Origin of the sequence: Ruegeria meonggei, from assembly GCF_900172215.1 — a bacterium.
Classification (GTDB): domain Bacteria; phylum Pseudomonadota; class Alphaproteobacteria; order Rhodobacterales; family Rhodobacteraceae; genus Ruegeria; species Ruegeria meonggei.
On the sequence record NZ_FWFP01000011.1, the window covers coordinates 57412 to 114222 of the forward strand.

General features: G+C 57.6%; 57 protein-coding genes (2 of these 57 cut by a window edge). 23 read left to right on the forward strand and 34 right to left on the reverse strand.

Annotation, left to right across the window (positions count from 1 at the left end; translation table 11 throughout):
* Together RUM8411_RS17110 and RUM8411_RS17115 are read right to left on the reverse strand one after the other, a co-directional pair.
* Positions 1 to 596, reverse strand: partial view of a molybdopterin-binding protein gene (locus RUM8411_RS17110; RefSeq protein WP_085823937.1) — the 5' portion only. 412 nt of this gene lie to the left of the window's left edge; only the first 596 of its 1008 coding nucleotides appear in the window; it begins with the start codon at positions 594 to 596; its stop codon lies beyond the left edge, outside the window.
* Entirely contained in the window at positions 593 to 1561 is a 969-nt protein-coding gene (locus RUM8411_RS17115) for an XdhC family protein (protein WP_085823938.1), read from the reverse strand. The genes RUM8411_RS17110 and RUM8411_RS17115 overlap by 4 nt, the downstream gene beginning before the upstream one ends.
* 234 nt (positions 1562 to 1795) lie before the next feature.
* Here RUM8411_RS17115 and RUM8411_RS17120 point away from each other — a divergent pair, with 234 nt between their 5' ends.
* Positions 1796 to 2296, forward strand: coding sequence for a hypothetical protein (locus tag RUM8411_RS17120; protein WP_085823939.1), 501 nt, complete (start codon positions 1796 to 1798; stop codon positions 2294 to 2296).
* A gap of 3 nt (positions 2297 to 2299) precedes the next feature.
* On the opposite strand, the gene RUM8411_RS17125 is transcribed toward RUM8411_RS17120, so the two are convergent.
* Together RUM8411_RS17125 and RUM8411_RS17130 are read right to left on the reverse strand one after the other, a co-directional pair.
* The gene (locus RUM8411_RS17125; RefSeq protein ID WP_085823940.1) at positions 2300 to 3556 is read right to left on the reverse strand and encodes a vWA domain-containing protein; all 1257 of its coding nucleotides are present in this window, start codon (positions 3554 to 3556) and stop codon (positions 2300 to 2302) included.
* Entirely contained in the window at positions 3556 to 4464 is a 909-nt protein-coding gene (locus RUM8411_RS17130; protein WP_085823941.1) for an AAA family ATPase, read from the reverse strand. Before RUM8411_RS17130 ends, RUM8411_RS17125 begins: the two co-directional genes overlap by 1 nt.
* Positions 4465 to 4600: 136 nt before the next feature.
* Here RUM8411_RS17130 and pyrC point away from each other — a divergent pair, with 136 nt between their 5' ends.
* Positions 4601 to 5638 (forward strand): dihydroorotase, encoded by a 1038-nt coding sequence (pyrC, locus tag RUM8411_RS17135; protein WP_085823942.1) that lies wholly within the window; start codon positions 4601 to 4603, stop codon positions 5636 to 5638.
* Here the strand turns inward: pyrC and RUM8411_RS17140 are convergent.
* The gene (locus RUM8411_RS17140) at positions 5635 to 6930 is read right to left on the reverse strand and encodes an MmgE/PrpD family protein (protein ID WP_085823943.1); all 1296 of its coding nucleotides are present in this window, start codon (positions 6928 to 6930) and stop codon (positions 5635 to 5637) included. The two genes, pyrC and RUM8411_RS17140, sit on opposite strands and share 4 nt — an antisense overlap.
* Positions 6931 to 6967: 37 nt before the next feature.
* Positions 6968 to 7414, reverse strand: coding sequence for a type II toxin-antitoxin system RatA family toxin (locus tag RUM8411_RS17145; protein WP_085823944.1), 447 nt, complete (start codon positions 7412 to 7414; stop codon positions 6968 to 6970).
* Positions 7415 to 7486: 72 nt separating this feature from the next.
* Here RUM8411_RS17145 and hpt point away from each other — a divergent pair, with 72 nt between their 5' ends.
* The gene (gene hpt, locus RUM8411_RS17150; protein WP_085823945.1) at positions 7487 to 8026 is read left to right on the forward strand and encodes a hypoxanthine phosphoribosyltransferase; all 540 of its coding nucleotides are present in this window, start codon (positions 7487 to 7489) and stop codon (positions 8024 to 8026) included.
* On the opposite strand, the gene RUM8411_RS17155 is transcribed toward hpt, so the two are convergent.
* Positions 8027 to 8662 carry a TetR/AcrR family transcriptional regulator gene (locus RUM8411_RS17155; protein ID WP_085823946.1) on the reverse strand — a complete coding sequence of 212 codons (636 nt, stop codon included), beginning with the start codon at positions 8660 to 8662 and terminating at the stop codon, positions 8027 to 8029. It lies immediately after the preceding gene.
* A 174-nt stretch (positions 8663 to 8836) separates the two neighbouring features.
* Between RUM8411_RS17155 and RUM8411_RS17160 the strand changes: the two genes are divergently transcribed.
* Positions 8837 to 9853: an alpha/beta hydrolase gene (locus tag RUM8411_RS17160; protein WP_159453922.1), complete on the forward strand. Its 1017-nt coding sequence runs from the start codon at positions 8837 to 8839 to the stop codon at positions 9851 to 9853.
* 60 nt (positions 9854 to 9913) lie between these two features.
* Here RUM8411_RS17160 and RUM8411_RS17165 read toward each other — a convergent pair whose 3' ends face one another.
* The gene (locus RUM8411_RS17165) at positions 9914 to 10558 is read right to left on the reverse strand and encodes a TetR/AcrR family transcriptional regulator (RefSeq protein ID WP_085823948.1); all 645 of its coding nucleotides are present in this window, start codon (positions 10556 to 10558) and stop codon (positions 9914 to 9916) included.
* A 302-nt stretch (positions 10559 to 10860) separates the two neighbouring features.
* On the opposite strand from RUM8411_RS17165, the gene RUM8411_RS17170 reads away from it, so the two are divergent.
* Positions 10861 to 11754, forward strand: coding sequence for an alpha/beta hydrolase (locus RUM8411_RS17170; protein WP_143534930.1), 894 nt, complete (start codon positions 10861 to 10863; stop codon positions 11752 to 11754).
* A 49-nt stretch (positions 11755 to 11803) separates the two neighbouring features.
* On the opposite strand, the gene RUM8411_RS17175 is transcribed toward RUM8411_RS17170, so the two are convergent.
* Together RUM8411_RS17175 and lipA are read right to left on the reverse strand one after the other, a co-directional pair.
* Positions 11804 to 12949: an amidohydrolase gene (locus tag RUM8411_RS17175; protein ID WP_085823950.1), complete on the reverse strand. Its 1146-nt coding sequence runs from the start codon at positions 12947 to 12949 to the stop codon at positions 11804 to 11806.
* Positions 12946 to 13896 (reverse strand): lipoyl synthase, encoded by a 951-nt coding sequence (gene lipA, locus RUM8411_RS17180; RefSeq protein ID WP_085824038.1) that lies wholly within the window; start codon positions 13894 to 13896, stop codon positions 12946 to 12948. Before lipA ends, RUM8411_RS17175 begins: the two co-directional genes overlap by 4 nt.
* 262 nt (positions 13897 to 14158) lie before the next feature.
* Between lipA and RUM8411_RS17185 the strand changes: the two genes are divergently transcribed.
* Positions 14159 to 14707 (forward strand): peroxiredoxin, encoded by a 549-nt coding sequence (locus tag RUM8411_RS17185; protein WP_085823951.1) that lies wholly within the window; start codon positions 14159 to 14161, stop codon positions 14705 to 14707.
* A 46-nt stretch (positions 14708 to 14753) separates the two neighbouring features.
* Here RUM8411_RS17185 and RUM8411_RS17190 read toward each other — a convergent pair whose 3' ends face one another.
* Both RUM8411_RS17190 and RUM8411_RS17195 read right to left on the reverse strand, forming a co-directional pair.
* Positions 14754 to 15677, reverse strand: a complete 924-nt coding sequence (locus RUM8411_RS17190) for a hydrogen peroxide-inducible genes activator (RefSeq protein WP_085823952.1) — start codon at positions 15675 to 15677, stop codon at positions 14754 to 14756.
* A 55-nt stretch (positions 15678 to 15732) separates the two neighbouring features.
* A complete protein-coding gene (locus tag RUM8411_RS17195) occupies positions 15733 to 16854 on the reverse strand; it encodes a DUF6456 domain-containing protein (RefSeq protein ID WP_085823953.1) in 1122 nt (373 codons plus the stop codon).
* A 240-nt stretch (positions 16855 to 17094) separates the two neighbouring features.
* On the opposite strand from RUM8411_RS17195, the gene RUM8411_RS17200 reads away from it, so the two are divergent.
* Positions 17095 to 17394, forward strand: a complete 300-nt coding sequence (locus tag RUM8411_RS17200; protein WP_085823954.1) for a DUF6477 family protein — start codon at positions 17095 to 17097, stop codon at positions 17392 to 17394.
* Here RUM8411_RS17200 and RUM8411_RS17205 read toward each other — a convergent pair whose 3' ends face one another.
* Positions 17395 to 18939: a trimethylamine methyltransferase family protein gene (locus RUM8411_RS17205; protein WP_085823955.1), complete on the reverse strand. Its 1545-nt coding sequence runs from the start codon at positions 18937 to 18939 to the stop codon at positions 17395 to 17397.
* A gap of 159 nt (positions 18940 to 19098) precedes the next feature.
* Positions 19099 to 19905: an SDR family NAD(P)-dependent oxidoreductase gene (locus RUM8411_RS17210; protein ID WP_085823956.1), complete on the reverse strand. Its 807-nt coding sequence runs from the start codon at positions 19903 to 19905 to the stop codon at positions 19099 to 19101.
* Positions 19906 to 20182: 277 nt separating this feature from the next.
* On the opposite strand from RUM8411_RS17210, the gene guaA reads away from it, so the two are divergent.
* The 8 genes from guaA to RUM8411_RS17250 all read left to right on the forward strand — a co-directional run bounded on the left by guaA (position 20183) and on the right by RUM8411_RS17250 (position 28604).
* Positions 20183 to 21742 carry a glutamine-hydrolyzing GMP synthase gene (guaA, locus tag RUM8411_RS17215; RefSeq protein ID WP_085823957.1) on the forward strand — a complete coding sequence of 520 codons (1560 nt, stop codon included), beginning with the start codon at positions 20183 to 20185 and terminating at the stop codon, positions 21740 to 21742.
* A gap of 96 nt (positions 21743 to 21838) precedes the next feature.
* Entirely contained in the window at positions 21839 to 22744 is a 906-nt protein-coding gene (locus RUM8411_RS17220; protein ID WP_085823958.1) for a DMT family transporter, read from the forward strand.
* Positions 22745 to 22870: 126 nt separating this feature from the next.
* Positions 22871 to 23995, forward strand: a complete 1125-nt coding sequence (locus RUM8411_RS17225) for an OmpP1/FadL family transporter (protein WP_085823959.1) — start codon at positions 22871 to 22873, stop codon at positions 23993 to 23995.
* A 223-nt stretch (positions 23996 to 24218) separates the two neighbouring features.
* The gene (locus RUM8411_RS17230; RefSeq protein WP_085823960.1) at positions 24219 to 25085 is read left to right on the forward strand and encodes an ATPase; all 867 of its coding nucleotides are present in this window, start codon (positions 24219 to 24221) and stop codon (positions 25083 to 25085) included.
* A gap of 45 nt (positions 25086 to 25130) precedes the next feature.
* Positions 25131 to 26048, forward strand: coding sequence for a homoserine O-acetyltransferase MetA (gene metA, locus RUM8411_RS17235; RefSeq protein WP_085823961.1), 918 nt, complete (start codon positions 25131 to 25133; stop codon positions 26046 to 26048).
* Between the two features lie 43 nt (positions 26049 to 26091).
* On the forward strand, positions 26092 to 26991 hold the full coding sequence (locus RUM8411_RS17240) for an alpha/beta fold hydrolase (protein WP_370738042.1): 900 nt from the start codon (positions 26092 to 26094) through the stop codon (positions 26989 to 26991).
* Positions 26992 to 27040: 49 nt separating this feature from the next.
* Complete coding sequence (gene ppk2 / locus RUM8411_RS17245; RefSeq protein ID WP_085823963.1) at positions 27041 to 27910, forward strand: polyphosphate kinase 2; 870 nt, start codon at positions 27041 to 27043, stop codon at positions 27908 to 27910.
* A gap of 79 nt (positions 27911 to 27989) precedes the next feature.
* Positions 27990 to 28604: a TetR/AcrR family transcriptional regulator gene (locus RUM8411_RS17250; protein WP_085823964.1), complete on the forward strand. Its 615-nt coding sequence runs from the start codon at positions 27990 to 27992 to the stop codon at positions 28602 to 28604.
* Between the two features lie 38 nt (positions 28605 to 28642).
* Here RUM8411_RS17250 and RUM8411_RS17255 read toward each other — a convergent pair whose 3' ends face one another.
* Both RUM8411_RS17255 and RUM8411_RS17260 read right to left on the reverse strand, forming a co-directional pair.
* Positions 28643 to 29011: a group I truncated hemoglobin gene (locus RUM8411_RS17255; RefSeq protein ID WP_085823965.1), complete on the reverse strand. Its 369-nt coding sequence runs from the start codon at positions 29009 to 29011 to the stop codon at positions 28643 to 28645.
* Between the two features lie 108 nt (positions 29012 to 29119).
* Positions 29120 to 29962, reverse strand: coding sequence for a glycosyltransferase family 25 protein (locus tag RUM8411_RS17260; RefSeq protein WP_159453923.1), 843 nt, complete (start codon positions 29960 to 29962; stop codon positions 29120 to 29122).
* 151 nt (positions 29963 to 30113) lie between these two features.
* On the opposite strand from RUM8411_RS17260, the gene speB reads away from it, so the two are divergent.
* The gene (gene speB / locus RUM8411_RS17265; protein WP_085823967.1) at positions 30114 to 31088 is read left to right on the forward strand and encodes an agmatinase; all 975 of its coding nucleotides are present in this window, start codon (positions 30114 to 30116) and stop codon (positions 31086 to 31088) included.
* A gap of 21 nt (positions 31089 to 31109) precedes the next feature.
* Here the strand turns inward: speB and RUM8411_RS17270 are convergent, their stop codons facing one another.
* The 7 genes from RUM8411_RS17270 to RUM8411_RS17300 all read right to left on the reverse strand — a co-directional run bounded on the left by RUM8411_RS17270 (position 31110) and on the right by RUM8411_RS17300 (position 39365).
* A complete protein-coding gene (locus RUM8411_RS17270) occupies positions 31110 to 32330 on the reverse strand; it encodes an aminopeptidase P family protein (RefSeq protein ID WP_085823968.1) in 1221 nt (406 codons plus the stop codon).
* A gap of 161 nt (positions 32331 to 32491) precedes the next feature.
* Positions 32492 to 33703 carry an ABC transporter permease gene (locus tag RUM8411_RS17275; protein ID WP_085823969.1) on the reverse strand — a complete coding sequence of 404 codons (1212 nt, stop codon included), beginning with the start codon at positions 33701 to 33703 and terminating at the stop codon, positions 32492 to 32494.
* Between the two features lie 5 nt (positions 33704 to 33708).
* Positions 33709 to 34980: an ABC transporter permease gene (locus tag RUM8411_RS17280; protein ID WP_085823970.1), complete on the reverse strand. Its 1272-nt coding sequence runs from the start codon at positions 34978 to 34980 to the stop codon at positions 33709 to 33711.
* 66 nt (positions 34981 to 35046) lie between these two features.
* Positions 35047 to 36138, reverse strand: coding sequence for an extracellular solute-binding protein (locus tag RUM8411_RS17285; RefSeq protein WP_085824039.1), 1092 nt, complete (start codon positions 36136 to 36138; stop codon positions 35047 to 35049).
* A gap of 111 nt (positions 36139 to 36249) precedes the next feature.
* Positions 36250 to 37341: an ABC transporter ATP-binding protein gene (locus tag RUM8411_RS17290; RefSeq protein WP_085823971.1), complete on the reverse strand. Its 1092-nt coding sequence runs from the start codon at positions 37339 to 37341 to the stop codon at positions 36250 to 36252.
* Between the two features lie 149 nt (positions 37342 to 37490).
* On the reverse strand, positions 37491 to 38198 hold the full coding sequence (locus RUM8411_RS17295; RefSeq protein WP_085823972.1) for a maleate cis-trans isomerase family protein: 708 nt from the start codon (positions 38196 to 38198) through the stop codon (positions 37491 to 37493).
* Positions 38199 to 38321: 123 nt separating this feature from the next.
* A complete protein-coding gene (locus tag RUM8411_RS17300; protein ID WP_085823973.1) occupies positions 38322 to 39365 on the reverse strand; it encodes a pyridoxal-phosphate dependent enzyme in 1044 nt (347 codons plus the stop codon).
* A gap of 230 nt (positions 39366 to 39595) precedes the next feature.
* On the opposite strand from RUM8411_RS17300, the gene argE reads away from it, so the two are divergent.
* Positions 39596 to 40753, forward strand: a complete 1158-nt coding sequence (gene argE, locus RUM8411_RS17305) for an acetylornithine deacetylase (RefSeq protein WP_085823974.1) — start codon at positions 39596 to 39598, stop codon at positions 40751 to 40753.
* Here the strand turns inward: argE and RUM8411_RS17310 are convergent.
* From RUM8411_RS17310 to RUM8411_RS17335, 6 genes are read right to left on the reverse strand one after another with little or no spacing between them, the layout of a single operon-like run.
* Positions 40750 to 41616 (reverse strand): urea carboxylase-associated family protein, encoded by an 867-nt coding sequence (locus tag RUM8411_RS17310; protein ID WP_200818600.1) that lies wholly within the window; start codon positions 41614 to 41616, stop codon positions 40750 to 40752. The genes argE and RUM8411_RS17310 overlap by 4 nt on opposite strands.
* A 32-nt stretch (positions 41617 to 41648) precedes the next feature.
* Positions 41649 to 43127: an aldehyde dehydrogenase gene (locus tag RUM8411_RS17315; protein WP_085823975.1), complete on the reverse strand. Its 1479-nt coding sequence runs from the start codon at positions 43125 to 43127 to the stop codon at positions 41649 to 41651.
* Between the two features lie 8 nt (positions 43128 to 43135).
* Positions 43136 to 44170, reverse strand: a complete 1035-nt coding sequence (locus RUM8411_RS17320; RefSeq protein ID WP_085823976.1) for an LLM class flavin-dependent oxidoreductase — start codon at positions 44168 to 44170, stop codon at positions 43136 to 43138.
* 12 nt (positions 44171 to 44182) lie between these two features.
* Positions 44183 to 45091 (reverse strand): flavin reductase family protein, encoded by a 909-nt coding sequence (locus RUM8411_RS17325; RefSeq protein ID WP_085823977.1) that lies wholly within the window; start codon positions 45089 to 45091, stop codon positions 44183 to 44185.
* Entirely contained in the window at positions 45088 to 45867 is a 780-nt protein-coding gene (locus tag RUM8411_RS17330) for an alpha/beta fold hydrolase (RefSeq protein WP_085823978.1), read from the reverse strand. The genes RUM8411_RS17325 and RUM8411_RS17330 overlap by 4 nt, the downstream gene beginning before the upstream one ends.
* Positions 45839 to 46438, reverse strand: coding sequence for an amino acid synthesis family protein (locus RUM8411_RS17335; RefSeq protein ID WP_085823979.1), 600 nt, complete (start codon positions 46436 to 46438; stop codon positions 45839 to 45841). The genes RUM8411_RS17330 and RUM8411_RS17335 overlap by 29 nt, the downstream gene beginning before the upstream one ends.
* A 107-nt stretch (positions 46439 to 46545) precedes the next feature.
* Between RUM8411_RS17335 and RUM8411_RS17340 the strand changes: the two genes are divergently transcribed.
* From RUM8411_RS17340 to RUM8411_RS17360, 5 genes are all read left to right on the forward strand, one after another.
* Positions 46546 to 47391 (forward strand): LysR family transcriptional regulator, encoded by an 846-nt coding sequence (locus RUM8411_RS17340; protein WP_085823980.1) that lies wholly within the window; start codon positions 46546 to 46548, stop codon positions 47389 to 47391.
* A gap of 84 nt (positions 47392 to 47475) precedes the next feature.
* Entirely contained in the window at positions 47476 to 48726 is a 1251-nt protein-coding gene (locus tag RUM8411_RS17345) for a sarcosine oxidase subunit beta family protein (protein WP_085823981.1), read from the forward strand.
* A 13-nt stretch (positions 48727 to 48739) separates the two neighbouring features.
* A complete protein-coding gene (locus RUM8411_RS17350) occupies positions 48740 to 49027 on the forward strand; it encodes a sarcosine oxidase subunit delta (RefSeq protein WP_085823982.1) in 288 nt (95 codons plus the stop codon).
* Entirely contained in the window at positions 49024 to 51969 is a 2946-nt protein-coding gene (locus RUM8411_RS17355; RefSeq protein WP_085823983.1) for a sarcosine oxidase subunit alpha family protein, read from the forward strand. The genes RUM8411_RS17350 and RUM8411_RS17355 overlap by 4 nt, the downstream gene beginning before the upstream one ends.
* On the forward strand, positions 51962 to 52522 hold the full coding sequence (locus tag RUM8411_RS17360; RefSeq protein ID WP_085823984.1) for a sarcosine oxidase subunit gamma: 561 nt from the start codon (positions 51962 to 51964) through the stop codon (positions 52520 to 52522). Before RUM8411_RS17355 ends, RUM8411_RS17360 begins: the two co-directional genes overlap by 8 nt.
* A gap of 44 nt (positions 52523 to 52566) precedes the next feature.
* Here RUM8411_RS17360 and RUM8411_RS17365 read toward each other — a convergent pair whose 3' ends face one another.
* Together RUM8411_RS17365 and RUM8411_RS17370 are read right to left on the reverse strand one after the other, a co-directional pair.
* Complete coding sequence (locus tag RUM8411_RS17365; protein WP_085823985.1) at positions 52567 to 52818, reverse strand: hypothetical protein; 252 nt, start codon at positions 52816 to 52818, stop codon at positions 52567 to 52569.
* Positions 52819 to 52821: 3 nt separating this feature from the next.
* Entirely contained in the window at positions 52822 to 53670 is an 849-nt protein-coding gene (locus RUM8411_RS17370; RefSeq protein WP_085823986.1) for an alpha/beta fold hydrolase, read from the reverse strand.
* A 105-nt stretch (positions 53671 to 53775) separates the two neighbouring features.
* Here RUM8411_RS17370 and RUM8411_RS17375 point away from each other — a divergent pair, with 105 nt between their 5' ends.
* Positions 53776 to 54645: a LysR family transcriptional regulator gene (locus RUM8411_RS17375; RefSeq protein WP_200818601.1), complete on the forward strand. Its 870-nt coding sequence runs from the start codon at positions 53776 to 53778 to the stop codon at positions 54643 to 54645.
* 14 nt (positions 54646 to 54659) lie between these two features.
* On the opposite strand, the gene RUM8411_RS17380 is transcribed toward RUM8411_RS17375, so the two are convergent.
* The 3 genes from RUM8411_RS17380 to RUM8411_RS17390 all read right to left on the reverse strand — a co-directional run.
* On the reverse strand, positions 54660 to 55274 hold the full coding sequence (locus tag RUM8411_RS17380; RefSeq protein WP_085823987.1) for a YrbL family protein: 615 nt from the start codon (positions 55272 to 55274) through the stop codon (positions 54660 to 54662).
* Positions 55275 to 55472: 198 nt separating this feature from the next.
* A complete protein-coding gene (locus RUM8411_RS17385) occupies positions 55473 to 56039 on the reverse strand; it encodes a GAD-like domain-containing protein (RefSeq protein ID WP_085823988.1) in 567 nt (188 codons plus the stop codon).
* 12 nt (positions 56040 to 56051) lie between these two features.
* Positions 56052 to 56811, reverse strand: partial view of a phage tail family protein gene (locus tag RUM8411_RS17390; RefSeq protein WP_085823989.1) — the 3' portion only. The gene runs 80 nt beyond the window's last position; only the last 760 of its 840 coding nucleotides appear in the window; the start codon falls outside the window, past its right edge — the gene reads right to left on this strand; it ends in the stop codon at positions 56052 to 56054.

Consider the following 56811-nt stretch of genomic DNA (forward strand, 5'->3'; position numbering starts at 1 on the left):
CCCAGCGATTGCACCCGGCTTTGGATGGCGGCAATGCCCTTTTCATTGGGAGGCCCACCGGGAATTTCGGTGACCACCAAACCTGCGGTTCGAAATACAGGCGTGACCAGCCGAACGGAGTTCTGCGCCAGGCGGGTAGCCTGAAGAACATCGGCACCGGGCACCGCGTAAGAAATGACCTTAATCGTCGCCACCATGCCGCCCGCGCTCATTTGCTGGTATTGTGGCACGGTCGCGACAGTGATCATCGGGTTGACCTGATTGAAGGCCTCCAGTGCGCTGATATCCAGAACAGCCACCCCTGGTGCGTCCGCAATCAGGTTCACACGACCAGTAAACGGCTGCGTGACCCGTAACGCGGCGGCCGCCGGATCAGGTGTCAGGGCGGCCGCCAGCATGCGCGCGGCCTCGTCTTCGTGGCAATCACCGGGTTCCAGACGGGCAACGGTAACCGTTTCATGCCCTGCCAAGTTCAGGATGTCCTGATGCTCGGGCGTCAGGATAAGGCCCTTGCGCAGCTTGATATCACCAGCCTGCACGGAATGGGCCAGTATGGCCCCGGCGGTCTGATCAACAGGAACAGCGCCAAATTTCACGCCTTGCCCCGCAACACAGCTGTCATTTGGGCCAGAATGGCCACTGCAATTTCCGACGGGTCAGCTGCACCAATATCCAAGCCGACAGGACCGTGAATCTGAGAGATCTGCGCCTCGGTAAAGCCCGCCTCTTTCATGCGAGCTACCCGTTTGGCATGGGTGCGGGTCGAGCCCAATGCGCCGATGTAAAAGACGCCGGCTTTCAATGCGGATTCCAGGGCCGGATCGTCCAGCTTGGGGTCATGGGTCAAAAGCACCACTGCCGTTCGGGCGTCCAAACCCAGCTTGGCAACCGCCTCGTCTGGCCAGTCGGTCAGGATCGTCTCACCGGGGAAACGCGCGCCAGAGGCAAAGGCGTCGCGCGGGTCCACAAGCGACGGATCATACCCCGCGATCCGCGCCATCGGCACCAACGCCTGTGCGATATGCACCGCCCCCACGACAATCAACCGCAGCGGAGGGTTATGGACCGCCACAAAGGTCTGCCCGTCTTCTTCGAACCCAGACCGATCCATGCGCATCCGTTCGGAATAGACATTTCTGCGCAACGCCCTGTGGCCCGTTTCGATATTGACCTCATAGGCAACCGGCTCCCGCGCGGCTCTGGCCTCTACCAGATCGCGCAGCATCTGTTCCGGCAGGACGTTGCCCACAGGTTCAACAAGAACACGGATCGTACCACCGCAGGCCAGCCCTACTGCAAAGGCATCCTCATCGCTGACACCAAATTCCAACAGGCGCGCATCGCCTTCTTCAATCGCCTCCAGCGCCTCGACCACTACCGCGCCTTCGACGCAGCCCCCCGAGACCGAACCTTCGATGCGACCATCGCCACCGATCACCAACTGCGCGCCTACGCGGCGCGGGGCACTGCCCCAAGTATGAACCACCGTGGCCAGGGCCGTCGGCATGCCACTGCTGTGCCAGTCCAGTGCCGTTTCAGGGCTGTTGTCGAATCTGTCCATTGCGCCCTCCCAGCGTGTCATTCCCCAACATAAGCAGCTTTGGCAGGATGAAAAGGAACCCTTGCCATCATCGGATTGGAACCACTTGCAAAAGTGATTCCTTCGGCGCGAACAAGCCCAGAATCCAACCTTACATGCAAAGGATTGATTGTCAGATCATGTGATTCTAGCCTACACGCGCATCTGGTGCATTCCAGGATGCGCATATTTTATTTTCACAACGGAGACAGAGAGTTGAAACGCATTATTACACTAGGATTGGCCTTTGGCCTTTTGGCCTCGACCGCAGCGACCGCTGATACATTCTTGCGTTATGGCGAAGTCGAAGGTTGGAAAGTCTTTGTTGATCAGGACAAAAAATCCTGTCTGATCGAAGCGGTGGATGACGTTGAAAATGTTGTTCAGATGGGTCTGACCGAAGATCGCGGCGTCGGCTATGTTGGTGTCTTCACCAAAGCAAAAACCGATATCAAGCGCGGCGACACAGAGGCCGTAGCGATTCTGCTGGGCGACAATATCTATATCGGTGAAGCCACCGGCATGAAGGGCAATATCACCAAAGGGTATTCGGGTGGGTACGTCCTGTCTGATGATCCTCAGTTTGCTGAAGATATCGCCAAGCAAAAGGTCATGGTTGTTTTCCCCGAGAAGGAATTTGCCTTCACCGTTGACCTGACCGGCACCTACAAGGCCATGGAAATGGCGCGCAAGTGCAACGATGAACAGCTGAGCTGAGTTTCACGCTGAAAGCGCGGTCATCAGCCGCGCTTTCTCACCCATGTCGTCGGGCTTTGAAATAACGGCCGCCAGATCCTCAAGTGAAGCAATGGAATGGCTGGCGCGGAAACTGTCCACATGTGGCAGCATCGCCGCCACCCCCTGCGCCTTGGGCGCAAACCCGTCCCAACGCAACAATGGATTGAGCCAGATAAGTCTGCGCGCCGACAGGTGCAGACGCTCCATTTCCTTCGCCAGCGCGGCGGGCTCTCCGCGATCCAGACCGTCCGAGATCAACAGAACCACGGCGCCCTGCCCCAAAACACGCCGCGACCAATCGCGGTTAAAGGCGGACAGGCATTCGCCAATACGCGTGCCACCCTCCCAATCCTGTGCTTCGGCCCCCGCAGCGGCCAGCGCCGCATCCACGTCGCGCTGCTGCAAGTGCCTGGTGATATTGGTCAGCCGGGTGCCAAAGGTAAAAGCGTGGACCTTGGCCCAACCCGCCCCCTTGGCGTTTGAAACAGCGTGCAAAAAGTGCAGGGCAAGCCGGCTGTACTGGCTCATGGAGCCTGAGATGTCACAGAGCACCACTAGATTTGGCCAGCGTAGCTTGGGTTTGAGCCGCGCGATATCGCGCAGTTCACCACCCTGACGCATTGCGGACCGCAGGGTTCGGGCCCGGTCAATGCGTTGGCCCAGATGGCTGGCCTGGCCGCGCCGCGACTCGAGGGGTTTGACCGGCAAGGTCAGCTGCGCCAGCACGCGCTTGGCCTGTGCAATCTCGGCTGTGCTCATCTGCTCGAAGTCCAGATTGCGCAGCCTTTCCTCGGTCGACGCAGTCTGAGAGGCGTCAATCTCCAGCTCGGTCCCTTCGTCCTGTTCGGTCGTCTCGGGAAGGTCAGGTTCGACCCCATCCAACAGTGCCTCGGCGGCGCGTTTTTCACCCGCATCGGCAATGCGTTCCTCTTGCACGCCGCGAATGGCGGGCAGCATCATGGACATCATATGCTCAAGATATCGCGGGTCACGCCAGTACAGACGAAAGACCTGCGCAAAGACGGTGCGATGTTCGGGGCGGTTTACGAAACAGGCGTGGAGCGTCCAGTAAAAATCCTGCTTCTCGGTGAATCCAGCGGCCTGAACGGCCCGGATTGCATCGACAACGCGCCCCGTTCCAATCGGCAACCCCGCCTTGCGCAAGGCCCGCGCGAAATGCGTGATGTTCTGCGCCAGCTTTGGATCGTCAGGGATGTCGAGAGGCAGTTTTTCCACAATCAGACCGGCTCATGCGAAGACTTGGCCTCATCCAGAATCCGTTTCGCTTCGGACCCTTGCAGTTTCTGAATGTCATCCTGGTATTTCAGTATCGCGCCCAGCGTGTCCCCGATCACCTCGGGGCTGAGGTTGATGACGTCCAGCGCCAGCAGGCATTTGGCCCAGTCGATGGTTTCGGCCACGCCCGGCTTCTTGAACAAATCCTCGGTTCGCAGGTGTTGGACAAAGGCCACCACCTCGCGGCTGAGTGCCTCGGCGGCCTCAGGTGCGCGGGCCTGCAGGATTTCGATCTCGCGGTCGAAATCGGGGTAATCGACCCAATGGTACAAGCAGCGGCGTTTCAGCGCATCATGCACCTCGCGCGTGCGGTTCGAGGTCACGATCACGATGGGGGCTTCGGGTGCCTTGACAGTGCCCAGTTCGGGGATGGTGACCTGAAAGTCGCTCAGCGCCTCAAGAAGGAACGCCTCAAACGGTTCGTCCGTACGGTCAAGCTCATCAATCAGCAGGACGGGTGCGCCATTTTCGTCCGGGCGCATGGCCTGCAACAAAGGGCGTTCGACAAGGTAATCGTCCGAGAACAGCTCGGCCTGCAAAGCACCCCGATCTGCCCCGCCCGAGGCCTCGGCAGTTCGGATCGCCACCATCTGGGCCGGGAAATTCCATTCATAGACGGCCGAGGACGCATCCAGCCCTTCATAACATTGCAACCGAATCAATCGCCGGTTCAATCCGGCGGCAAGGGCCTTGGCGATCTCGGTCTTGCCCACACCCGCCTCACCTTCCAGAAACAGGGGCCGGCCTAGTTTCAAGGACAGGAACACGACGGTGGCCAACGCCCGGCCGCAGACATAGCCCTGCGTACCCAACATGGACTGAACGGCGTCAATGGAATCTGGCTTTGTCATGGGTAATTCTCTCCTTCGCCACAACAGGTCATGACAGCCCACGCGCGTCAAGGCCATGGTCTTTGGCAGACCTACGACGTTCCGGTCTGTTGACTAGGTCTTTTCCGACAGCGGCCCGTATGCTAGCCGATGCTCCATGATCAACAGCATCACGATCCGCCGCCCCGACGACTGGCATCTGCATTTGCGCGATGGCGCTATGTTGCAGGCCGTCCTGCCCGAAACCGCACGCCATTTTGCCCGGGCTATCATCATGCCGAACCTTGTGCCGCCTGTCGTGCGCGGAGATCAGGCCGCCGCTTATCGCGATCGCATCATGGCCGCCCTGCCCGACGGCATGCGCTTTGAGCCTCTGATGACATTGTACCTGACCGAAGACACCGATCCCGAAGACGTGGCCGCCGCCCATGCCAGCGGATTGATAAAGGCGGTCAAACTGTATCCGGCGGGGGCGACAACAAACTCGGCCTCAGGCGTTCGGGATTTCGACAAAGTGCGCCCGGTGCTTGAGAAGATGGCCGAGATTGGCCTGCCCATGTGCGTGCATGGCGAGGTTACCGAGGCAGAGATCGACATCTTCGACCGTGAGGCCGTGTTCATCGACCGTGTTTTAGACCCTATCCGCAGGTCGACACCGGGCCTGCGGGTCGTGATGGAGCATATCACCACGGCCAACGGCGTGGACTATGTCAAAGCGAACGACGTGGACCTTGGCGCGACCATTACCGCGCATCACTTGATCATCAACCGCAATCACATTCTGGTTGGCGGGATCAAACCGCATTATTACTGCCTTCCTGTGGCCAAGCGCGAAGACCACCGGTTGTCGCTGCTGGCCGCCGCAACCTCGGGCGATGAGCGGTATTTCCTGGGCACCGACAGTGCGCCGCACACGGATGCGAACAAGGAAATAGCTTGCGGCTGCGCCGGGTGTTTCACCGCGACAAACACCATGTCCCTGGTGGCCGAGATGTTCGACCGCGAAGATGCGCTGGACAAGCTGGAGGGGTTTGTATCCCGCAATGGTCCCGGCTTTTACGGACTGCCGGTGAGCGAGGATACGATCACCCTGACCAAAGGCGATCCAGTTGCTTACCCCGACAAGATTGAGTCGGATGAAGGGCCGGTCACGGTCTTTGATCCGGGCTTTCCGCTGCACTGGCGGGTGGCTTAACCCGCCAGTAGTGCAGCCAGATCCCGAGTGTGACCACCGGTCCGCAGCATGGACCAGACAGCGTCAGCCTCTTCGCTTCCGATCAGCTTGGAAGCTTTACCCCGGACACGGTCTTCGCGATCTGACAGGGTCATGGGGGCCAGCAAGTCGTGGGTCGCCTCGGGTCTGGCACCGTCCCGACGCAGCAAGGTCAGATGCGCCTGCGTCTCGGACAATGTGTCATCAGCTTGAACCGTAACCCGATCCCGCAGTGAGATCAGACGCGGATCAGCACAGGTTTTGTCCGAATAGTTGACTGGCAGCGCCGTATCATACCCCAAAGCCTGCATGGCAATGACCGTGCGAAAGGAAAACTTGGCCCCCAACCCGGTCGTCGGAGACATCTGATTACACACGGTCATCCAGCGCGGATGGGTCTTGATCCGGATCTCGGCTACTTCAGGTTCAGCGATGTCCAGATCCCGCGCCGCCTCAAGCGCGGCGTGCAGCCCGTGACAACAAGCATGAAACTTGTGACTGACGCTGTCGATCAGCCACTCTTCGCCCAATCCGGCCAGCGCGGTTTCCGCGTCCCCCTCACCTTCATGCGTCGCGCCAAACCCATATTGCCCCTCCAGCGCGTTCATGTTGGGTTCAAACCCTTTGGCGACCAGCAAAGCTGCCTCGACCCCGGCAGAGGCCGCAAGCCCCGCGTTATAGGGCTTGCCCATGGTTCCGAATTGCGCTTTCAGCCCTGCGGCGCGGGTCGCTGTCAGCCCCAACGTCTTGCGCATGGCCGCGGCGTCAAACCTGAGGATTCGCCCCGCGGCAACCGCCGCACCGAAAGCACCTGCCGTGGCGGTCTGGTGAAAGCCCGCCTGATAATGGTCGCGCCCAAGCCAGAGTCCGACGCGGATAGACACCTCTATTCCGACTAGCGCGGCTTCAAGCAGATCAACCAGAATGCGGTCGTCCCATTCGCACAGCGCCAGTGCAGCAGGCAGGATGGCGACCGAAGGGTGTCCAATATGGGCAAAATGAGTGTCATCGTAATCCAGCGCATGGGACACGGTTCCATTCACCAACGCAGCCGCCCGTAAAGGCGCGGCACCGCCTCCGAACAAATGGGCCTGTTCTGCCCCTGCCTCGTCCAACACAAGGTTTCTGACCGTTTTGGACACCGGTTCGTTCACGCCGGCGTGCCCGACGGCGACCCAATCCATAACAGACAACGAGGTGACGACCCGCGTCTTCAAGGTTGTCGTAACAGGCCCCGCTGCGAACCCGGCCAGAGAAGTGGTAAAGTCAGTCATTCGCGCAGTCTAACGCGCGCCGATTGCGGGTAAAGGCTTAGCTGTACAAATCCGCCGCGCGGGTCTCAAAAGCCTGAACGATTCGATGCATCGCCTCGTTGAACACAACACCGATGATGCCTTGGAGAATGGCATTCTTGAACTCGAAGTCCACGTGGAATGAGACATCGCAACCGCCACCCGCAGCGTCCTCGAACTGCCAGTTGGATTTCATGTACTTGAACGGGCCATCCAGATATTCGGTGTCGATCTTCTTTGGGTCAGCATGCAGCGTTACCCGGCTGCCGAACCGTTCGCGGAAGACCTTGAACGAGATAACGAGGTCAGCCTCCATCACCTGCGCCTCGCCCGCAGCATAGGTCCTGCGGATACGAGCCGCCGAGCACCAGGGCAGAAATTCGGGATATTTGTCCACATCCGCAATCAGATCATACATCTGTTGTGCGGTGTAAGGCAGGTGGCGAGTTTCCGAATGGGTGGGCATGGCGTCCGGGATTTACAGGTGACAATGGCGCGTCATGTCGTATGTTGCGCGCCAAAGATCAAGGGGGCTGCGATGAGTGACCGCGCATATGTGATAGATGAAATGATCTCGGCCAAGGCAATCGCCGCCCGAATCGAAGAGCTGTGCCGCGAAATCACCGACGAATACGGCGATACAGACAAGCTGGTCGTTGTTGGCCTGCTGCGCGGCAGTTTCGTGTTCATCGCCGATTTGGTTCGCGAGCTGGACCTGCCGATCGAGGTGGATTTCCTTGAGGCGTCTTCTTATGGCGATTCAATGGAAAGCAGCCGAGAAGTGCGCATTCTCAAAGACTTGCGCGGCGCCATTGAAGGCCGTGACGTGCTGGTTGTCGAAGACATCGTGGATACCGGACACACGCTGAACCACGTCACCAAGCTGCTTGCCAGCCGCAAGCCGGGCCGTTTGAAATCCATCGCCCTCTTGGACAAACCCAGCCGCCGTGAGGTAGATTTCCGCTCGGACTGGATCGGCTTTGAAATCCCTGACGAATTTGTCGTGGGCTATGGCATCGATTACGCGCAACGCAATCGCAACCTGCCCTTTATCGGCAAGGTACGCTTTACCGAATAGTCACCCAGCCTGCCGGAAACTGGTGATCAGAAGGTCGAAGCCGGTATCCAGCATCACCGCGCGCTCAGCCTCGGGCGCCACCATGGCAGCCTCGATTAACGGGCGCGACATGACCATCGCCAGATACAACCGCCGGACCAGTTCCGCGCGGTCCCAGCCGGGGAAAAGACCGTCCGTCAGATCGGCCACCCGTTCCGCGTGGTCCTGCGAGGCCTGCATGCTGCGTTGCAACAGGCTGCGCTCAGATGAGATGCACAGGAAAATGCCCAGCGAGTTCTGATCGTTCAGATGGGCCTGCGCATAGGCTTGGAAGATCGCGCGAAACAGGTCTTCGAACCCTTCCGCGTTTTCAGGGCTGTACTGAAGCACGTCAAAAATCAACGCGCCGATCCAGTCGTTATACCGATCGGCAATTTCCTGAACGATGGCCTCTTTCGACGGGAAATACTGATAGATCCCGCCAACACTGACCCCGGACCGGGCCGAGATATCCTGAATGCGCAGCCCGACGCTGCCCATTTCGACCATCACGGATTTGGTCGCATCAAGAATCGCTTCGAACTTTTCCTTACCGCGTTTTTGGCGCGGCCTGCGGGTCAGTTGCTGAGCCGGGGTTCCCTCTGATTCTACCATCATCCGTGCATCACTTCCGTTTTTGCTTATCGCGCCTATGCCGTTCACCGCGCCTGCTGTCCAGTTTACCGCAACGCCAAAAACAAGAATATTATTCTTTTTATTGACGGAATGCGACCTGCACTTTTATGCGAATATTATTCTTGTTTTGAACATGCCCAGGTCAGGAGACACAAAATGAAAAACGCCATCCTCAGAACAATCGCGCGCACCGCATGCCGCTTGCCGACTCCCGTCCATCGCCTGTTGAGCGGGCCAGATGTCGAAATCGACGGTCAGACACTCGACCCGCTCGTCAACATGATGGTGAAACACTTCGCGGATGATCCGAACAAAATCCAAAGTATCGAAAAAATTCGCGCCAGCTTTGATGAACAGGGCGACTGGTTTTCTCATGCGCCCAGTCCGTTTGTAACAATGACGCCGCTTGTTATTGATGGCCCTTCAGGCCCAATTAATTGCGAAATCCTCCGCCCCAAGGGCCTGCCAAACCCTGCCCCGGTTTTGATGTTTTTTCACGCCGGAGGTCACGTCAGCGGATCGCTGGAATCGCATCGGGGCGTTTGCCGTCAACTGGCCCTCGACGTAAACTGCGCGGTTATGGCTGTGGACTATCGCCTTGCGCCTGAACACAAATTCCCTGTCGGCGTCAATGATTGCCTTGCTGCGTTTGACAGCATCGTTGAACAATCCGTTGAACTTGGGTTCGACCCCGACCGTATCTCTGTTGGTGGGGACAGCGCAGGCGGCAATGTCTCAGCCGTGATCGCGCAACAGCGTAAAGACGCAGCCCACCCACCCAAGTTCCAGATGCTCTGGGTGCCGTGGGTCGATATGAGCAAACAGACCCGGCCTTATGAGCTGTTCGCCGACGGTTTCTTCCTGACCAAAGCGCAGATGGAGTGGTTCGTGGAACTCTATTTCGAGGACCAGAAGGATGCGACCAATCCCATGGCCTCACCACTGTTGGGCGATGTCGAGGGCGTCTGCCCCGCCGCATTGTTCATTGCCGGTTTCGATCCGCTGCGCGACGAAGGGCTGGCCTATGGCAAAAAGCTCCAAGAGGCGGGCGTGACAGCTGAAATCCACCTGCAAACGGATCTGGTTCACCCCTACAACAATGTCGCTGGTTACGTTCCAGCCGCAGATCGCGCCTTTAACGAAGCGGTGCAGGTCTTGCGCAAATACATGTAACCTTGCCCGACACCAACCGGCTGCGTGCAATTACCTGCGCGCAGCAGAAAAAGATTTGCCTTACCGAGGCCCGGTCTTGGAATACAAAAAGCTGTGGATCAGGATGTCGACACCCTTGTCCAGCAACCCGGCCCGGTCGCCCTCGGGCGCAACCAGCGCGGCCTCGACCAACGGGCGCGCCATCACCATTGCCAGGTAAATCCGCTGCGTGACCTCAGCCTGATCCCAATCCGGGAACAGGTCGCTGGTGACCTCGGATACCTTTTCGGAATGCTGAAACGAGGCCGCAAAACTCCGTTCCATCAGGTCCAGTTCTGATGAGATCGCCAGCAAAATGCCCAAAGCGTTGCGGTCGTTCAGATGGGTTTGGGCGAACTCCATGAACACGGTGCGGAACATGACCTCAAATTCCTGCAGGGTCCTGGGCGTTTCTTCTAGCCCGGCAAAGATCATTGCGCCGACCTCATCGAAGTAACGATCGGCAATCACACGCACGATGGCCTCTTTCGATGGGAAATACTGATAGATGCCACCGATGCTGATGCCGGATTTATCCGAGATCTCCTGAATGCGCAGACCGATGCTGCCGCCTTCGATCATCAGGCTTTTGGCAGTGTCCAGAATCGCCTCGAACTTGATCTTCCCGCGTTGTTGGCGGGGTCTTCGCGGCACATGTTGGTCTGAATCAGCCGATGCGTAAGCCATCAATCCTGTCCTTGAAGTCCTGTTTTCAACATGTTGGGCACGGCATTTACCCGCGTCATCACAATAGCACAATGCTGAAAAGAGAAAAGTTTTCTTATTTATTGACAGAATCGTTCGAGTCGGTATTTTCCAGAAAACTTTTCTGTTTTTGACAACAACGACGAACGGAGACACGATATGAAGAATGCCATCCTGAGAACCGCTGCACGCATGTCGTGCAAACTGCCGACCCCGGTCTTGCGACTGCTGAGCGGCCCGCCAATCGAAATCGATGGCCAGAAACTGGACCCAATGCCAATTTCATGGTCAAGAACTACACCGACCCTCCGGATTATGTCGGGCCGGTGCAGGAACGCCGTGACGATTATGAGGAAAAAGGCCATTGGCTGGCCTACCCCCTTAGCCCCGATGTGCCGATCACGCCGCACGTATTTGACGGACCCGCAGGCCCGATCAACTGCGAAATCCACCGCCCCAAAGGGATGGATAAAAACGCACCGGTACTGATCTATTACCACGGTGGCGGTCACGTAATCGGCTCGCTGGTCACCCACCGCGAGGCGTGCAACCGCCTGGCCTTGGACATTGGTTGCGTTGTGGTTGCGGTCGATTACCGACTGGCGCCCGAGCACAAGTTTCCCATCGGCATCAATGATTGCCTTGCCGCCTTTGACGGCGTGATGGAACAGGCCGATACGCTTGGCTTTGACCGGACCCGAGTGGCCATGGCAGGCGACAGCGCCGGGGGCAACATTTCAGCCGCAGTGGCGCAACAGCGCAAGAACGCCGAGCATCCGCTGAGATACCAGGTCCTGATCGTGCCGTGGTTGGACATGAGCAAACAGACCCGGTCCTATGAGCTGTTTGCCGAAGGCTTCCTTCTCGAGAAAGTAGAGATGGAGTGGTACACCAACCACTACCTGCGTTCTGACGAAGACGCGCTGGACCCGATGGCCTCACCTTTGTTGGGTGATGTCGAGGGCGTCTGCCCCGCCGCACTGGTGATCGCCGGGTTTGACCCGCTGCGCGACGAAGGCGTCGCCTATGGCGAAAAGCTGAAAGCCGCCGGCGTCGAAGCTGACGTTCGGGTGATCGAGGACCTTGTGCACCCGTTCATGAACTTCCCCGGTCGCGTTCCCGCCGCCGGCGCCGGGTTCCAGCAAGTGGTTGATATTTTGCGCGTAAACTTGCTGTAGCAGACCTGAAAGACTGGCTGCTCGTGTTTCGGCGCGCAGCCGGATTTGTCTAAGCGTTTAGCAGCCCGTTGATGACGGCCGTGAATATGCCAACCCCGACGGGAATGGCCTCATCAGGGAAATCGTAGTCCGGGTTATGCAGCTGCGGCTGATCCACACCGGAGCCCAACCAGAACATCGCCGCTTTGGCCTGCTTACCGAATTGGCCAAAATCTTCGGACCAGCGCTGAGGGTCATTCCGCATCTGCATCGGATACCCGGCCGCCCGGCCCGCTTCTTGCAGGATTGACACGGCTTCGTTTTGGTTGGTGCAGGCTTCGAATATGTCGTCGTATTCGACTTCGACCTGCAGCCCTTCTTTTGCCGCGACTTGCACCACCAAGGCATTGGTATCCGCCAACAACTGCGTCATGCGGGCGTCGGTCACGGAGCGCAGGGTGGCCCAGACCTCACCCTGGCCTGGCGCGATGCCAAAACTGGCCTCACCCAGACGCGCATGGGTCAGGGTGACCAGTGCAAAATCGGGCCCCAGATCCGCACCGCTGGACAAGGCCTCCAACCCCGGCAACAGGCGCGAGATCGCCCCGGCGGGCGACACCCCATCCTGCGGCGCGGCGGCATGAGAGGTCTTGCCTTCCAGCCGGATGCGAACCCCTCGTGAGGCGCAATTGGCCGGGCCGGAACACAGCGCCACCTGCCCCACCGGCAGCCCCGGCAGGTTGTGCAGGGAAAACGCATAATCCGGAGATATCCTTGCAAATGCGGGGTCGGAGATCACTGCCGCCGCGCCCTTGCCGGTTTCCTCGGCTGGTTGAAACAGCAGCACAACCCGGCCCCGCGCCGGGCGTTTTGCAGCAAGACCCTCGGCCAGCGCGGCCACCATTGTCATATGACCATCATGGCCGCAAAGGTGACCCCGGCCGATATGCGTGGATTGGTAAGGCTGGTTCGAAACCTCTGGGATTGGCAACCCGTCCAACTCGCAGCGGATCAGAACCGTAGGTCCCTCTGCGGGGCCGTCGAAAACAGCAGCGACACCATGACCGCCGAGGTCAATCAGGACCTGATCGGGACTGTGCTGTCGCAGGTAATCAGCCACCGCAGCGGCAGTTTTCACTTCGTCGCCCGAAACTTCTGGGATCTGATGCAAGGCGTGACGTAGTCGGACAAGACCTGCCAAACGCTCAGGCGTCATGCAAGGCCCAGCTTTTTGTTGCGCGCCTCGCGCAGCCGGGCAAAATCATCCCCCGCGTGATAAGAAGAGCGAGTCAGTGGTGTCGCCGAGACCATCAAGAACCCTTTGCCAAATGCCGCCTTTTCATAGGCGGCAAACTCATCGGGTGTGACGAACCGATCGACGCGGTGATGTTTCGGAGTTGGTTGCAGATACTGACCAATGGTCAGAAAATCGATATCCGCCGCGCGCATATCATCCATCACCTGCCGAACCGCTTGCTCATCTTCACCGAGACCGACCATGATGCCGGACTTGGTAAAAATCGAGGGGTCCAAGTCCTTGACCCTCTGCAACAGCCGGAGTGAATGGAAATACCGCGCGCCGGGACGAACCTCGGGGTAAAGGCCGGGTACGGTTTCGAGATTATGGTTGAAAACGTCTGGCCTGGATTCGACCACCACCTCCAGAACCGACGGCTCGCATTTCAGGAAATCAGGCGTCAGAATTTCGATCGTCGTTTTGGGCGACCGGTGGCGCACGGCTCGGATGGTTTGGGCGAAATGCTCGGCGCCACCATCGTTCAGGTCATCGCGGTCGACCGAAGTGATCACAACGTGGTTCAACCCCAGTTTTTCTACAGCATGCGCCACCCGACCGGGTTCAAACGCATCAAGCGTATCAGGCTTGCCGGTGGCGATGTTGCAGAAGGTGCACCCGCGCGTACAGATTTCACCCATGATCATCATGGTGGCGTGGCCCTGGCTCCAACATTCGCCGACATTAGGGCATCCGGCCTCTTCGCAGACGGTCACCAGATTATTGTCGCGCATGATCTTACGAGTGTCGGCATAGCCTTTGCCACCGGGTGCCTTGACCCGAATCCAGCTCGGCTTTTTCGGCTGCGCATTGTCCTGACGGTGCGCTTTTTCAGGGTGACGTTGTTCGGGGATCTTCAGATCACGCACGGCTGGCTTTCCTGACATTGGATCAATTTGCTTTTGCCTAACATAAACTGCCATCGCAGACTACGCCACCCGTGCATAGCTGCCATGACAACTGATCATGCTGATGCAGAATACACCCTTCGGACCTTTCCTAAACCTACTTAAAATCAACGCCCTTTGCGCACATAGTTGAAATTGCAGTTGCAGAAATTATGCCGTTGTAGCCAATTTAGAACTGTTTTAATCCACTCTCTGTTCACGAATGAATCACAGGAGCTTGAGCATGAAAACCGGCGCCAAACTGCCCGACGTCACCTTTCACACCCGCGTCCGCGATGAGGCCATCGAAGGCCCCAACCCGTTCCGTTGGGAAGACAAGACGACGGCCGATTATTTCTCAGGCAAACGGGTGATCCTGTTCTCGCTTCCCGGCGCGTTCACGCCGACCTGCTCGACCTACCAATTGCCCGGTTTTGAGAATGGGTTTGCCGATTTTCAGGCGCAGGGCATCGACGACATCTACTGCATGTCCGTCAATGACAGCTTTGTCATGAACAAATGGGCGTTGGATCAGGGCCTGAAGAACGTCAAAGTAATCCCAGATGGTTCGGGTGAATTCACTCGCAAGATGGGCATGCTTGTCGACAAGGACAATCTGGGTTTTGGCATGCGATCCTGGCGCTATGCCGCCATCGTCACGGACGGAGTTGTCGAGGCGTGGTTCGAAGAACCCGGCCTGATGGATAACTGCCCCGAGGACCCTTATGGCGTCTCGTCCCCGGAAACCCTGAAAAAGCACCTGGACAAAGCCAAGGAACCGGCGCTGGTTTAAGCACCAACATCACTGCTCAAGGCCCGCGATTTGCGGGCCTTTTTCATCACGTGCGGGTTGCCGACACGATGTCATTACCGACCCTACGAATGACCTCTGCCAAACCATCGAACCAATCCTCGCCCCCGGTCGACAAACGCCGTACCAGCCCGACCGTCCGGGCAGGTTGCGGCGACGTGAACCGCAACAACTTTAACCCAGGCACTGCATGCGCTTCGGATTGGGCGGCAAGTTCGGGCATCAGGGTCAGGCCGAATCCTTCGGCAACCAACCGAGACAAGGTCGCCAGCGAAGATGCCCCCATGTTGATCAACCCGCTGCTGCGATCCTGACCGCAGACCTCAAGCGCCTGATCCGTCAGGCAGTGGCCATCATCCAGCAACATAAGTTGCGCAGTTTGCAGATCTACTGGACGCAGAGCATCCGGATCGGAGTCCATACCGTCCAAACGTGCATGACTGCCAGCCAAAAGAAAGCGGTCTTCGAACAGCGGCAGCTCGAACAGTTCGTTGCTGCCCGAGGGCAGCGCGACAACGCCCGCGTCAATCTCACCCGCGCGCAACATGGCCAGCAGACGATCTGTTCTGGCCTCACGGATCTGAACCCGCAGCGACACGTCCGAACTGCGTAGCCCTGCCAACACACCGGGCAGCAAATACGGCGCAATCGTAGGAATGATGCCAATAGACAACGACCTGTGCCCGCCCGAGTGATCCTTGGCAAACTGATCCAGCCGGTCGGCAGCCCCAAGCACCTGGCGTGCATAATCCAACACATCGCGCCCTAGTGGTGTCAGCAGGATGTCCCGCGCCTGCCGTTCAAACAGTGAGCCACCCAACGTCTCTTCCAGAGCCTTGATCTGCACTGACAGGGCTGGTTGCGAAACGTTGCAAACCTGTGCAGCCCGGCCAAAATTGCGTTGTTCGGCGACGGCGTTGAAATATTGCAGTTGTCTGAGGGTGAAATTCATAACCCCTGATTATCACTAACCCGCCAAACCGCAACCGGAACATATCGTGATGCCGCTATCCAATCATGCGGTTGCGCTCGGCTTGCATATCATAGTGCCGCTTGAGCCGCTGCAACGCGATCCGAAGCACGATCTTGCCCGAGCGCGCAGACCATCCCATACGCTTTTCCGCAAGCTCCAGCCCCTCAAGGTAACAGCAGCACCGCAGAGCGACATCGCTGAGGCCAGGCCCGAGATCCGACAAAGCATGCTCTACCCGGCCACGCGCGTCGGAAGATCCACGCCCGCCATGCGCCTCGCTGCCGAAACTGCCACGCCCGCCGGCGGTCAGGAAGTGATCCCAATTCTGCGCCACTTGCGGTCCAATCTGCGCCAGTTCAAAATCTTCGCGCAAACGTTCGCCGGCCCGTACAAGCGCTTCGTCCAGAAAAGGTTTTCCGTCCCTGTCCCGCCTGCGCGCCAATGCGATCAGAGGGCTTTCCGCCACACTATAGCGCATCCGTTTGGGGCGGTTCGTGTTTGCCTCGCCACCCTGCCCCTGTGCCATTTGAGCGTGGAACGGAGACTGAGCCTCAGCCATGCCAAATTCACTGCGCGCCCGGGCTTTATTCTCGGCCTCTGCCACCAACCGGCTGAGCGCGGTGCGCCCTGAGGTGGATATCCGATACCGCGAAATGCGCCCGGGATTGTCACAGGCAATCCAGTCCTTTAACGCCAAGGCCTGCGCAATCTCACAGTCTACCACCGCGGTTCTGGTCGCCCCACCATCCCCGGAATCGCGAACTACAACAGCTTTGTCCATCTCTTCGGCGACAGCCAGGACCGAACCCGTTTCACAAAGCCGCCGCAAAATGCGCAGAGCTTCGCGGTTAAATCTTTCGTCTCTGGCCGCGGCCGCCTCTTCTGGTGTCACCGCAGATAGTCCGGTCGTCATCACATCTGGCTTGGCCTCGGGTTCGGCAAAATGGGTCTGGGCCAGCGATTGCAGTGCGGCATCCACCAAGGGATCGTCCCGGCGCATCTCGATACGCCTGATTTGTCTGAGAATGGTTGAAGCATGGCACCCAGCGGACCGCGCTATATCGCGGATCGACTGTCCGGTTTCCGTGTGGGCCAAGTATCGCTGCGCCCCCTCAGGTACCCAAGCCGGAATGGTGAAAGCCATGTTATTTTCCATATTTACTTGCCCTCGTCGACAAAACAATCTGCTATCTATCGCCCCCGATGATTTGTTAACCAATTCTAACTAGAGTTGCTTTCGTTACTCGTTCGTTAATCAACAGAGACAACGACCAGATTTGATTCAAAAATATAAACAGTCATGAAGTCATAGTTCGGCGAGAGCCCGATCAAGGCAACACCCGCTAAGGTTGTGTGACAACTGTGGAACCTTCACTTTGAAAAAGTGATCCATCGAATGCACGACCTGATGACCATGATCACTTCACTGCGCCGCCCCCGTTTGTTAGCACGGGCCGCAAAAATCGGGGCTCAGGACTACGATCGGGATCGGCATCTGCAGCGCATACTGGGCTATGGATCGCTGCCCGGTACAGGGGCAGCGTTGGTTCGGTTGCTGGAAATGGAGCGAGAGGTTAACACGCAAAGGCAGGAAGAGGATGCCGCCTATTCACTGATCCGCCATCTGGACCTGTTGATCGCGCTATTGGGCGAGGCGCAGCTGTTTCAGGCCAGCCGCGCCTCGCAGTATCAGTGATCAGGCAAAGGCATCCGGCATGGATGCTTTCTTTTCCGCCACGTAGTCATTCAACGCGGCGTTGATGTCCGGGTCGAGTTGCGGCTGCTGGTAGTTGGCCAGCAGATGCTCGACCCGCCCGGTGGCAATCTGGCGTGTGTCGCGTGCGCCTTCATCTTCCCAGGTCTCATACGGTTTGTAGTCCAGCACTTCGCTTTTCCAGAACGCCTCTTTGAAGTTGGCCTGCGTATGCGCACAGCCAAGGTAGTGACCCCCGGGGCCCACTTCGCGGATGGCGTCCATGGCCTGCGCATTCTCGTCATACGCAACACCTTTGGCCAATCCGTGCAACACGCCCAGCTGGTCCGCATCCATGACGAACTTTTCGAAATCGGCAACCAGACCACCTTCGAGCCAGCCACAGGAATGCAGCATAAAGTTCACACCGGCCATCAGCCCCATATTCAGCGAGTTTGCTGTTTCATACGCCGCTTGCGCGTCTGGCAGCTTTGAGCCGCAGAACGAACCTGCTGATCGGTACGGTAGCCCGAGACGTCGGGCCAACTGACCCGCCCCATAGGTGACAAGCGATGCCTCGGGTGTTCCGAATGTCGGCGCGCCGGAATTCATATCGATCGACGACACAAACGCGCCAAAGATCGCTGGGGCTCCGGGTCGGATTATTTGGCTATACGCAACGCCTGCCATAACCTCGGCCAGCACCTGTGTCAGCGTCCCTGCAACCGAGACCGGGGCCATCGCGCCACCCACGATAAAGGGTGAGATGATGCAGGCCTGGTTGTTTTTGGCATAAACCTCAAGCGCGCCCATCATCACGTCGTCGAAGGTCATCGGCGAGTTGATGTTGGTCAACGAGGTCATCACCGTGTTTTCCTGAACGAACTCTTTGCCGAACAGAATCTCACACATTTCAACGGAATCCTGCGCCCGGCTGGGATCAGTGACCGATCCCATGAACGGCTTGTCCGACAGCGTCATGTGCGCCATCAACATGTCCAGGTGACGTTTGTTTACCGGAACATCTGTTGGTTCGCAGACTGTCCCACCCGAGTGGTGCAGCCATTTGGACATATAGGCCAGCTTCACGAACTTGTTGAAATCTTCCATGGTCGCGTAACGACGCCCGCCATGCGCATCCCGCACAAACGGAGGTCCATACACAGGAGCCAGAACCATATTGCGGCCACCTACGACCACCGATTTCTCGGGATTGCGGGCGTGTTGGGTGAATTGGCTGGGAGCGGTTTTGATTAGCTGCCGCGCTAAACCGCGAGGGATGCGAACGCGCTCGCCCTCAACATCGGCCCCCATATCCTTCCAGCGCTGCAACGCAGCCGGGTTGTCGACAAAATTGACGCCAACTTCGGCCAGAACGGTTTCCGCATTGGTTTCGATGATTTCCAACGCTTCTTCGTTGAGTATCTCGAAGTTCGGAATATTCCGTTCGATAAATTTTGCGGTTTCGATGCGAACTGCGGTACGTTCGGCCCGGCGGGCGGCTCCACCGCCACCTCTCGCCCTGCGCCGGGTGTTTGCCTCTGGCATGAGAAAATCCCGTGATAATTGTTAGATTTCCCGGTTTTTTTACATGAAACTGACACCGTACCAGACGTGGATTACGGCGCTCTAGAGGTAAAAGCGACATGAACCCATTCTGGCTGCTCTGGCTACTACAATTTGCAGCCCCCGCTGAGGGGACGAAGCCTATTTAATTTTGGCAAGAAACTTCTGCCGGCCTTTTTCACCCATGCGGTTCAGCATCGGATAAAGCACCCGCATCAGGCCCGGGAACCCGGTCAGCAGTCTTGCGGTCACCACATCTGAGCGCGGTACGAAATATTCCAGTTTTTTACCCTTTTGCGCCCGCTTCAGGGCTGCGACAACATCATCCGTCGTCGAGGGGGTGGATAAGAAGTTAAGCGCACTGCCGCCGTTTGCTGCCTCATACCGCAACATCGGGGTGTCGATCGCATTCGGGTAGATCGAGGAAACAGAGACGCCATGCGCGCGCAATTCCTCAGCAAGGGACAGGTAATACCCACGAATGCCAAACTTGCTTGCGGTGTAGGCGGCGCTACCAGGCAGTGCAACGAAACTGGCTGCGGATTGCGTTCCGATAATATGACCGTCGCCGTTCTTTTCCATATGCTGCGCCAACGCCTGGCTGAGATGCGCGGCAGCCCGCAGATTGATGTCGAGGTGTTGGCAGATCGCTGAACGCTCAAGATCAACGGCATGTCCGGGCTGAATAATACCGGCATTGACCAATCCAACCGCAATCCGCTCTGATGAGTTTGCAATCTCGGTACTAAGCGCCTCTAACGCTTTCGAATCGGAGAGGTCCGATTTACTGATTATCGCCGTGGGATAGCGCTCGGACAGCTCGGCCAAAACACGTTCGTCGCGACCACACAGCCAAAGCTTATAGCCGCCGTCGTGAAAATGAGCCGCCGCAGCCATGCCAATGCCGCCAGTTGCACCGGTGATGAATGCGATCTCACACGTTGCCATAAGTCTTTCCCCTTGTTGCCGGTATGCCGCCCCAGGAACCGGAACTGGGCCTTATCAGTCCGTTTCGCTCTGGCGGGGTATTTCCGCAGTACCTTATTTTGCGCGACTTGCACGACCTGATCCATTCCGACCTTACGTTCAACAGGCCAGGCATTGTATTGAGGATCAACCTCAGACTGAAACGCGCAGCTCACCGCAACCAACAAAGGGCGACCTAAGCTGCTGCCCTGCCTGAAATCCCTTGCGTTCGCTACATCTGCAACCTAGTAGCAAACCCATGACCCAGATATCCCATGACCGCCTTCTGATCATCGACTTCGGCAGCCAGGTAACGCAACTTATTGCCCGACGCCTGCGCGAACTGAACGTCTATTGCGAAATTCATCCCTACCAGAACGTCACGATGGACTTCGTGCGGGAAATGGCCCCGAAAGCAGTGATTTTCTCGGGCGGTCCGGACAGTGTGACACGCGACGGATCTCCGCGCGTGCCGCAAGAGATATTTGACTACGGCGTTCCGATCCTGGGCATCTGCTATGGCCAGCAGGTGATGATGCATCAGCTTGGTGGCAAGGTCGAAAGTGGCCACGGCACGGCCGAGTTTGGTCGGGCCTTCGTGACCCCCAAAGGTCAGCTGGATGTTTTGAACGGCTGGTTCAACGATGGCGACGAACAAGTCTGGATGAGCCACGGCGACCACGTCAGTGAAATCGCGCCTGGGTTTGAGGTTTATGGCACCTCGCCCAACGCGCCTTATGCGATCACCGCGGACACGAACCGTCATTTCTATGCCGTTCAATTCCACCCCGAGGTCCACCACACTCCTCGTGGTGCCAAGCTTTATGAAAACTTCGTCAAGCTGGCCGGATTTGCCGGGGACTGGACGATGGGGGCCTACCGGGACGAGATGATCCGCAAGATCCGCGAGCAGGTTGGCGACAAGAACGTCATTTGCGGCCTGTCCGGCGGCGTCGACAGCTCGGTCGCGGCGATCCTGATCCACGAAGCGATTGGCGATCAGCTGACCTGTGTCTTTGTGGATCACGGTTTGCTACGCAAGAACGAGGCGACAGAAGTCGTTGGCATGTTCCGCGACAACTACAACATCCAACTGATCCACGCCGATGAAAGCGACCTGTTTCTGGGCGAGCTCGACGGTCAGAGTGATCCCGAAACCAAGCGTAAGATTATCGGCAAGCTTTTTATCGACGTGTTCCAGAAACACGCCGATACGATCGAAGGGGCCGAATTCCTAGCACAGGGCACTCTGTATCCGGATGTCATTGAATCGGTGTCGTTCTCAGGTGGTCCGTCGGTTACGATCAAATCGCACCACAATGTCGGCGGCCTGCCCGAGAAGATGGGTTTGAAACTGGTCGAACCCCTGCGGGAATTGTTCAAGGATGAGGTGCGCGCGCTGGGTCGCGAACTGGGCCTGCCGCCCAGCTTTATCGGCCGCCACCCCTTCCCCGGCCCCGGCCTTGCGATCCGCTGCCCCGGCGAAATCACCCGCGAAAAACTTGGGATTTTGCGCGAAGCAGATGCGGTTTACATTGATCAGATTCGCAAACATGGCCTGTACGATGACATCTGGCAGGCCTTTGTGGCCATCCTGCCTGTGCGCACCGTGGGCGTAATGGGCGACGGACGCACCTATGATTATGCCTGTGCGCTGCGGGCCGTGACGTCTGTGGATGGCATGACCGCCGACTATTACCCCTTCAGCCATGAGTTCCTTGGCGAAACCGCCACGCGGATCATCAACGAGGTCAAAGGCATCAATAGATGCACCTATGACATCACCTCAAAACCACCGGGAACAATCGAGTGGGAATGACCTAAAAGCCGGGCTAAGCCCGGCTTTTTTTGTTTAAGTCTCGGCGAAAACCAATAACTTTCAATTTGTTACTTCGCGATTCTTGCAGGCGGCACCATGGACAGCAGCAAACCTCAGATCGGCAAGGCCGCGCTTTGGATGACCGGAGCGATTGCCTCGTTCTCGTCCATGGCCGTGGCTGGCCGCGAGCTGAGCGTGACCCACGACACGTTCGAGATCATGTTCTATCGCAGCCTGGTTGGTATTTGCGTTGTTGCGCTGGTGCTGACGCTGTCGCGGAAATGGCATCAGGTCTCAACCTACCGGCTGGGACTACATGGCATCCGGAATCTTTTGCATTTTACCGGTCAGAACCTTTGGTTCTATGCCGTGTCCGTGATCCCTCTGGCGCAGGTTTTCGCGCTGGAGTTTACACAGCCAATTTGGGTAATCCTGCTGTCACCGCTGTTGCTGGGCGAACGGCTGACACCCGTACGTGTTGTGTCCGCCTTGATTGGTTTTGCCGGCATCCTGATCATTGCACGCCCCGGAGCTGTGCCCATCAGTACCGGCCTGTTGACCGCTGCCCTTTCAGCGGTGTTCTTTGCGCTGACAACCATTTCCACCAAGAAACTGACCAGATTTGCCAGCATCGGGTGCATTATGTTCTGGCTGACGGTTATGCAGGCGGCGCTTGGTTTGATAGCTTCTGGTATCGACGGACAGATCACGCTGCCCACGATCAACACGGCTCCTTTTCTATTGCTGGTCGGCCTGGCGGGCTTACTGGCACATTTCTGCATCACCAATGCTTTGGCAATTGCCCCGGCCACCGTGGTCGTTCCGTTCGACTTTGCCCGCCTGCCGACCATCGCGATTGTCAGTATGATTCTCTATCACGAGCCACTGGACCAATGGACCCTATTGGGGGCGGTCGTGATCTTCTCGGGTATCTTTTTGAATGTTAGCGCCGAGAAACGTAACAGTTTAGCAACACTTCCAAAGGACACTCGGCAACGGTAACGCACCGTCACCAGTTGACGGTACAATCAAGCTTTAGAAAGTATCGAGCACCACTACGCCGGGCTGGCGCATACCCACTCCATGCAACACCACACCAGCCTGCGAAAGCAACTTAGGGAGGAACTAATGAAAAAAGCGCTTCTACAGGCGTGCGCAGTTTGCGTTGGAGCGTCAGGAGCCTATGCAGGCGGACTTGATCGCAGCGGCCAAGGTGTAAATCTGATCTTTGAAGAAGGTTCTGTTGTTCAGTTTCGCCTTGGATACACCAACCCCGATGTGTCCGGGACACTTGGCGGAGTAGACTCGGGAAACGTTGCCAAAGACTTCTTCACCCCGCATTTGGGTTACAAAACATCACTAACCGAAAAACTGGATTTCGCGCTTATCTACGATCAGCCCTTTGGCGCTGACGTTGAATACGGCTCAAACTATCCTTTGTCGCAAAACCCGACATCACCGTTCGGAGGTCGCACTGACGTTCTGCGCGCAGAAGCCGATACAGACACCATTACCGCGTTGTTTCGGTATAAGTTCGATAATGGCTTCAGTGCCATTGGTGGTTTGCGCGCTCAGCGCCTGACTGGCAATGTGGCAGTACCAGCTGCTGCAGGATATGAGTCCGACCTCGACGCGGATATCGACTTTGGTTATGTCGTTGGTGTTGCCTGGGAAAAACCTGAGATCGCGGCCCGGGTCGCGCTGACCTACAACTCGAAGATCACGCATGACCTGTCGCAGACCGAGTCCAATAACATCGTTCCGCCCATCCCGGCAGGTGTATTTACGGCAGACACCGATTCCGAAGTTGTAACACCACAGTCTATTAACTTGGATTTCCAAACCGGCGTGGCGCCAAAAACCTTATTGTTCGGGTCCGTACGGTGGGTGGACTGGCCGCAATCCGTGTATGCTCCACCCGTCTACACTGGCATTACCGGCAGCAATCTTTTGGACTACGATGATGCTACGTTCACATACTCGCTAGGCCTGGGTTACCAATTCTCTGAAGAGTTCTCGGGCGCTGTCACGCTGGGCTATGAAACTTCAACCGGGTCAACCGTGTCAGACCTGGGGCCAACAGACGGTTTCTGGAGCGTCGGTGTCGCTGGTACATATTCGATCGAAAAAGCCAAGATTTCTGGCGGCATTCGCTATACCGACATTGGAGACGCCACCACCAACCAGGGTGCGGACTTCAGCGGTAACAGCGCCTGGAGTGTCGGCCTGCAGCTGACCTACGCGCTGAACTAACCAGAAGTCATACCTTAACAAAGAAAGCCCCGCCCTTTGTTGGCGGGGTTTTTCGTTTTGTAGTGTTCCGAGTCTAAAAAGCAGTCTGACGCTCCGATGATTTTCGTCCTCTGCCATCTGTACCCCAATTCGACCGGCAGGATGGTATTGAACTGGTCTTGCACGCATGATTGACGCCGCCCGCCGCCCGAATTAGCTAGGTCTGAAAAAGGGACAGCAGAAGATGATCTACAGCTCGGCAAAGGACTGGCGCGATGCGGCGCGAAAAAAAGTGCTGTTTTTCGGCATGTCGGGCCTTGGGAAAACCTACGTATCTAACGTTCTGCGCGACCAGGGCGACTGGTTTCATTACTCGATCGATTACCGGATCGGTACACGGTACATGGGTGAATATATCATCGACAATGCCAAGGCTGAGGCGATGAAAGTCCCTTTTCTACGCGATTTGCTGTTGTCGGATTCGATTTTTCTCGGCTCCAATATCTCGTTCGAGAACCTGACCCCTGTCGCCTCGTATCTCGGCAAGCCCGGCAATCCGGCTTTGGGCGGTCTGGAAATGAACGAATATCGCCGTCGTCAGGAACAGTTCCAACAGGCGGAAATTCACGCCCTGCTAGACACAGAATACTTCATTGATCGTGCGCAGCGGCTGTACCAGTATCCGCATTTCATCTGCGACACTGGTGGGTCAATCTGCGAATGGGTCGATCCCGACGACCCAAAAGACCACGTGCTGTCCGAGCTGTCGGGACAGACATTGATGGTCTGGATTCAGGGCGATGAGGATCACACGGCGGAACTGATCCGCCGCTTTGACAAAGCTCCCAAACCGATGTCGTACCAACCCGAGTTTCTGACGCGTGTATGGGCAGATTACCTCGAACAGCATGGCTGCTCGGCGAAACAAGTGGACCCTGATGCCTTCATCCGCTGGACCTATGCGCAGGCCTTGGCACACAGGCAACCGCGCTATCGGGCCATGGCGAAAAACTGGGGTGTCGCGATCACTGCTGACGACATGAACAAGGTCCGTGATGCGAACGATTTCGATGAGTTGATCGAACGCACCCTTGAGGCCCAGCCAAACTGACCCTAGTTTCCGCACTTAAAGTGTTCTTCCAAAGGCTTGCATCATATGCCGATCAAGATTCCCTCCGACCTTCCTGCGTTTGACGTTCTCACGAATGAGGGCGTCATGGTCATGGACGAGGATCAGGCGATGCGCCAGGACATCCGCCCGCTGCGGATCGGGTTGCTAAACCTGATGCCCAAGAAGATTCAGACCGAAAACCAGTTCGCACGTCTGATCGGCGCTACTCCGCTGCAGATCGATCTGTCGCTGATCCGCATGACCGAACATAGGACCAAGAACACCGCCGCCGCGCATATGGCTGAATTCTATCGCCCCTTCCAGGAGGTGAAGGATCAGAAGTTTGACGGCCTGATCATCACCGGCGCACCGATCGAACATTTGGAGTTCGATGACGTCACCTATTGGGATGAATTGGGTGAGGTGTTCGAATGGACCCAGACCCATGTTCATTCCACCTTCGGCGTCTGTTGGGGCGGAATGGCGATGATCAACCATTTCCATAACGTGCGTAAGCATATGCTCGACGCCAAGGCGTTTGGCTGTTTCCGCCACCAGAACCTGTCCCCGGCGTCTCCGTTCCTGCGCGGGTTTTCTGATGATTGCGTGATCCCCGTCAGCCGGTGGACCGAAATGAAACAGGATGAGATCGACAACGCTACGGGATTGACCACCCTACTAGGCAGTGAGGACGTCGGACCCTGTCTGGTCGAGGATCAATCGCATCGCGCGATCTATATCTTCAACCATTTCGAGTATGACAGCGATACGCTGAAGCAGGAGTATGACCGCGACGTAGCCAATGGCACGCCGATCAACGTGCCGATGAACTACTATCCAGGTGACGACCCCAGTCGCCCGCCGCAGAATCGTTGGCGCAGCCATGCCCATCTGTTGTACGGCAACTGGATCAACCAGATTTATCAAACCACGCCGTTTGATATGGAAAAAATTGGCAGTTAAGGCGCTCATAACCTTCGGGCTGATTGTTGCGGTCCTCACGCTCGTGACCCTATGGCGCACCGTGCGAAATGAGGCCCGTGCCGAGGCCACCTATCCGCCCGAAGGCCAGATCATCGACGTGGACGGCGTCTCGGTTCATGCTGTTGTTATGGGACAGGGCCCGAATGTGGTGCTGCTGCACGGCTCCAGCGGCAATACCCGTGATATGACTTTTGCCCTGGCTCCGATTCTGGCAGAAAACTACCGAGTTATTGTCTTTGACCGGCCTGGACTGGGCTATAGCGACAGCTTTAATCCTGATGGCGAAACACTTGAGGAACAAGCAGATATTCTGCAAAAAGCCGCTGCACAACTGGGTGCCGACAAGCCCATCGTCGCTGGGCAAAGCTATGGCGGGTCCGTTTCACTTGCTTGGGCGGTGACGCGACCAGACAACCTATCAGCCTTGGTGCTGATCGCCCCTGCGGCGATTCCTTGGGAAACGCCACTGGACGGGTTCAATAAACTGGCCTCAACTCAAGTTGGAAACGCGCTGGCGTTGCCTCTCATCACCGCCTTTGTGCCAGAATGGTATGTCGAACAAGCATTGGACAAAGTGTTTGCCCCACAAATCGCGCCCGAAGGTTATGCCGATCACTTTGGTCCCGGCTTAACCATCCGTCGCGCCTCGATGCATGCAAACGCAAAACAGCGCGCCAACCTGTTGAACGAGGTCCACGCCCTTCAGCCGCGATACGCCGAAATTGATGTCCCGACCGAGATCGTGCATGGCACCGCTGACACCACTGTGGGGCTTGGCTGGCATTCCGAGCGCCTGATCGAACAAATCCCCGGTGCCGAGCTGATCGAACTGCCGGACATCGGCCATATGCCGCAGGTCGTTGCCGCCCCCGAAGTTGCCGCCGCAATCGACCGCGCCGCGCGACGTGCAGGTTTGCGTTAAGCCCACAGCTAATCCATAGTAGGATATGGATTTTATGGCGAGGTAACCCATGGCCCGGTCTGCAAAAGGTTCCATCGAGAAGTACTTTCGCAACGACGCCCCAAAAGACGTGCGCGCGGCAATCGAAAACGCGGAAAAAGGCGCTATTCTGAACCCGACCTATCCTTATTCCGAACGCATGAAGCGCAAGGATTACGAAAAGGAAATGGACCGGCTGCAGATTGAACTGGTCAAGATGCAATCCTGGGTCCGGGCTACCGATCATCGCATCGCCCTGATCTTTGAAGGCCGGGATGCAGCCGGAAAAGGCGGCACGATCAAGCGTTTCCGCGAGAACCTGAACCCCCGTGGCGCGCGGAATGTCGCGCTCAGCAAGCCGTCGGATATGGAGCGCAGCCAGTGGTATTTTCAACGCTATATCTCGCACCTGCCCTCGGCCGGGGAAATCGTGTTCTTTGACCGCAGCTGGTACAATCGCAGCGTGGTTGAAAACGTGTTTGGTTTTTGCACAACCGAAGAACGAGAACGGTTCTTTCGTCAAGTGATGCCACTGGAAACCGGTCTGGTGAATGATGGAATTCAGTTGTTCAAGTTCTGGCTGAACGTTGGTCGGGCCGAGCAGCTGAACCGTTTCCTTGCACGCGAAACCGACCCGCTCAAGCAATGGAAGCTCAGCCCGATTGACATAGCGGGGCTAGATAAATGGGACGAATACAGCCAGTCAATTTCGGAAACTCTGACACGCAGCCATTCCGAACACAGCCCCTGGACCATCGTGCGATCAGACGACAAGAAACGCGCGCGCTTGGCGGCCATCCGCACCGTACTGCATGCGCTGGATTATGACGAAAAGGATGAGGACGCGATTGGCCCCAATGACCCAGACATCTGTGGCGGGCCCGAGGTTTGGGACGCGTGATGCAGGTTGGACGAATGCCCCATAGCAGCTTATGTCATGGGTTTCGATGGCTTGAACAACAAAGGCACCTGAAACAGGGATGACAAAGCGCGGGTATCACCACGGGAACCTGAAACAGGCCTTGATCGAGGCGGCCCTGTCTTTGATCGAGGAAAAAGGCCCGACCGGCTTTACCTTATCCGAGGCCGCGAAGACTGCAGGCGTGACGCCTGCGGCCGTCTACCGGCATTTTCACGGGCGCGAAGACCTGATCGCCGAGGCCGCCCGCCAGGGGTTCGAGATGTTCGCTGATCTGATGCAATACGCTTATGACGAAGGCCAACCCTCGGCCCTTGCGGCGTTCGAGGCCACCGGCCGCGCCTATCTGGCCTTTGCGCGCAAGCATCCCGGTCATTACATTGCGATGTTCGAAAGCGGCATTTCTGTCAACCGTACAACAGAGCTTTCATTGGCCGCGAACCGAGCCAAGAGCATTCTTGAAAAAGCGGCCGACGATCTGTCTCAGCACATCCCGCCGGAAAAACGCCCGCCCGCGTCGATGTTCAGCGCCCATATCTGGGCGATGAGTCACGGGGTTGTTGAGCTGTATGCGCGTAACGCTGGTGCCAGCTCTCCTTTCCCGCCCGAGGATTTGCTAGAGACCGGCATCGGTATCTATCTTCGCGGTTTGGGTCTGGTACCGCAGGACGATTGACGCCACCCTTGATCCGGCATCCACTGCGGGCTAACAACTTAGGCAGCGTCCCGAAAAACGATGATCGCTCGTTTGGATTCAATCGCTCGAAGCGCAACTTTAATGTGCTGATCCTCCATCCCATGCGCCGCCAATGCTTCGCCAAACAGGTCGGCCATCTCATCAAAATCCGCGTGTGAGATTTTCAGATGGCGATGAACCGCTTCGATACGGTCATCGGTAAATGAGGCCGGACCACCGACCAGAGAAGAGACGAACTTGGTCTGATGATCGATAAGACGCGGCATGTCGATATCTTCGAAATGGCCGCCGATCTGATCAGAATCCAACGCCATCTCGTAGAAAGTCATTACAACGCGGCTGATAGTTTTGAACCCGCCGTATCTATCATAAATCGACTGAACCACACCAAAGCACCTAGCTGTAGAGCACAAACAACACTGAAAGGTTATAGCAAAATGGCCGTTTTGTTAACGCTTATGGCAGCGGCCACTGTTCCCGCACCGGGACAGGCTTCACACGCTCAGGTCGTCAGCGCAGGGAATGAAACCTACAAAACCGCCCTGCTCTAAAATACGGGCTTGCCGCCCGGCGCGCCAATACAGCTTACGCCGGGCGGATTGCACTTCTCGTCTAACACGGAACCAAAGCGGGCCTTTGTCCAGCCCACTATTGGTTGTCTTGTCCTGAGAGCGTTCGCTGACCTTTACCGTTTCGACGATCTGATCCTGCTGTTTCGACCAGATCATTTGCACGCCTACTGCGGGAAAACACTGGAACATATTCCAGTCTGGCCGTGGGATTGAAACAAAATCGTCCAAATGATCCGAGTACTTTGTGGACCAAGTCAGCAGCTTGCAACAGGCCTCTTGCGTCAGGATGTAGGCGGCCGCGCTGGGGGCCATTTCCAACATCGGTCGGACAGGGACATTTGCGATCTTGGCCTCAGGCCCGAACCGCAATGATCGCGGGGAATAATCCAGTTTGACGAAATCAAACCCGGTTGCAGCGTTCAGTACAGCAGTGATGACCGCCCCGGCCTGAACGGACATTTCCACGTCATCTTCAAAGATCGCGACGGCCTTCAGGCCCTGATCCACGGCTGTCTGCCACACCGCCCGATGGCTTTCGAAACAGGCGATTTCGCTGGTTTTCAGCCCCCACCGACTGCCCGAGCCGGGAACATATCCATTGCCGTCAATCGCACCGGGGTACTGCGCATCCTTCGCGCTGAACCTCTGGGTTCCGACGAGGCCCGCATGGGCGAACTGGCTCTCCATAAAGGTCTTTCGTTCGGGCACACGATCCAGGTTGATGTAGAAGACACCCGTTCCCGATGGCAATTCGTGATGTCTCACAGCAATTCCTTTCCAGTGCTGATGCCAGATACACACCGCCACCCTGGACAATCAACCCCGGGCTGTCCGGCGAGAAGTTGAACGGTGGTCTATTCACCTGTGTGGAACGCGTCTAGGCTGTGTCAGAAGACCAGAAAACAGGAATTGCGCTATGTCATCTCATGGGTATTCAAGCGGGCGTCTGAACCTTCCTTTTGTGGGCATTTCGACATTTGGAAAATCGCCGTATGTTGAGGACTGGGACCGCATCGACGCCGAAGTGGCGGTCATGGGCGCACCTTATGATTTTGGCACGCAATGGCGGTCTGGTGCCCGGTTCGGGCCGCGTGCAGTGCGCGAAGCCTCGACCCTGTTCAGCTTTGGCCATGCCGGGGCCTATGATCACGAGGATGACGCCACCTATCTGGACGCGTCGGTGCGGATGGTTGATATCGGGGATGCCGATATCATCCACACCAAAACTGATGAAAGCCATGCCAACATTCAGCTAGGTGTCGAAAAGATGCTTGAGGCGGGTGCCCTGCCCGTCACGATTGGTGGAGATCATTCCATCAACATTCCCTGCATCAACGCATTTGCGGACGAATGTGCGCAAAACGGGCCAATCCATGTGGTTCAGATCGACGCGCATCTAGATTTTGTGGACGAACGGCACGGTGTGACCGCGGGCCACGGCAACCCGATGCGACGCGCGATTGAAAAACCCTACGTCTCGGGCATGACCCAGCTTGGCATCCGCAACGTGTCCTCAACCGCAAAGGAAGGGTATACCGACGCGCGCGCGCGGGGCTCGGACATTCTTTCGGTACGGCAGGTACGCAAACTGGGAACCGAGGGCGTGTTGGCGCGCATTCCCGAAGGCGCGCGGTACTATGTGACGATTGATATCGACGCATTCTGCCCGTCAATCGCTGCGGGCACGGGCACACCCAGCCATGGCGGGTTTCTATATTACGACGTGCTGGAGATTTTGCAGGGTCTGGCGAACCGGGGAGACGTTGTCGGAATCGACCTGGTCGAGGTCGCTCCCAATTACGACCCCACCGAAAGCACTCAGATTCTGGCCGCGCAGGTGCTGCTGAACTTCATCGGGTTTATCTTTCACGAACGGGGCAAGAAGGGCTGAGCGCCCTTCCTGCCTGTTTGATCACGCACTGATCGTGTTGTGCTCGGGTCCGTAGGGGAAGCCCGTGATGTTTTCGGCACCCTTTTCTTCGACGACCAGAATGTCATGCTCACGGTAACCACCAGCACCAGGCTGACCTTCAGGAATCCACAGCATCGGCTCGATCGACACCACCATGCCGGGTTCCAGCACCGTGTTGATATCTTCGCGCAATTCCAGCCCGGCTTCGCGGCCGTAATAGTGGCTGAGGATACCAAAGGAATGGCCATACCCGAAGGATCGGTATTGCAGCAGGCCTTCATCCGCAAAGAACCGGTTGATTTCCTCACAAATGCCGGAACAAGTAGCACCCGGTTTGATCAGGCTGAGGCCCAGTTCATGGGCGGCGACATTGGCTTTCCATATCCGCAGGCTGTCAGTGTCCGGCTCACCCAGAAACAGGGTGCGTTCCAGCGCAGTGTAATAGCCCGAGATCATCGGGAACGTGTTCAGCGACAGGATATCGCCCTTTTGCAAAGCGCGCTTGGTGACCGGGTTATGTGCGCCATCGGTATTCAGGCCGGACTGGAACCAGACCCAGGTGTCGCGGTACTCGGCCTCAGGGTAGGCGCGCGCGATTTCGGCTTCCATCGCATCGCGCCCGGCCATGGCAATCTCAATCTCGGTCGCGCCTTCACGGATCGCGGCGTGAATGGCAGCGCCGCCCACGTCAGCCGTGTGGGCACCGCCCTTGATCAGCGCGATCTCTTCTGCGGATTTCACCATCCGAGCCGCCATCGTGTCGGGTGCGATATCGACGAGTTCCGGCCCGCCCAACAGGTCAAGCGCGGTGTCGCGCATCGCCAGCGTCATGTGATCGCCCTCGATCCCGATCCGTCTGGCAGAACCGATAAGGCTGGCTACGGCGCGCCAGTAGTTATTCCGCTGCCAGTCAGTGTAAATCACGTTGTCTTCAACTGAACGCCGCCATGGCTGGCCTGCGTCGATATTGGCCGAAACGGTCGTGCAAGCGTCCTGCGTCACGACACAGCCATAGGGGCGCCCGAAGGAACAATACAAAAAGCCAGAGTAGTAGGCGATGTTCTGCATCGAAGTCAGCAGAACAGCAGGAATGTCCCGCGCGGCCATTGTCGCGCGCAGGCTGGCAAGACGGCGCGCATACTCGGCCTTGCTGAATGGCAATGGCGCTTTGTCACCATTGTGGCTGGTAAAGTACTCGGGGCGATTGGATAGGTCAGTCATCTTGGTCTCTCCTCAATGCCGGACAGGCAAAGCCCGGCCACTAATCCCGGCGTTCAGGACAAGCGGCCTCGGGAACCGAGAGCCATGCACCCACCTAGATATCACGACGCCATCGTGACCGGGGTGCATAATGAAATCGCTAATTCACCTTTTGAGTCGCGTCAAGCCGGGCTGAGCCCTCTCAACCGTTCAGACCGCCGCCGCAGCAGTTCAACTGTGGTCAGCAGCGCAATCGAGAACACCACAAGGATGGTCGCAACGGCCAGAATGGTTGGGCTGATCTGTTCCCGCAGGCCGGTAAACATCTGCCAGGGCAGTGTCTTCTGGCTGGCAGACCCGACGAACAGCACCACCACAACCTCATCGAATGAAGTGATGAAGGCGAACAGCCCGCCCGAAATCACACCAGGCAGGATCAATGGCATCTGAATTTTGAAAAACGTCCGCACTGGGCCCGCGCCCATATTTGCAGCCGCCCGTGTCAGCGACTGATCAAACCCGACCAAAGTGGCGGTCACGGTGATGATCACAAACGGAATTCCAAGCACGGCATGGGCGAGGACAACTTTGATATAACCAACGAAGTTCTTGTCCATCCCCAGCGTCCCTTCCAGGAACCGTCCGATATCGCTGTAGAAAAAGAACATGCCAGTGGCCGAGATGATCAGAGGTACGATCATCGGAGAAATCAGGATACCCATGATTGCCCGACGACCCGGTACATGAGACTGGCTGAGGCCAATGGCCGCCAGCGTGCCCAGAGACACCGATATCACAGTTGCAATAGGCGCGATGATCAAAGAGTTCTTAAAACTGCGCTGCCATTCATTGTTGGTAAAGAAATCACGGTAATGCTTGAGCGAATACCCTTCTGGGTCCAGTCGCAGCATTTCGGGTGTGAAGGTAAAGAAATCCTGCGCGTTGAACGACAGCGGCAAAACCACAAGGATGGGTGTGATCAGAAAGACAAAAATCGCACCACAGGTCACCCGGAACGCATAGTGCCAAAGGACCTGACGACCCGTCAGATACGGCAGCAACTTGCGGCGATAGCGGCCTTCATAAAGCCAGAAAATGAAGAAGGCGAAAAACCAACCGGCCAGCAGACCGACGATCATCGCGGTAATGCCCCCTAAAAGCAGGCCAGCTGCGCCCATACCAAGGATGGTGATCCACCGGGCGATCCGCTCATTGTCCAGAACGGTGATGTAAACCCAGGCCAGACCAGCCATGAGCACAGCGCCGATCACAATGCCCAATAAGGCACTGCCCTGCCCGGCCCCGACGAACATTCCGGCGAGCCCTCCGGCGATGGCAACAGATGGCAGAACCATCGACAGTGGTTTGCGGGATATTGGTGTAAGTGCTGCCATGTTCTTTATCCCAGCTTCACGTTATCGATGCCGACGATCTTGTCGTAGACCCAGTAGAGCAGCAGAACCACCGCCAGCAGGATCGTCCCGAGCGCAGCCGCAAGGCCCCAGTTCAGCGAGGACGAGATGTGATAGGCGATCCTGTTCGAGATGAAGACGCCCTTGGTTCCGCCCACGATCTCGGGCGTGATGTAATACCCGATGGACAGAATAAACACGAGGATCGATCCCGCGCCTATGCCCGGAATGGATTGCGGGAAATAGATCCGCCAGAAGGTCGTCCAATTGGTCGCCCCCATCGACTTGGCCGCCCGGGTATAAGTCTCAGGTATCGTTTGCATTACCGAGTACATCGGCAGAACCATGAACGGCAGCAGAATATGCGTCATCGCGATGATCGTACCAATCTGGTTGTTGATGATCACAAGTCGGGCGTCATCCGCAACAAGCCCCAGCCAGACCAACGTTTCGTTGATCACGCCCTGTTGTTGCAACATCACCTTCCACGCCGACGTCCGCACCAGCAGAGACGTCCAGAACGGCAACAGCACAAGGATCATCAGCAGGTTGGAAACCCGCATCGGCAGGTTCGCCAGCAGATACGAGATTGGATAGGCCAGCAAGATACAGGAGCCGGTGATCACCAGCGACATAAACAACGTGCGCCCGAACAGCTTGATAAGGATTTGTTTGTCCTCGGGCTGAGACTGCGCGCCCTCGGGCGTGCGGCGCATATCAACCGCATTCAGGAAGTACCCGTTGGTGATAGGAACCGCGTGTGTCTTGATGACCTTCCAGGTTTCAACATCCCCCCAGCCATCGTGAATATCGATCAGCTTTTCCTTGAACGGCGCGTCAGCTTCTACATCCAACCGTTTGATCTGACGACCAGATTTGCGGAACATCGACGACATGCCGGTTTGTTCATAGTTCAGGCGGGTGCCCAGTCGGGTGTGTTGTTTCGCCTCAACGGCGGCAACCATATCCTTGGTAAAGGCGGCATACAGCGCCTCGTCCGGCAACTCGCCGCTTTCGGCATCCCAGTGCTGAAGCTCAATCACCGTCAAGGGGAGCGTTTCAGACACGATACTGTTCTCAACCGACCGGAACAGCATCGAAACGATCGGGATCACAAAGGAAAGCAGCACAAATAGTAAGAGGGGCGCGATCAGAGCCAATGCCCGGAGTTTTCGGCGACGCAACGACCGCGCCAGAGATTTCTTCAACGGCGTGCCATCTGCAGCCAGCATCGGACCTGATTGAGTAGCGTCAGTCATCTGCGTCCCTTGGTCTTAGGTGTGTCGGGGCCAAAGGCGGCCCCGACCAAGTTCATCAAAGCAGGCTTATTGTGCCAGCCACGCCTGGAACTTCGCGTCGATATCGTCGCGATAATCCGCCCAGAACTCATAGTTATACAGGAACGTGTTCTTGGCGTTTTCCGGATCGGTCGGCATATGTGGGGCCATCTCGATCCCAAGTTCTGCGTGCTGACCCACCAGCGGGGCCGAGGACGCACGAGCCGGACCATAAGAGATCCATTTGGCCTGATCCGCCAGACGCTGAGTGTCTGTGGCGAACATGATGTAATCTAGCGCGCGCTTCTGACGCTCCTCACTCAGACCAGCAGGGATGATCCAACCGTCCAGATCGAACACCTGTGCGTCCCACAGCATGGCGACGGGCTGCTTTTGCTCTTCGATCACGCTGAACAGACGGCCGTTATAGGTCGAGCCCATGATCACTTCGCCATCAGCAAGCAACTGCGGTGTATCGGCACCGGCGGACCACCAGACTACGTTGTCCTTGATGGTGCCCAGCTTGGCCAACGCCTGGTCTTGACCTTCTGGCGTCGCGAGAACGTCATAGACGTCGTCCTTTGCCACACCGTCACAGATCAGAGCCCATTCCATATTGTTGATGGGACGCTTTTCAAGCGAACGCTTACCTGGATAGGCATCGAGATCGAAGATCGAGCAAACATCCGTCGGCGCGGTGTCACCCACCAGATCGGTGCGATACCCGAATGTGGTCGAGTACACGATCTGCGGGATAAAGCACTCGCTGACCAGCAGGTCGCCGAAATCATCAGCAGCCGAAGTCCCGTCCGGGGCCGGGGCCAACATGGTATCCGGGTCGATCTCCATCGCCAGACCTTCGTCACACAGACGGATCGCGTCTGCAGCCACAACGTCCACCACATCCCAGGTGATGTTGCCAGCTTCGTTCATCGCACGCAGCTTTGCCACCGCTTCGGCCGAGCTGTCGTCGTTCAGGATGGTGACGCCGCTTTTTTCCGAATAGGGCTCGTGATAGGCTTTCAGCTGCGACTTGGAATAGGCGCCGCCCCACGACACGATGGTCATCTCTTCGGCCATCGCCCCGCCGGCAACCATCGCAATCGCGCTCGCCATAAGCGTGGTTTTGGTTACTTTCATAGTTAACTCCCTGTTATACCCGTTAATTTTATTCCCGATGACCGGATCACGGGGCAACCCGATCATCTTTTCCCACGTGGCGCTAGGTCCGCGTGAGGTATTACCGAATGATCAAGCGTCCAAGGCCCGGCAATCATGAGCCAACCAGCCGATTTCGACCTCTTCGCCCGGCGACAATTTGATCGCGTCCGGGGCGTTCCGGGTCTTGATGATGAAATCATCATTGCCCGCAACCGACACGCGGAACCGGAACACATCGCCCATATAGATGAATTCTTTCACCGTCGCCTTCAGCGTATGCGCATCGGCGTGCAGACGGTCCTTGTTGAACTCAACCCGTTCCGGGCGGATAGACACCTTGGTGCGCTCGCCTGCGTTGTGGACGTTGACAGGTTTGGCATCAATCTCGGATCCGTCATCCAGCGTTACAACGCAGGAATCGCCGTCGATGGACTTAATAACGCCTTCCAATGTGTTGTTTTCCCCAATGAATTGGGCAACAAAGCTGTTTTCGGGTTCCTCGTACAACAGGTCTGGCGGAGCCAGCTGCTGGATACGACCGTCGTCAAACACGGCGACGCGGTCCGACATGGTCAGCGCTTCGGTCTGGTCATGGGTCACGTATACGGTGGTGATCCCCAGCTCGTGCGCCAGACGGGTGATTTCGAATTGCATATGTTCGCGCAGCTGTTTGTCCAATGCGCCCAGCGGTTCGTCCATCAAGACCAGCTCGGGCTCGAACACAAGTGCACGTGCCAGAGCGATCCGCTGCTGCTGTCCACCCGACAGTTGCGCAGGTCGACGGCTGCCAAAGGCACCCATCTGAACCATATCCAGCGCGCGTTTGACCTTTTCCTCGCGCTTGTCTTTGCCGATGCCTCGCACTTCCAGTGGGAACGAGAGGTTCTCGGCCACTGTCATATGCGGGAACAGGGCGTAGTTCTGGAACACCATCCCGATCCCTCGCTTATGAGGTGGGATGTTGTTGATCGGACGCCCGTCCAACATGATTTCGCCATGTGTCGCGGTTTCAAACCCGGCCAACATCATCAGACAAGTTGTCTTACCGGACCCGGACGGGCCCAGCATTGTCAGAAACTCACCTTTTGGCATTGAGAGGTTTAGATCTTTTACAACGAGTATCTCGCCATCATAAGATTTTTGGACACGCTGAAATTCGACGAACGCTGCGTCATTGGACATTTACCGACTTGGCTCCCCTGTGCGGTCCCGTGCTGCCCGGTTTATCCGGGTCTACGAGACCAATCCGCTCCATTAAAGGCCATGCGGGGCGCGACACGCAACCAAAATGTGACGCGCAGGTAACACAGACGGTTTCCTACGCGCATATCTCAGGCAGAATTCAATTCCCGCATGTGCCACGCAAGGCTTTGATTGCTTGATAAAACAGGCTTTTTTAGCCGCTCTTGAATCTCGGGGATCGCATCAAAAGTTCTTAGATTCGTGCAACTTAGAAATACAGCTTCAACCGCCGAATCAGCCCCAAGCTCCAAGGCAGCCTCAACCACGGATTGCCTGGAAATCCGGACGACCTTTGATTCTTCGGATTCGCCAAACGAACCAAAAACATCCATCGATATCCCGTTTTTAGCAAACGCCTGCCGTAACGGTTCGTTCACTTCCTCGATGTAAGGAGACAACAGGGCAAATTTTGAAACGCCCTGATGGGCCGCACAGGCCGACGCCGCCCGCAGCGGATTGGTCACCACCGCCGCATCGCAGGTCTTTTGGACCATCCGCTCGACCTGCTCGGTGCCGATGACCGAGCTGGCGGATGTGCAGCCATATCCGACCACCCGGTAAGGGCGTATTTTGGGCAGCAGATCCGCCGCCGCCGGCAGCGCCTTTTCCATCTCGGCAAGGGTATCTGTGGTAACACTTTCACCGCTGGGGATTCTGGATACATAGATCGGACAGGTCCGGTCCGCAAAGTAAGCGTTGAACTCTGGTTCGATCGTCTCATCCGTTTGCAAAACAATCAGTCCCAACGGTGCGGCCGAGGGGTCATCTTTGTCCAAAGTATAGGGCAAATAGCTCATATTGCGTGCATCTCCGTACCTGTTTGAGGCAGGTTTAATAGACCTTACCTTAGGTAATGCCCTCTTAAGCGAATTCTGCCGCCAAATAAAAGGCCCGTTGTGTCTTTTCGCTGTTGGGCACGGTCATTCCGATCCCTCTGAGACGATACACAAAACCCGTGCCCCCTGCCCGATACCCAGAGCCTGACACACATCTGTGTTCATGATAGCCGCGACACCTGCCCCACCTGACGCGGTCGTGGCCATACCCGCCGCCGCCATAGCCGGAAGATGCTGGACCACTTCCTGGTCGGAAAGCGTCAGGAAACTGTCGGCATCGCGCGCCAGCCCGTTCAGTGCAATCTGCGACGGCTCTTTGCAATCCAACCGCCCCATGACGCTGTCCGGCCCGTCGGCAAACACACAAACCCCCGCTTCGATACTGGCCTGCAGGGCCGGAGCCGCATCTGGTTCAACCACGATGATCTGTGGGACGTCCGACCAAACGGACCGCGCATAGGCCGCGACCGCACCGGCCAGCCCACCGACACCGGCCTGAAGCATGATATGAGTTGGCGCTTCGGGACATTGCCGCGTGGCTTCGGCCGCCATCTGCAGATAGCCCTCCATCAGCGTATGCGGCAGGTCGTAATAGCCGTCCCAGGAACTGTCGGACAGTAATATCCACCCGTTCTCGTCTGCGGTTGCGCGCGCGCCCTCCATGCTGGCGGCATAATCCACACCGTGACGGACCACCTGCGCCTTTTGTGCCCGCAAACGGTCGGCAAAGCTCTCGGGTACTGTCTCAGCGATGTAAACCACTGCGTTCGCCCCAAAAACCCGCGCCCCTGCAGCCACGCTCATTCCGTGATTTCCTGCGCTGGCGGTGACATAGATGCGGCCTGTCAGCGTCGCGTGGTCCGGAGTTTCAGAGGCCTCAGCTGCGTGACGTGCGATGACATAGGCCGCCCCTAACGCCTTGAACGAGCCCAAGTTCATTCGGCCGCGCTCATCCTTGACCCAAAGTGCATCGACATCCGCCAGACCGTCGATCGTGACCAGGGGCGTCTCGGCTGCCGCCGGGCATTTATTCAACAATTCGGCCACTCGGTCCGCGTTGGTGGACGGAAATGGTGCCGCTTCAATCAGCTTCTGGCCACCACGATGGGGGTTTGATGTGATTTTCAATTAGTTGTCTTTCTTGAGTTGCCCATTGACGTGACCGCATTCGTCAAGTTCTGTCAACAAAACTCAGTCACATCACGAGGCTCCGTCGCTCCAAACTGATCTCGCCTTCTACCGGAACGACTACTCCTTCAGACTGACAACAACCTCTATCTAAACTCAGCCGCGCGATACAGCGTTGGAACTGGCTGCGACTGTGTTTGGACAAGCATCTGAAAGAAGTTCGTAAGGCCATGACACTACAACGATCCATCGACATCCTCGCTGACCTGATCGGTTTTGAAACTGTCTCGGTCGATTCCAACCTTGAGATCATCAGTTACCTAACCAAACGGCTTGAGACACTGGGCGCGCGTTGCATCGAAACCCGCGATGAGACCGGCAAAAAGGCCAATGTATTTGCCACACTGGGTCCCGACATGCCCGGCGGCATTTTGTTGTCAGGACACACGGATGTGGTGCCAGTCGCCGATCAGGACTGGACCACAGACCCCTTTCAGATGGTTGAGAATGGCGGAAAACTCTTTGGCCGTGGCACTTGCGATATGAAGGGGTTCATTGCCGCCACGCTGGCTTTTGCTGAGACGCTGGATGTCAGCAAACTGACCCAGCCGCTGCACTTTGCTTTCACTTATGACGAAGAAACTGGCTGCCTCGGCGGGCAGCATCTGGTGCGTGATCTGTCGGATCGAGGCATCGTGCCGGACATTGCCATCATTGGTGAGCCGACCGAGATGCGGGTGATCGAAGGGCACAAGGGCTGCTATGAATACACTACCCGGTTCGTTGGGCTAGAAGGCCATAGCTCGGCCCCTGATGATGGCGTGAACGCAGCCGAATACGCCGCGCGCTATGTCGGCAAGCTGTTAGAGCTACGCCATGCCCTGCAGGCCCGCGCGCCCAAAGGCAGCGTGTTCGAGCCGCCCTGGACCACGCTAAACATAGGTTTTTTCAACGGCGGCGTGGCGCACAATGTCATCGCCAGCAAGGCAGAGGTCGGTTGGGAGATGCGCCCGGTTCAGGCCAGCGACGCTGATTTTGTTAAAAAATCTATGTCCGATTACGTGACCCAGACCCTACTGCCCGCAATGCAGGCCGTTCATAACGACGCCGACATTATCCAAGACATCACCGCCGAAGTGGCCGGGCTTGAGCCGATGGATGACAACGCCGCCCGCGATCTAGTGGCCGAACTAACAGGCGCGAACGGCACCGGTGTCGTAGCCTTTGCGACTGAGGCTGGCCTGTTTCAGCAACTGGGCGTGCACGCGATTGTCTGCGGGCCAGGCTCAATCGCACAGGCTCATAAGGCGGATGAATTCCTTGAGATCGAGCAGCTGGACCTGTGTCGCCGGATGCTTGATCGGTTGGGGCAACGCCTGACGCGTTAGCCGGTTCCGTGGGTCCGGTCATACGCTGATCGCGCCGGTTGGACATGCGCAGCGCGTGCTTCTTGGCCGGGGTCGAATACTTCGATCAGTAACGGATAACAGGCTGCTGTGTCGGATGAATGCTCCGACGAACAGTCGCCACCAGGACAGGCTGACAGACCAACGATCAGGTCAATCTCGGCGTAGAATTCCAGATAATCGCCGGGCCTCACGGGGCTGGCCTTCATGAAGTATTGCCCGGTATCACGGGTAAAACCGGTACACATGAACACGTTCAAAACGTCGTGCACCAGCATCTCGGCCTCATGCAGCGGCAGATCGCAATGGTTGGCCAGGGCGCGGGTCAGGTTGGAATGGCAGCAATGATGGTAATCGTCGCCCGACAGCAACCGGCCGGTGTAAGGATCACAGCGCGTCCCGATTACATCATGCACGGAACCGCCAAAGTCATCGAACCCGTACCAGTCCAACGTATCCCCCACGATGGTCGCCATGGGTCGCATATTGGGAAAGCTGGACCACATGCGATCCCCGGTGGACAAGTGCGTGCCGTGCAGGGCGCGGGTCTTCCCGGAATAGAACCGCTCGGTCAGGTCGTGCCTGTTCCACATGTTCAGATCACCGACCTGAGGACCATCGACTGACACAACGCGGACAAAAGCCCCAGCAGGCACATCGATACAGGCCGCATCACGCGCACCCGCGGTAACCTCGGCCGTTTTCGCTGCACTCTGGCGCAATTGCCGCAAACCGCTCAGATCAGGCTGAACAAGCGTTTCGGGCGGATAGCAAATGACCGGAGTGATGGCTTTGCGATCATCAGCATCCGCCGGTGCCGTAAACTTCGGGTTTTCCAGTTTCATGCCCGTGCTCCCATCCCTGCTTGCGCACAGGCTTAGCGCATTACGAACGGGTTCGCCATCGGCGCTTGCGCGGTGCTGATCCAGGTTGTTTTGGTGCGGGTGTAATCCAGCATCGCCTCGACGCCTGCCTCGCGCCCATAGCCGGACTGATTGAACCCGCCGAACGGCGCGATCGGAGAGATTGCGCGATAGGTGTTCACCCAGCAAATCCCCGACCTGATCCGTTTTGACACCCGATGCGCGCGGGCAAGGTTCTGGGTAAAAACGCCAGAGCCCAGCCCGTAGGGCGTGCTGTTGGCCAGCGCGATGGCCTCCTCCTCGGTATCAAAGGGCAGCAAAGACATCACGGGGCCAAACATTTCGACCTTTAGCGTTTCGGTATCGGGTGCTGCACATTCAACCAGCGTGGGCTCCATATAGTTCCCCGCCCGCTCCGCAGATTTTCCCCCAAACCGGATCGCCGCACCCTGCCCTTGTGCTTTGGCCAGTGTGTCCTCGATCTTGCGCATCTGTGCTGCCGTACAAAGCGGACCAACATGGGTATCTGCGTGCAGCGGGTCACCCAACCGAATGGCGCTGGCTTTCTCGGTAATCCGCGCAATCAGGGGTTCAAGAATGGACCGATGCACCAAACCGCGTGTGCCCGCCACACAGCTTTGCCCTGAGGCGCCAAAGTTCCCCGCGATCAACCCATTTGCCGCGCCATCCAGATCGGCGTCTTCGAACACCAGAATAGGGGATTTTCCACCCAGCTCCAGTGAGGTCACTGCAAAATTCTCGGCTGAATTGCGCACCACATGGCGCGCGGTTTCCGGCCCGCCGGTAAAGGCGATGCGGTCGACATCCGGGTGCCGGGTCAGCGGAATGGCACAGTTCTGGGCGTCGCCGGTGATGACCGAGACGACCCCGGGCGGAAACCCAGCCTGTTCAATCAACCGGGCAAACGCCAGCATCGGTGCGGGCGCAATTTCTGAGGCTTTCAGTATCACTGAACACCCGGCCGCAAGCGCTGGACCCAGCTTGGTGGCCGTCAGGAACATCTGGGCATTCCATGGCACAATCGCAGCCACAACGCCGATAGGTTCACGGGTGGTAAACACGTGCATGTCGGGTTTGTCGATGGGCAGCACCGTTCCTTCGACCTTATCAGCAAGCCCGGCAAAGTAACGGTAATAGTCGGCAACATACCCTGTCTGTGCCGCTGTTTCCACCAGCAACTTGCCGCTGTCTGTTGTCTCCAACTCACCCAGATGGCCCGCGTGTTCCGCCACCAGATCCGCCAGGCGATACAGCAGCTTTCCACGCGCCGTCTGGGTCATGTCACGCCACGCCGGATCATCCAAAACCCGTTTGGCAGCAGCAACAGCCCGGTCAACATCTGCGGCGGACGCGCAGGCGAATCTGGCCCAGCCCTGTCCGGTCGCCGGGTTTTCGGACGTCATCACCTGCGCGTCCGAGCCCTCGGTCCACGTGCCGTCAATGAACAGTTGATAATGTGGAAGATTTCCCATTGTGGTCCTCACTGAAATGCCGGCATAACGTCGTCGATAAATCGCGCCAGAGAGGCACGTTTGCGGTCATTGGTCATGCCGCTATCGACCCAGAATGAAAACTCGTCATAGCCCAGATCCTCATAGCGTTTGATCCTGTCGATCACCTGCTGCGCCGTGCCAACCGTCAGATCCTGGCCAAGTTTTTCGTGCGTGAACATCGGATTGGCATCCATTTCGGCCTCGGTGATCGGTTCGATCAGCCCCTGCTGGACCGGGCGTTTGTTCATGAACCAGGCTCCGAAGTAATTGTAGTACCGCCGCAGGTCTTCGACACCCTGCGCCACATCCTCATCGTCTTTTCCGACGTAAGAGTGGTGCAACAGCATGACCTTCGGGCGCGGCCCGGCATAGCTGTCGCAGGCATCGTTGAACCGCGTGATCAGCGTCTCGATCTCCTCCATTCCCTGCCACAAAGGTGTGACCTGAATATTGAACCCGTTATGGACTCCGAATTCGTGGCTGTTGGGGTCACGCGCCGCGATCCAGATCGGAGGGCCTCCATCCTGCAACGGTTTTGGCGCCGAGGTCGTGGCCGGAAAGGAATAGAACTCGCCTTCATGGGCGCAGTCCCCTTGCCATATCTTAGGCAACAGCGGCGTGGATTCTCGCATTTTCTGCCCGGCTTCCCAGGCGTCCATGCCCGGGGCCAGACGTTCGTATTCAAAGGAATACGCCCCGCGCGCGATACCCAGTTCGATGCGACCTTTGGTGATCTGATCCGCAGCAGCGGCTTCACCCGCCAATTTGATGGGATGCCAGAACGGGGCCACCACAGTGCCGGTGCCTAACCGCACATTACGTGTGTGATGGGCCAGATCAACCAGCGACAGGAACGGGTTGGGCGCGATGGTGAATTCCATCCCGTGATGCTCGCCCGTCCAGACCGCGCGCATCCCGCCCTCGTCAGCCATTTTCACCAGACTGACGAATTCGTCGTACAGGACGTCATGGGGCTGTTCCGGGGTCAGACGCTCCATATGGGCAAATAATGAAAACTCCATCAGACGGCTCCTTCAACGAAAACTGTGGATTTCACCCTGCTTTGCGTCCCCCAGATACAGGGCGAAATCGCCTGTCTGGGCCTCGCGCGCAAAGCGGGTCATCATGTGGTGAATGCCTTGGTTGGCGTAACTCAGGTTGGGCAGATCATTGATCGGGACCCACGCCGCGTGCTCAGGCGGATCAACCTGATCCGCAGATGCCAAAAAGAACGTATAGTGCAGCTTGGAGTCAGCATCATTGAAGGCCGAATAGACCTGATTGATCTGTGCCGAGATTCCGCGTTCAGACAGCCCCATCGCCAACCGGTTACGCTGTCCGCCCGGCTCCGCACCGGCGATCTGGATTGGTGAAAACACGCCTTTTTCGTTGTCCAACAACACTTTGCCACCCGCCTCGATTATGGCACCGCAAACTGTTGGAACTGTCGCGTCAATCTCACGTTCAAGGCCCAGGCTGAAATACGACCCGCCGACATATCCAAGACCGTCGCCCGGGTTGTGCGTGAACTCTACTACCTTGCCGATAAGGACTGTGTGGTCCCCCGCTGGAACGGCCTGAACCGTTTCACAGCAGAACTGTGCCACTGCGTCATTGATCAGCGGCAGATCATTGGCGCCGCTGCGATGGGCAACCTTGGAAAAGCGGTCGCCTTTGAACCCCGCGAACGTGTTCGAGACGTCCTGCTGCCCTTCGGCCAGAATGTTGACCGCAAAGTGACTGCACCCCGCGAACAATTCGTAGCTGGACAGGAACTTGCCCGGACAAACCAGCAACAATGGCGGATCAAGCGATACAGACGAAAAAGAATTGGCCGTAAATCCAACCGGAGCGCCCGACCGATCCCGTGTGGTCACGACGGTCACACCCGTCATAAAGCTGCCAAAGGCGTCGCGCAGGGCGCGCGGGTCCAGAACCGTCATGAAAAACACTCCTGAAGAAAAGCCAGCAGGATGGCATTGACCTCGGCCGCATGGGTCATGGGCATCATGTGGGCGGCATTTGATAGAACCTCGGCCCGTCCCCGAGGTGCCAGTTCCGCCATCGCACGCGACATTTGCGGGGTTGAGTTCGGCTCATCAGCGCCAGTCATGAACAACGCCGGACATGCAATCCCGGACAGTTGCGCTGCGGTTGGTCCGTCGCTTTCGGCAAAAGCGGTATAAGCGGCCTTGTATGCGCGCGGGTCGACATCCCTAAGCCACTGCTCACAAGCATCCCGCTCTGCCGACACTTTCCCACCAAACCAGCGGTGAAGCGTGACCGACGGGTCATTCACATTCACGCCGTCCAACGCGCGCGCGCGGGCCAGGATGGCATCCTGCGCTTGTGCAGAGCGTTGAAAAATAGCGTTCAATCCCACCACACCCCTGATCTGAGACTGACCTGTCGCGGCAATCCGCGTCGCCAGCACAGCACCCATCGAATGGCCGATTAGAACAGCGGGCTCCTGCAAAAGATCCGCGATGGGCGCGGCGTAGCTGTCCAACCCATCCGGATCAACAAACACAGTTTCGCCGTGCCCGACCATATCGGGGCACAGAACGCGATAGCCAGCCGACACCAGAGGTCCAATCTGCCCACCCCACGCCTCGGCCCTCAGGCCGACGCCGTGCAACAGCACAACCAGCGGCCCTAGGCCCTCGTCTATTGCGGCCAGCCCGCCAAACTCAGACCGAGGCCGGGTTTTCCACGTCATGACCCAGATCCTTCAAATCCTGATAGCGATCACCAATTCGATGATGCGGTCGACCCGACGTAGCGCCGCCAAGCACCACAACGACCTCATCAGCACGCGGTGCATCGGGGATGGCAAATTGCAGCGTCAGGTAATGCGACCGCCGCCCTGCATCGTTCTTGTCCATCAACGGCACCATGATCGGAGCGTTCGCCGCGCCTCGTGTGTTAGTGAACGACAGGTACGATTTTGCGCCAACAGCCTGACGGAAGATATTGCCGAAATGCAGCGTGTGGATCAGGCCTGAGGCATGCTCTACTTCACCATCCAACCCTACAACAGCAGCTTTGCCATAGGCCTCGATGGCATCTCCGCTTCCGGCCAGCGCAATCATCCGGTTGGTCAGAATCTCTCCCAGGACGGGGCCATAGGCCAATATCTCGGGCCGCAGGTCTTCGACATACCGTCCGGCCCAGGGATTTGACACCACTGCGGCCACTGCAAACATCCGCCACGGGCGGTCTGCTTTACGAAACCCTTCGACAAGAACTTCCTCGTCAAAAGTCACGATTTTTCGGATATTCGGTTCCAAAACCTTCCCCCACCTTTGGTCTGACGACTATCTCTGGCGGCGCTACACTTTGACAAACGAAAGAAGTTTGGTCTTAGGTATTAGTGACTCTTATATGTAGGTTACCGATGTCGAAATCCTTACCTCCGCTCACCTGGTTCCGGTCCTTCGAAGCAGCCGCCCGCAGGCTTAGTTCAACCGCTGCGGCAGAAGAGATCGGGCTGACCCAATCCGCCGTCAGCCAGCAGATCAGATCACTGGAGACGCGGCTGGGTGTAATGCTGTTTCACCGCCACGCGCGTGGGCTGTCGCTGACCGACGAGGGGCGCAAACTGTTGCCCCAGATCGAGACCGCACTGGAAATGTTGCAAACGGCTGCCCTGCCCTATTTGACCGAGGACCGCGCGCGCCACATTACCGTCGCGGCCTCGGTCAGCGTGTTGGAATGGGTGATTTCCCCCGCTTTGCCTCGGTTTCAGGCGGAACATCCTGACACGTCAATTCGCTTTGTCAGCACGATCTGGCCCGATGAATACGCAGCCTCGCGTGCGGATGTCGAAATTCGCTTTGGGTCTGAAAAGCAAGTGGGAAAGGATGCTACGCCTTTGCGGCCGAACAGACTGATTGCGTTAAAATCCCCTGCTCTGAAAGGTGACATGCGGGATCTGCCTCTAATCGAATCCGTAGGCACGTCGGACAATTGGGTGACATGGGCCGATGCGACCGGGCATACTGTCCATACGCCGTCATTTTATGTGGATTCCTACGGGCTGGCATTACAACTGGCGACAACTGGGAATGGTGTGGCTCTGGTGAATGCTCTGGTTGCGGAACACGCTCTGCAGTCCGGGCAGGTCGTACAGGCGACAGATGCCTCTGCCCCGGCCAGCGAAGGGTATTTTCTGGCGGTTCAACGCAACTCGGCTGAGGTCACAGCTTTTGTCGAGTGGTTTTTCGAAACGCTCGAAGCTTGAGGTCTGATTCAGACGTATTGATGTCGCATCTGAGGATATCATGACCTTGGTTTTTAGTGAATTCTGGAAAAAAAGGTCCGATTCATGCGATATTCAGGATTCCGAGTCATCAAAGAGGCGCTTACCGGCCACGAAGGTTGGACACCGGCCTGGCGCGATCCAGAACCCAAAGCGCAGTATGACATCGTGGTTATCGGTGGCGGCGGCCACGGGTTGGCCACGGCGCATTACCTTGCCAAAGTTTACGGTCAGCGCAAAGTAGCGGTGATCGAAAAGGGCTGGATCGGCGGTGGCAATGTCGGGCGGAACACGACCATCATCCGCTCGAACTATCTGCTGGACGGGAATGAGCCGTTTTATGAGTTCTCCCTGAAACTGTGGGAAGGGCTTGAGCAGGACGTGAACTATAACGCCATGGTCAGCCAGCGCGGGATCATCAACCTGATCCATTCCGACGCGCAACGCGATGCGTTTACGCGGCGCGGCAATGCGATGATCTTGAACGGGGCCGATGCGGAGTTGCTGGACGCCGATCAGGTGCGCAAGGAATACCCCTATCTGAACTTCAACGACGCGCGCTTTCCAATCAAAGGCGGGCTGGCGCAGCGGCGCGGAGGAACAGTGCGCCACGACGCGGTGGCCTGGGGCTATGCGCGGTCGGCCGACAGTCATGGCGTCGACATCATCCAGAATTGCGAGGTCACCGGGTTTCGGATCGAGAATGGCAAATGTCTGGGGGTCGAGACCTCAAAAGGGTTCATCGGAGCGGGCAAAGTCGGATGTGCCGTTGCGGGGAATTCGGGCCGTGTGATGGGGATGGCTGGAATGCGACTGCCGATCGAAAGCCACGTGCTGCAAGCTTTTGTGTCGGAAGGTCTCAAGCCCTTGTTGCCTGGGGTCATCACCTTTGGTGCGGGCCATTTCTATGTCAGCCAGTCGGACAAGGGCGGGTTGGTTTTTGGCGGCGATCTGGACGGGTACAATTCCTATGCGCAACGCGGCAATCTGCCAGTGGTCGAGGATGTCTGCGAGGGCGGCATGGCCCTGATGCCGATGATTGGCCGGGCACGACTGTTACGCATGTGGGGCGGCATCATGGATATGTCGATGGACGGCTCGCCGATTATCGATCGTACACCGGTCGAGGGGCTCTATTTTAACGGCGGCTGGTGCTATGGCGGGTTCAAGGCCACGCCGGCCTCGGGCTATTGCTTTGCCCATTTGCTGGCTCGCGACGAACCCCATCCAACCGCTACCGCCTATCGGTTTGACCGGTTCCGCACGGGCCGGATGATCGACGAAAAAGGCGTGGGCAACCAGCCCAACCTGCACTGAGGGGAGCACGGACATGATCATCAACCACCCCCTTTTGGGACCGCGCGATGCCTCGGAATTTGCATATCTGGGTGATGCATCCCTGATCGACCGCCCCGACTGGCAGGCCGAAAACGCGGCCGAGGCGTTCTATGAATACGCCTACCTGCGTGACAACCCTGTCGGAGAACACCGAGAGCTTTGGTTTCACGAAGCAGGCGACCGATCCTGGCTGGTCGTCACACGGAATACGATGACGCACGAGATTTCCAAGGTAGAACTGGCCCGCGACGTGGCCCGCGCCCGGGGGCGATCCAAATGACCCAGACCAACCGGCTGAGCGGCGGCCAGATCGACCGCAACACCACATTGAACTTCCGGTTCGACAATCGCAGCTATACCGCCCATTCGGGTGACACACTGGCCTCAGCCCTGCTGGCCAATGGTGTGCGAATGATCGGGCGATCGTTCAAGTACCACCGCCCGCGCGGAGTTCTGACCGCCGGGTCAGAAGAGCCCAACGGCATTGTCGAGCTGCGCACAGGCAACCGCAAGGAACCCAACACGCGCGCCACAACAACCGAGATGTTCGACGGGCTTGAGGCGCAGTCCCAGAACCGCTGGCCCAGCCTGAAATATGATGCGCTGGCAGTGAACGATCTGTTCTCGAACTTCCTGTCGGCTGGCTTTTACTACAAGACGTTCATGTGGCCCGCAGCGTTTTGGGAAAAACTGTACGAGCCGATGATCCGCCGCGCCGCCGGTTTGGGTTCGCTCTCGATGGAGGACGATCCGGACGAATATGACAAGGGCTTCCGCCACTGTGATCTGCTGATCATCGGGTCTGGTCCATCCGGGTTGATGGCCGCGCTCACCGCAGGGCGCGCTGGCGCGGATGTCATTTTAGCCGACGAGGACTTTGCGCTGGGCGGACGGCTGAACAGCGAAACCTTCACGCTGGGGGATCACAGCGCCAGCGACTGGGCTGCACAGGCCGTGGCAGAACTTTCCGCTTTGCCCAACGTTCGCCTGATGCCGCGCACCACGGTGATCGGTGCGTTTGATCATGGCGTCTATGGCGCAGTCGAACGCACGGGCGATCACTTGCCTACCCTTCCTGCGGCCAAACCCCGCCAGATTCTGTGGCGCATCTATACCAAGCGTGCCTTGCTGTGTGCAGGTGCCACCGAGAGGCCGATTGCCTTTGAAAACAACGACCGACCCGGCATCATGATGGCGGGGGCCTTGCGCAGCTACGCCAATCGCTTTGCCGTCACCGCGTCCGAGCGTGTGGCGATCTTCACCAACAATGACGACGGGCATCGCACTGCCGCTGACATGCATGCCAAGGGCGTCAAGATCGCTGCAGTTGTTGACGTGCGCGACGATGCCCCGACCAGCCACGATTATGAGGTGCTGCGCGGCGCTCAGGTGACTGACACCAAAGGCCGTCACGGTCTGACTTTTGTCGAAGTCGCCCTGGCTGATGGCACAACCCGCACACTGGACTGCGGAGCGCTGGGCGTGTCCGGTGGTTGGAATCCGAATGTGCATCTGACCTGCCACCAACGGGGCCGTCCGGCCTGGAACGAAGCACTGGCCGCCTTTGTCCCCGGCCCCGACCTGCCTGTGGGCCTGTCCGTTGCTGGTGCTGCAAACGGTGTTATGTCGACGCATGGGGCGCTGCAATCCGGTGCCGAAGAGGCCGCGCAGTTGCTGGAGCTGTCCGGCGCCCTGCCCGACCTGCCCAAGGCCGAAGACGCGCCGGTTGCGCAGAAACCGTTCTGGTGCGTTGAGGGATGCAAACGCGCCTGGCTGGATCAGCAGAACGATGTGACGGTCAAAGACGTCAAACTCAGCTATCAGGAAGGCTTCCGCTCGGTCGAGCACCTGAAACGCTATACCACCCTTGGCATGGCGACAGATCAGGGCAAGACCTCGAACATGGGTGGTCTTGCGATCATGGCCGAGGTGGCTGGCAAGTCGATCCCCGAGACCGGGACGACTATCTTTCGTCCACCTTATACACCAGTCCCGATTGGCACTTTTGCGGGCCGGATGAGGGGGCAAGAATTCCACCCTACCCGCCTGACGCCCTCGCATTACTGGGCCAAGGAACGCGGCGCGGTGTTTGTCGAGGTTGGCAACTGGCTGCGCGCCCAGTGGTTCCCCCTGCCGGGTGAGACGCATTGGCGTGAATCGGTTGACCGCGAAGTGCGTCAGACCCGCGCCTCGGTCGGGGTTTGCGATTGCACGACGCTTGGGAAAATCGACGTACAAGGCACCGATGCAGCAGCGTTTCTGAACCGAATTTACGCCAATGGCTTTGCCAAACTGGCGGTGGGTAAGACCCGCTATGGCTTGATGCTGCGCGAGGATGGCATTGCGATGGATGACGGAACAGCCGGCCGGCTGGCCGAGGATCATTTTGTCGTCACCACCACCACTGCCAATGCAGCCAACGTCTATCGTCACATGGAATTTGTTCGCCAATGCCTGTGCCCGGACATGGATGTGCAGCTGATCTCAACCACCGAAGCCTGGGCGCAATATGCGGTGGCTGGTCCGAATGCGCGCAAGTTGTTGCAAAAGATCGTGGACCCTGAATTCGACATCTCGAACGAAGGCTTCCCGTTCATGGCCTGCGGCAACATCACCGTCTGCGGGGGCCTGCGCGCGCGCCTGTTCCGTATTTCCTTCTCGGGCGAGCTGGCGTTTGAAATCGCCGTCCCCGCGCGATACGGCGACGCGTTGATGCGGCGGCTGATGACCGAGGGCGAAGAGTTTGCCGTCGTCCCCTACGGCACCGAAGCGCTGGGCGTGATGCGGATCGAAAAAGGCCATGCCGCAGGCAATGAGCTGAACGGCACCACCACGGCCCTGAACCTTGGGATGGGCCGGATGGTGTCCAAGAAAAAGGACAGTATCGGCTCAACCCTGTCCGAGCGAGAGGCCCTGAACGAACCGGATGCGCTGAGGATGGTTGGTATCAAGCCGGTAGATGCGGATCATAAGATTACCGCTGGCGGGCACCTGATGAACACCGAAGGCCCGGTCGATGCGGCCCATGATCAGGGATACGTCACCTCAGCCGCCTATTCGCCCAGCTTGAACAGCAGCATCGGTCTGGGATTTCTGAAAAACGGCGGAAACCGGCTGGGCGAACAGATGCGCCTTGTGTCCCCTGTGACCGACCTGACTGTCGAGGTCGAAATAGTCTCAGCCCATTTTGTCGACCCAGAGGGAGAACGTGTCCGTGCATGATCTTGTTGCGATAACCGCCCTGGGTGGGTCTGAGCCATGCGTCGAAACAGTGGGCGCGGTCACATGTACCGAAGTACCGGGCGTTGCCCTGGCCTCAGTTGCGGCGCGTCTGGGGCAGGAAAGCAAGGCCGCCAAAGCCCTGGCCAAGTTGATCGGTTCCCCCGCACCAGGCATCGGCAGGACATCCGGAGAGGCCCTGACCGCGTTTTGGGCAGGCCCAGAGCAGTGGATGGTCGAGGCACCCTTTGAGACGCATGAAGAGATTGCCGATCAGGCCACAACAGCCATGGGCGAGACCGCATCAGTCACCGAACAGACAGATGCCTGGACCCGCTTCGACCTCAGCGGAGATGGCATTCCGGCTGTTCTGGAACTGCTGTGCCAGCTTGATCTGCGCACATTGGATGAAGGTAGCGCCGCGCGATGCTCGATTCACCACGTTGGCTGTTTCGTGCTTTGCCGGACGTCCCGGCTGTTCAGCCTGTACGGGCCGCGCGCCTCGGTCGGAACGCTGCATCATGCGATCATCACTGCGATGCGGTCGGCACTGTAACGCATTGGTTGGACTGGCAACCCATTGCCAGTCCAGTACACGGCTTAGGCCCATCGGACCAAGCCAATGACAGCCGAAGCGGCATAGAACCCCTGCAGCAAAAGGAAGGTCCAGCGGTGGTCAATCACTGCCCAGGCGGCGAACAGGCCCGCCGACAGCAGTAATAGCGCAAACCCCAGCAATTCGGTCCCTGTGTTCGAGGCGATCAGCAAAGCATAGGCCATCGCCAGAACCGAGCCGGTGATTTCGAACAGTGTCGTCAGGTGCCGCCGGTTTGGTGTTTCGGTCTCTGCCATGGATCAGCCCGCCCGATTCAGAAAGTCGACCAACAGGTCCGAGATCCGTTCCGGCTGATCCTCCATCGCGAAGTGTCCGCAGTCTTCGAGGATATGCAGCTCGGACCCCGGGATTGCACTGTGCAGCTTATGCGCCCAGTCGATCACCTGCCACGTATCCTCAGCGCCCCAGATCAATTGAACCGGCAGTGCGCCCAAATCGGAGTATCGCGGAGCGATGTCATTGGTGTGGTGTGGCTTATAGTGGCGAACTTGGTGCTGAAACAGGCTGCTCTGCCCGATGGGACCGGTGATGAAATCAAGATAGATGTCCATCGAACTATCTGCCATTCGCCGCTTGTTCTGCACCGCGGAAAGCAACCAGTCGCGGAAATGGGCGCGATGATCTGCATCTGGCGCTTTGATCAGACGTTCCAAACCGGCCTGCATCTGCTCTTGCGTGCGTTTCGACGGCCAACTGTCGAAGCTGACTGGGTCGATCACGGTCAGAGACCGGACGCGCTGGGGCGATTGCAACGCAAATCGCTTTGCCACAGCGCCACCGATATCGTGGCCGATCAGGTGCATATCCTCCAGACCCCACAGGTCCAGCAGACCATCGAGGATCGGAACCTGCCCAGTGACCGAGGTATCGATCTCGGGGTCCCAGGGCCGTTCTGACAGTCCAAACCCCAACAGATCGAAGGCATGAACCTTGTAGCCGGCATTCACCAGAGACGGCAGAACATTGCGCCAGATATACGAGGAAGACGGCGTGCCATGCAGAAGAACCACAGGTATCCCTGCACCATGGGTTCCATGGGCAATACGCGTGCTGTTGATCAGGGCATGGTCAATGACAAGATGAGACATGGGATACTCCGAAGATTTGCCTTTCCCTGTCTGTAGACCGGCGTTACCATGTGACTCAAATGAATGATTGTCATTCAGCAATCTACTTTTGTCATGAGAATGGGAATGGCTGAACGATTGGAAATAGATGCCCTGCGCGCCTTGCTGGCCATTTCGGCCCATGGCGGGGTCACGCGTGCGGCCGAACATCTTGCCCTGTCGCAATCGGCGGTCAGCCATAAGATTCGGCGGCTGGAACTTGCACTGGATTGCGACCTGCTGGCCCGGCGCCCCGGTGGCCCGCTGTTCACCGATGCCGGCCAACGCCTGTGCGACTATGCCCGGCGGATCACCGACCTGCATGACGAAGCGCTGTCGGCCTTGGGCAAGAAACCTTTGACCGGGGCCATTCGGCTGGGAATGACCGAGGACACCACCACAAGCCGCATCGCGCGGATTCTGGGGCGGTTTACGCGGCTTTATCCGGATGTTCAGGTCCGCACCCGCACCAGTCAGAGCCTGAACGTGCAGCGCTGGCTGAAAGCTGGAGAGCTGGATGTGGCGGTGATGCAGGTCTTTCGCCATGACGTGATGCCGGATGATCTGATCCTGTTCGAGGACACGCTGCATTGGGTGAAATCGCCTGAGTTCCCTTTGGACACCTCATCGCCCATACCGTTTTTGTCCTTCGACAATCAGTGCTTTTATAGGCAATGGGGCATCGGACAGGGACCGCACCGCTTTGACAGCGTTTTGGAATGCCCCAGTGCCACTGGCATTCAGTCGGCAGTCCGCTCGGGGCTGGGGGTTGCGTTACTGAATGGTCTGCATGTCACTGCGGATATGGAGGTGATCGACGATGTGTTCCCTGATCCGCCCCGCATCGCCTATGTCGCCCGCACGCATTTGAAACGCCGCAACCCGGCGGCAATTGCCCTGATTAATGAGATTGGGAAAGAGGTTGAAAACACCACGCCTTTGCAGGCAGCCGGATAAACACTCGGTCCGGGTTAACTTGCTTGTAGTCCGAAACCTTTGGACATCCGCGCGCGGCGGCGTTCGATTGATTTCTCAAAAGCAAACGTGCTGAACAGGGCCAGTGGGAACATGACCCTCTCGCCTAAACCATCAATTACCGTCAGCTTCCCGCCACGTTCCTGCGCCCGCACGACGTTCTCGAAGCTGAGATCGCCAACGATGATCTGACCGCGCTTGAGATCGTCCAGAAGGTCCATCAGCTCATCATGCAGCCGCTGGCGCCCTTCCTGATCTTTTTTGTCCAGTGCCACCCGTTCAGCGTGCAGAGTCGGTGCAAGATCGCCATCCGAACCGGTCATTTTTTCAACAACCATGGCCGGCCCGACCGAAGTCGGAGCATATCCCATAAATTGCGCCAGCCGCTCGATCTCAGGGCAGCCCCGGTGCAGCGCCGCCAGATACTCGTTTGCCTCGCGATTCCATTGCCGCAGATTGCCATACCGCCATTCCGCATAGCGCGGGATAAAATGGTCGCGAACGGCTTCGTCGACACGAACTTTCAACAGCGCGTCTTCAAGTTCGGGATGTTGAAAAATCTTGTAGTTACGGCTTTCGCGTAAAGGGCTGAGATCACTCAGGTCAATCATGTCGGCATGGTCCAGTTCTTCGAAAACGCAATCTCAACCGGGCGTCGGGCTTTGAAATCAGATTCTGTCATAAGACTTTCTCATTCGCCTTACAATTCACCTTTTGATACCCAGCACTAAGATGGGACCCCGTCAGGGGTCAAACAGAACAGCCGCGTGTTGGGAATAGCGATGTTGTCCGACGAGTTCGCACCAACCTTAAGTTTCGGCGTGAACTGAGGCGAGGATATCCAGATAAACCGCCAGATTGACGACTGCATAATCTTCCGGCGCGTCGCCCCCGCCCAATGCGAGGGCGGTCTTCAGTCCATAGCACGTATCCTTGTCGACCGGGCCGAGCCGGGGTTCCAGTTTTTCGGCTATGTCCAGAGAAAGAATGCCGCGGTTCTTGTCTGGGCTTCGAAAATATCCAAAACCCCAAACGTTGAGATTTGGCGAAGAAAATTCTGTCAAATTTGATTGCGGGAAGGTCATGACGACACCTTCCTCAACCAGTGAAAACACCATACCCAGGGCCGTGCGTGCGAAGGGAATAGCGGTTTCAGCGCCTTCGAACCGGCGGATTTCCTCGATGATCTTGTCAGGATCAATGAACCAAAGCGCACGATTTCCGTAGCTGCCCAAACCGTGCGCCTGCCAATGTTGGGTCAGATCCGCGGGAACAACGCCCCCATATTTTTCGAGCATGCCGTCAGATAACGCATCGCCTGGCCCGTCCTTGGGAAGGGTCTTTATGAAGGCATCAAAGGCAAATTTTCGGGTCATTTTGATGCTACCTTAGATAAAATTCGGAACCAGGCGGACATTCATCTGGGTCTTTTGCTGCTGTGCATGCCTAAAGAGCGGCAGGTCATTCTCAGCCTCTTCCAGAGTGATTGCGCCTCTGTCGAGCATTGCCGTATTCCGCTCGCGCAGGTCAAGAAGCCCGGCGTCAATCCGCGCCTGAACTTCGGGATCAGCCGCCTGCTCTTGTTCCTCGTCATCCTTCTGGTCGCCGCCAAATAACCCAGCAATACGCCGCGCCATCGAGACACCCAGGTTGATCACCCAGTCGATTGCGCGGTTCACGGGTGCCTGAATGGCCTGGATGATCGAACGGATCCGATCTGAAATTCCACCCAGTCCCAGAAGCGAAGCAAGGAATCCGATCACCACCGGCAAAATGCGGTTAAGTGCCCCCTCGACGGCCTGCGCCATGGCCGAGATATTGCCAGCGACGATGGCGCCTAACGCATTGACAATCGCATTGACCGCCGAGATGATCTGCTGGCCCCGTTCAATGAAAAAGACGACGATATCGTAGATCATCATGCAGGCCTTCACGAAGGCGCTGGCCGGGTTCAGCAGGCCGATGATCCATTTGATCCCGGCTTCGATGATACTGGTGATTACCCAGGACTTGATTTCATCTATGATCGCATCTTTCAGATTTCCAAGCTGCTCCAGAAGCATCTGCCAGATACCCGCCGGGCCTTCGGTGAAGAGAATGCGCAGAAAGTCGATGGCGGTTTCGATCTTGGACACGATGCCTTCGCCA

Coding starts and splice junctions, on each gene's coding strand:
- RUM8411_RS17115 (WP_085823938.1), bottom strand. CDS start 1,561: ATGGACAGATTCGACAACAGCCCTGAAACGGCACTGGACTGGCACAGC.
- RUM8411_RS17140 (WP_085823943.1), bottom strand. CDS start 6,930: ATGACTGACTTTACCACTTCTCTGGCCGGGTTCGCAGCGGGGCCTGTT.
- RUM8411_RS17345 (WP_085823981.1), top strand. CDS start 47,476: ATGCGATATTCAGGATTCCGAGTCATCAAAGAGGCGCTTACCGGCCAC.
- ppk2 (WP_085823963.1), top strand. CDS start 27,041: ATGGCCCGGTCTGCAAAAGGTTCCATCGAGAAGTACTTTCGCAACGAC.
- RUM8411_RS17220 (WP_085823958.1), top strand. CDS start 21,839: ATGGACAGCAGCAAACCTCAGATCGGCAAGGCCGCGCTTTGGATGACC.
- RUM8411_RS17365 (WP_085823985.1), bottom strand. CDS start 52,818: ATGGCAGAGACCGAAACACCAAACCGGCGGCACCTGACGACACTGTTC.
- RUM8411_RS17350 (WP_085823982.1), top strand. CDS start 48,740: ATGATCATCAACCACCCCCTTTTGGGACCGCGCGATGCCTCGGAATTT.
- RUM8411_RS17330 (WP_085823978.1), bottom strand. CDS start 45,867: ATGACGTGGAAAACCCGGCCTCGGTCTGAGTTTGGCGGGCTGGCCGCA.
- guaA (WP_085823957.1), top strand. CDS start 20,183: ATGACCCAGATATCCCATGACCGCCTTCTGATCATCGACTTCGGCAGC.
- RUM8411_RS17385 (WP_085823988.1), bottom strand. CDS start 56,039: ATGACCCGAAAATTTGCCTTTGATGCCTTCATAAAGACCCTTCCCAAG.
- speB (WP_085823967.1), top strand. CDS start 30,114: ATGTCATCTCATGGGTATTCAAGCGGGCGTCTGAACCTTCCTTTTGTG.
- RUM8411_RS17165 (WP_085823948.1), bottom strand. CDS start 10,558: ATGGCTTACGCATCGGCTGATTCAGACCAACATGTGCCGCGAAGACCC.
- RUM8411_RS17380 (WP_085823987.1), bottom strand. CDS start 55,274: ATGATTGACCTGAGTGATCTCAGCCCTTTACGCGAAAGCCGTAACTAC.
- hpt (WP_085823945.1), top strand. CDS start 7,487: ATGAGTGACCGCGCATATGTGATAGATGAAATGATCTCGGCCAAGGCA.
- RUM8411_RS17320 (WP_085823976.1), bottom strand. CDS start 44,170: ATGGAGTTTTCATTATTTGCCCATATGGAGCGTCTGACCCCGGAACAG.
- RUM8411_RS17285 (WP_085824039.1), bottom strand. CDS start 36,138: ATGAAAGTAACCAAAACCACGCTTATGGCGAGCGCGATTGCGATGGTT.
- RUM8411_RS17280 (WP_085823970.1), bottom strand. CDS start 34,980: ATGACTGACGCTACTCAATCAGGTCCGATGCTGGCTGCAGATGGCACG.
- RUM8411_RS17275 (WP_085823969.1), bottom strand. CDS start 33,703: ATGGCAGCACTTACACCAATATCCCGCAAACCACTGTCGATGGTTCTG.
- RUM8411_RS17270 (WP_085823968.1), bottom strand. CDS start 32,330: ATGACTGACCTATCCAATCGCCCCGAGTACTTTACCAGCCACAATGGT.
- RUM8411_RS17310 (WP_200818600.1), bottom strand. CDS start 41,616: ATGAAACTGGAAAACCCGAAGTTTACGGCACCGGCGGATGCTGATGAT.
- RUM8411_RS17170 (WP_143534930.1), top strand. CDS start 10,861: ATGGTCAAGAACTACACCGACCCTCCGGATTATGTCGGGCCGGTGCAG.
- RUM8411_RS17175 (WP_085823950.1), bottom strand. CDS start 12,949: ATGACGCCTGAGCGTTTGGCAGGTCTTGTCCGACTACGTCACGCCTTG.
- RUM8411_RS17195 (WP_085823953.1), bottom strand. CDS start 16,854: ATGGAAAATAACATGGCTTTCACCATTCCGGCTTGGGTACCTGAGGGG.
- pyrC (WP_085823942.1), top strand. CDS start 4,601: ATGATCAACAGCATCACGATCCGCCGCCCCGACGACTGGCATCTGCAT.
- RUM8411_RS17340 (WP_085823980.1), top strand. CDS start 46,546: ATGTCGAAATCCTTACCTCCGCTCACCTGGTTCCGGTCCTTCGAAGCA.
- RUM8411_RS17295 (WP_085823972.1), bottom strand. CDS start 38,198: ATGAGCTATTTGCCCTATACTTTGGACAAAGATGACCCCTCGGCCGCA.
- RUM8411_RS17230 (WP_085823960.1), top strand. CDS start 24,219: ATGATCTACAGCTCGGCAAAGGACTGGCGCGATGCGGCGCGAAAAAAA.
- RUM8411_RS17315 (WP_085823975.1), bottom strand. CDS start 43,127: ATGGGAAATCTTCCACATTATCAACTGTTCATTGACGGCACGTGGACC.
- RUM8411_RS17190 (WP_085823952.1), bottom strand. CDS start 15,677: ATGAATTTCACCCTCAGACAACTGCAATATTTCAACGCCGTCGCCGAA.
- RUM8411_RS17130 (WP_085823941.1), bottom strand. CDS start 4,464: ATGACAAAGCCAGATTCCATTGACGCCGTTCAGTCCATGTTGGGTACG.
- argE (WP_085823974.1), top strand. CDS start 39,596: ATGACACTACAACGATCCATCGACATCCTCGCTGACCTGATCGGTTTT.
- RUM8411_RS17145 (WP_085823944.1), bottom strand. CDS start 7,414: ATGCCCACCCATTCGGAAACTCGCCACCTGCCTTACACCGCACAACAG.
- RUM8411_RS17290 (WP_085823971.1), bottom strand. CDS start 37,341: ATGTCCAATGACGCAGCGTTCGTCGAATTTCAGCGTGTCCAAAAATCT.
- RUM8411_RS17210 (WP_085823956.1), bottom strand. CDS start 19,905: ATGGCAACGTGTGAGATCGCATTCATCACCGGTGCAACTGGCGGCATT.
- metA (WP_085823961.1), top strand. CDS start 25,131: ATGCCGATCAAGATTCCCTCCGACCTTCCTGCGTTTGACGTTCTCACG.
- RUM8411_RS17225 (WP_085823959.1), top strand. CDS start 22,871: ATGAAAAAAGCGCTTCTACAGGCGTGCGCAGTTTGCGTTGGAGCGTCA.
- RUM8411_RS17160 (WP_159453922.1), top strand. CDS start 8,837: ATGAAAAACGCCATCCTCAGAACAATCGCGCGCACCGCATGCCGCTTG.
- RUM8411_RS17325 (WP_085823977.1), bottom strand. CDS start 45,091: ATGACGGTTCTGGACCCGCGCGCCCTGCGCGACGCCTTTGGCAGCTTT.
- RUM8411_RS17370 (WP_085823986.1), bottom strand. CDS start 53,670: ATGTCTCATCTTGTCATTGACCATGCCCTGATCAACAGCACGCGTATT.
- RUM8411_RS17205 (WP_085823955.1), bottom strand. CDS start 18,939: ATGCCAGAGGCAAACACCCGGCGCAGGGCGAGAGGTGGCGGTGGAGCC.
- RUM8411_RS17185 (WP_085823951.1), top strand. CDS start 14,159: ATGAAAACCGGCGCCAAACTGCCCGACGTCACCTTTCACACCCGCGTC.
- RUM8411_RS17200 (WP_085823954.1), top strand. CDS start 17,095: ATGCACGACCTGATGACCATGATCACTTCACTGCGCCGCCCCCGTTTG.
- RUM8411_RS17155 (WP_085823946.1), bottom strand. CDS start 8,662: ATGATGGTAGAATCAGAGGGAACCCCGGCTCAGCAACTGACCCGCAGG.
- RUM8411_RS17355 (WP_085823983.1), top strand. CDS start 49,024: ATGACCCAGACCAACCGGCTGAGCGGCGGCCAGATCGACCGCAACACC.
- RUM8411_RS17375 (WP_200818601.1), top strand. CDS start 53,776: ATGGCTGAACGATTGGAAATAGATGCCCTGCGCGCCTTGCTGGCCATT.
- RUM8411_RS17250 (WP_085823964.1), top strand. CDS start 27,990: ATGACAAAGCGCGGGTATCACCACGGGAACCTGAAACAGGCCTTGATC.